The sequence below is a fragment of the Bifidobacterium mellis genome (assembly GCF_000967265.1).
Classification (GTDB): domain Bacteria; phylum Actinomycetota; class Actinomycetes; order Actinomycetales; family Bifidobacteriaceae; genus Bombiscardovia; species Bombiscardovia mellis.
This window is the reverse complement of the sequence record NZ_KQ033885.1, coordinates 524,894-582,564: the sequence shown is the minus strand read 5'-3', so window position 1 is coordinate 582,564 and position 57,671 is coordinate 524,894. Positions and strand designations below refer to the sequence as shown.

Annotated in this window: 49 protein-coding genes (2 of these 49 running past the window's edge); 10 read left to right on the top strand and 39 right to left on the bottom strand. The window is 64.3% G+C overall.

Translation table 11 applies throughout. The features are described 5' to 3' along the window. Positions 1 to 3, bottom strand: partial view of a hypothetical protein gene (locus JF70_RS08940; RefSeq protein ID WP_156149571.1) — the 5' end (the start) only. Its footprint begins 135 nt before the window's first position; 3 of the gene's 138 nt are visible here — the first part of the coding sequence; it begins with the start codon at positions 1 to 3; its stop codon lies off the left edge, out of view. A gap of 101 nt (positions 4 to 104) precedes the next feature. Here JF70_RS08940 and dtd point away from each other — a divergent pair, with 101 nt between their 5' ends. Further along, complete coding sequence (gene dtd / locus JF70_RS02660; protein ID WP_045935190.1) at positions 105 to 605, top strand: D-aminoacyl-tRNA deacylase; 501 nt, start codon at positions 105 to 107, stop codon at positions 603 to 605. Here dtd and JF70_RS02655 read toward each other — a convergent pair. From JF70_RS02655 to mraZ, 12 genes are all read right to left on the bottom strand, one after another. Next, the gene (locus tag JF70_RS02655) at positions 598 to 1,878 is read right to left on the bottom strand and encodes a cell division protein FtsQ/DivIB (RefSeq protein ID WP_231578817.1); all 1,281 of its coding nucleotides are present in this window, start codon (positions 1,876 to 1,878) and stop codon (positions 598 to 600) included. The two genes, dtd and JF70_RS02655, sit on opposite strands and share 8 nt — an antisense overlap. Next, on the bottom strand, positions 1,875 to 3,443 hold the full coding sequence (gene murC, locus JF70_RS02650; protein ID WP_045936053.1) for a UDP-N-acetylmuramate--L-alanine ligase: 1,569 nt from the start codon (positions 3,441 to 3,443) through the stop codon (positions 1,875 to 1,877). The genes JF70_RS02655 and murC overlap by 4 nt, the downstream gene beginning before the upstream one ends. A 139-nt stretch (positions 3,444 to 3,582) precedes the next feature. Next, positions 3,583 to 4,815, bottom strand: a complete 1,233-nt coding sequence (locus JF70_RS02645; RefSeq protein ID WP_045935189.1) for a UDP-N-acetylglucosamine--N-acetylmuramyl-(pentapeptide) pyrophosphoryl-undecaprenol N-acetylglucosamine transferase — start codon at positions 4,813 to 4,815, stop codon at positions 3,583 to 3,585. Positions 4,816 to 4,885: 70 nt separating this feature from the next. Next, positions 4,886 to 6,109 (bottom strand): peptidoglycan glycosyltransferase FtsW, encoded by a 1,224-nt coding sequence (locus JF70_RS02640; protein WP_045935188.1) that lies wholly within the window; start codon positions 6,107 to 6,109, stop codon positions 4,886 to 4,888. Next, the gene (gene murD, locus JF70_RS02635; protein ID WP_156149569.1) at positions 6,093 to 7,532 is read right to left on the bottom strand and encodes a UDP-N-acetylmuramoyl-L-alanine--D-glutamate ligase; all 1,440 of its coding nucleotides are present in this window, start codon (positions 7,530 to 7,532) and stop codon (positions 6,093 to 6,095) included. Before murD ends, JF70_RS02640 begins: the two co-directional genes overlap by 17 nt. 79 nt (positions 7,533 to 7,611) lie before the next feature. Beyond that, positions 7,612 to 8,715, bottom strand: coding sequence for a phospho-N-acetylmuramoyl-pentapeptide-transferase (gene mraY / locus JF70_RS02630; RefSeq protein WP_045935187.1), 1,104 nt, complete (start codon positions 8,713 to 8,715; stop codon positions 7,612 to 7,614). A 74-nt stretch (positions 8,716 to 8,789) separates the two neighbouring features. Then, positions 8,790 to 10,316, bottom strand: coding sequence for a UDP-N-acetylmuramoyl-tripeptide--D-alanyl-D-alanine ligase (locus JF70_RS02625; protein WP_082069481.1), 1,527 nt, complete (start codon positions 10,314 to 10,316; stop codon positions 8,790 to 8,792). 9 nt (positions 10,317 to 10,325) lie between these two features. Continuing rightward, positions 10,326 to 11,207, bottom strand: coding sequence for a hypothetical protein (locus JF70_RS02620; protein ID WP_045935185.1), 882 nt, complete (start codon positions 11,205 to 11,207; stop codon positions 10,326 to 10,328). Between the two features lie 46 nt (positions 11,208 to 11,253). Continuing rightward, entirely contained in the window at positions 11,254 to 13,035 is a 1,782-nt protein-coding gene (locus JF70_RS02615) for a peptidoglycan D,D-transpeptidase FtsI family protein (protein ID WP_045935184.1), read from the bottom strand. Continuing rightward, positions 13,032 to 13,523, bottom strand: coding sequence for a cell division protein FtsL (ftsL, locus tag JF70_RS02610; protein WP_045935183.1), 492 nt, complete (start codon positions 13,521 to 13,523; stop codon positions 13,032 to 13,034). The genes JF70_RS02615 and ftsL overlap by 4 nt, the downstream gene beginning before the upstream one ends. Next, positions 13,520 to 14,611: a 16S rRNA (cytosine(1402)-N(4))-methyltransferase RsmH gene (gene rsmH / locus JF70_RS02605; RefSeq protein WP_420804930.1), complete on the bottom strand. Its 1,092-nt coding sequence runs from the start codon at positions 14,609 to 14,611 to the stop codon at positions 13,520 to 13,522. Before rsmH ends, ftsL begins: the two co-directional genes overlap by 4 nt. 11 nt (positions 14,612 to 14,622) lie before the next feature. After that, positions 14,623 to 15,105 carry a division/cell wall cluster transcriptional repressor MraZ gene (gene mraZ, locus JF70_RS02600; protein WP_045935182.1) on the bottom strand — a complete coding sequence of 161 codons (483 nt, stop codon included), beginning with the start codon at positions 15,103 to 15,105 and terminating at the stop codon, positions 14,623 to 14,625. Between the two features lie 277 nt (positions 15,106 to 15,382). Here mraZ and JF70_RS02595 point away from each other — a divergent pair, with 277 nt between their 5' ends. Then, positions 15,383 to 17,617 carry a HelD family protein gene (locus JF70_RS02595; RefSeq protein ID WP_045935181.1) on the top strand — a complete coding sequence of 745 codons (2,235 nt, stop codon included), beginning with the start codon at positions 15,383 to 15,385 and terminating at the stop codon, positions 17,615 to 17,617. Between the two features lie 27 nt (positions 17,618 to 17,644). Here JF70_RS02595 and nrdR read toward each other — a convergent pair whose 3' ends face one another. Continuing rightward, positions 17,645 to 18,127, bottom strand: coding sequence for a transcriptional regulator NrdR (nrdR, locus tag JF70_RS02590; RefSeq protein WP_045935180.1), 483 nt, complete (start codon positions 18,125 to 18,127; stop codon positions 17,645 to 17,647). Between the two features lie 157 nt (positions 18,128 to 18,284). Further along, positions 18,285 to 18,683 carry a LysM peptidoglycan-binding domain-containing protein gene (locus JF70_RS02585; protein ID WP_082069353.1) on the bottom strand — a complete coding sequence of 133 codons (399 nt, stop codon included), beginning with the start codon at positions 18,681 to 18,683 and terminating at the stop codon, positions 18,285 to 18,287. Between the two features lie 295 nt (positions 18,684 to 18,978). On the opposite strand from JF70_RS02585, the gene lexA reads away from it, so the two are divergent. Continuing rightward, on the top strand, positions 18,979 to 19,653 hold the full coding sequence (lexA, locus tag JF70_RS02580) for a transcriptional repressor LexA (RefSeq protein WP_045936049.1): 675 nt from the start codon (positions 18,979 to 18,981) through the stop codon (positions 19,651 to 19,653). Positions 19,654 to 19,656: 3 nt separating this feature from the next. Here the strand turns inward: lexA and JF70_RS02575 are convergent, their stop codons facing one another. The 3 genes from JF70_RS02575 to hflX all read right to left on the bottom strand — a co-directional run bounded on the left by JF70_RS02575 (position 19,657) and on the right by hflX (position 23,186). After that, on the bottom strand, positions 19,657 to 20,586 hold the full coding sequence (locus JF70_RS02575) for a cation diffusion facilitator family transporter (protein WP_045935179.1): 930 nt from the start codon (positions 20,584 to 20,586) through the stop codon (positions 19,657 to 19,659). A 71-nt stretch (positions 20,587 to 20,657) separates the two neighbouring features. Then, entirely contained in the window at positions 20,658 to 21,620 is a 963-nt protein-coding gene (locus JF70_RS02570) for an L-lactate dehydrogenase (protein WP_024627229.1), read from the bottom strand. Positions 21,621 to 21,719: 99 nt separating this feature from the next. Beyond that, complete coding sequence (hflX, locus tag JF70_RS02565) at positions 21,720 to 23,186, bottom strand: GTPase HflX (protein ID WP_231578913.1); 1,467 nt, start codon at positions 23,184 to 23,186, stop codon at positions 21,720 to 21,722. A gap of 222 nt (positions 23,187 to 23,408) precedes the next feature. Between hflX and JF70_RS02560 the strand changes: the two genes are divergently transcribed. The 3 genes from JF70_RS02560 to JF70_RS02550 are packed head-to-tail and all read left to right on the top strand — an operon-like array spanning position 23,409 to position 29,043. Then, a complete protein-coding gene (locus JF70_RS02560; protein ID WP_045936048.1) occupies positions 23,409 to 24,071 on the top strand; it encodes a class I SAM-dependent methyltransferase in 663 nt (220 codons plus the stop codon). Beyond that, positions 24,068 to 28,159 (top strand): ATP-dependent RNA helicase HrpA, encoded by a 4,092-nt coding sequence (hrpA, locus tag JF70_RS02555; RefSeq protein WP_045935177.1) that lies wholly within the window; start codon positions 24,068 to 24,070, stop codon positions 28,157 to 28,159. The genes JF70_RS02560 and hrpA overlap by 4 nt, the downstream gene beginning before the upstream one ends. Next, positions 28,156 to 29,043, top strand: a complete 888-nt coding sequence (locus JF70_RS02550; RefSeq protein WP_156149568.1) for a hemagglutinin — start codon at positions 28,156 to 28,158, stop codon at positions 29,041 to 29,043. Before hrpA ends, JF70_RS02550 begins: the two co-directional genes overlap by 4 nt. A 9-nt stretch (positions 29,044 to 29,052) precedes the next feature. On the opposite strand, the gene glnA is transcribed toward JF70_RS02550, so the two are convergent. The 16 genes from glnA to JF70_RS02470 all read right to left on the bottom strand — a co-directional run bounded on the left by glnA (position 29,053) and on the right by JF70_RS02470 (position 47,422). Further along, a complete protein-coding gene (glnA, locus tag JF70_RS02545) occupies positions 29,053 to 30,390 on the bottom strand; it encodes a type I glutamate--ammonia ligase (protein WP_045935176.1) in 1,338 nt (445 codons plus the stop codon). Between the two features lie 46 nt (positions 30,391 to 30,436). After that, positions 30,437 to 31,168 (bottom strand): bifunctional 1-(5-phosphoribosyl)-5-((5-phosphoribosylamino)methylideneamino)imidazole-4-carboxamide isomerase/phosphoribosylanthranilate isomerase PriA, encoded by a 732-nt coding sequence (gene priA, locus JF70_RS02540; protein WP_045935175.1) that lies wholly within the window; start codon positions 31,166 to 31,168, stop codon positions 30,437 to 30,439. Position 31,169: 1 nt separating this feature from the next. After that, positions 31,170 to 31,943 (bottom strand): imidazole glycerol phosphate synthase subunit HisH, encoded by a 774-nt coding sequence (hisH, locus tag JF70_RS02535; protein WP_045935174.1) that lies wholly within the window; start codon positions 31,941 to 31,943, stop codon positions 31,170 to 31,172. Positions 31,944 to 31,988: 45 nt separating this feature from the next. Continuing rightward, entirely contained in the window at positions 31,989 to 32,732 is a 744-nt protein-coding gene (locus tag JF70_RS02530; protein ID WP_045935173.1) for a hypothetical protein, read from the bottom strand. Beyond that, positions 32,729 to 33,331 (bottom strand): imidazoleglycerol-phosphate dehydratase HisB, encoded by a 603-nt coding sequence (gene hisB, locus JF70_RS02525; RefSeq protein WP_024627238.1) that lies wholly within the window; start codon positions 33,329 to 33,331, stop codon positions 32,729 to 32,731. Before hisB ends, JF70_RS02530 begins: the two co-directional genes overlap by 4 nt. A gap of 100 nt (positions 33,332 to 33,431) precedes the next feature. Then, positions 33,432 to 34,580: a histidinol-phosphate transaminase gene (locus JF70_RS02520; protein ID WP_045935172.1), complete on the bottom strand. Its 1,149-nt coding sequence runs from the start codon at positions 34,578 to 34,580 to the stop codon at positions 33,432 to 33,434. Then, a complete protein-coding gene (hisD, locus tag JF70_RS02515) occupies positions 34,577 to 35,974 on the bottom strand; it encodes a histidinol dehydrogenase (protein ID WP_045935171.1) in 1,398 nt (465 codons plus the stop codon). Before hisD ends, JF70_RS02520 begins: the two co-directional genes overlap by 4 nt. A gap of 82 nt (positions 35,975 to 36,056) precedes the next feature. Further along, positions 36,057 to 39,614, bottom strand: coding sequence for a DNA polymerase III subunit alpha (gene dnaE / locus JF70_RS02510; protein ID WP_045935170.1), 3,558 nt, complete (start codon positions 39,612 to 39,614; stop codon positions 36,057 to 36,059). A gap of 43 nt (positions 39,615 to 39,657) precedes the next feature. After that, entirely contained in the window at positions 39,658 to 40,587 is a 930-nt protein-coding gene (locus JF70_RS02505) for an RluA family pseudouridine synthase (protein ID WP_045935169.1), read from the bottom strand. Continuing rightward, entirely contained in the window at positions 40,584 to 41,114 is a 531-nt protein-coding gene (locus JF70_RS02500) for a signal peptidase II (RefSeq protein WP_045935168.1), read from the bottom strand. The genes JF70_RS02505 and JF70_RS02500 overlap by 4 nt, the downstream gene beginning before the upstream one ends. A 12-nt stretch (positions 41,115 to 41,126) precedes the next feature. Beyond that, entirely contained in the window at positions 41,127 to 42,431 is a 1,305-nt protein-coding gene (locus JF70_RS02495; protein WP_045935167.1) for a DivIVA domain-containing protein, read from the bottom strand. Positions 42,432 to 42,523: 92 nt separating this feature from the next. Then, on the bottom strand, positions 42,524 to 42,808 hold the full coding sequence (locus JF70_RS02490) for a YggT family protein (RefSeq protein ID WP_045935166.1): 285 nt from the start codon (positions 42,806 to 42,808) through the stop codon (positions 42,524 to 42,526). 41 nt (positions 42,809 to 42,849) lie between these two features. After that, positions 42,850 to 43,317 (bottom strand): cell division protein SepF, encoded by a 468-nt coding sequence (locus JF70_RS02485; RefSeq protein WP_045935165.1) that lies wholly within the window; start codon positions 43,315 to 43,317, stop codon positions 42,850 to 42,852. Positions 43,318 to 43,335: 18 nt separating this feature from the next. Continuing rightward, a complete protein-coding gene (gene ftsZ, locus JF70_RS02480; protein WP_045935164.1) occupies positions 43,336 to 44,508 on the bottom strand; it encodes a cell division protein FtsZ in 1,173 nt (390 codons plus the stop codon). Between the two features lie 231 nt (positions 44,509 to 44,739). After that, on the bottom strand, positions 44,740 to 45,894 hold the full coding sequence (dusB, locus tag JF70_RS02475) for a tRNA dihydrouridine synthase DusB (protein ID WP_045936046.1): 1,155 nt from the start codon (positions 45,892 to 45,894) through the stop codon (positions 44,740 to 44,742). Positions 45,895 to 45,904: 10 nt separating this feature from the next. Next, positions 45,905 to 47,422, bottom strand: a complete 1,518-nt coding sequence (locus tag JF70_RS02470) for a glycine--tRNA ligase (protein WP_045935163.1) — start codon at positions 47,420 to 47,422, stop codon at positions 45,905 to 45,907. Between the two features lie 197 nt (positions 47,423 to 47,619). Between JF70_RS02470 and JF70_RS02465 the strand changes: the two genes are divergently transcribed. The 4 genes from JF70_RS02465 (at position 47,620) to JF70_RS02450 (ending at position 52,227) form a co-directional block, all read left to right on the top strand. Then, positions 47,620 to 47,955 (top strand): MTH1187 family thiamine-binding protein, encoded by a 336-nt coding sequence (locus JF70_RS02465; RefSeq protein WP_045935162.1) that lies wholly within the window; start codon positions 47,620 to 47,622, stop codon positions 47,953 to 47,955. A gap of 61 nt (positions 47,956 to 48,016) precedes the next feature. After that, positions 48,017 to 49,090, top strand: a complete 1,074-nt coding sequence (locus tag JF70_RS02460; RefSeq protein WP_045935161.1) for a LacI family DNA-binding transcriptional regulator — start codon at positions 48,017 to 48,019, stop codon at positions 49,088 to 49,090. Between the two features lie 270 nt (positions 49,091 to 49,360). Further along, positions 49,361 to 50,653 (top strand): MFS transporter, encoded by a 1,293-nt coding sequence (locus JF70_RS02455; RefSeq protein WP_045935160.1) that lies wholly within the window; start codon positions 49,361 to 49,363, stop codon positions 50,651 to 50,653. Positions 50,654 to 50,703: 50 nt separating this feature from the next. Then, positions 50,704 to 52,227, top strand: coding sequence for a glycoside hydrolase family 32 protein (locus JF70_RS02450; protein ID WP_045935159.1), 1,524 nt, complete (start codon positions 50,704 to 50,706; stop codon positions 52,225 to 52,227). A 240-nt stretch (positions 52,228 to 52,467) separates the two neighbouring features. On the opposite strand, the gene JF70_RS02445 is transcribed toward JF70_RS02450, so the two are convergent. From JF70_RS02445 to JF70_RS02425, 5 genes are all read right to left on the bottom strand, one after another. Continuing rightward, positions 52,468 to 53,664 (bottom strand): MFS transporter, encoded by a 1,197-nt coding sequence (locus tag JF70_RS02445; protein ID WP_045935158.1) that lies wholly within the window; start codon positions 53,662 to 53,664, stop codon positions 52,468 to 52,470. Between the two features lie 90 nt (positions 53,665 to 53,754). After that, the gene (locus JF70_RS02440; protein WP_045935157.1) at positions 53,755 to 55,185 is read right to left on the bottom strand and encodes an amidohydrolase; all 1,431 of its coding nucleotides are present in this window, start codon (positions 55,183 to 55,185) and stop codon (positions 53,755 to 53,757) included. Positions 55,186 to 55,352: 167 nt separating this feature from the next. Further along, on the bottom strand, positions 55,353 to 56,147 hold the full coding sequence (locus tag JF70_RS02435) for an isoprenyl transferase (protein WP_045935156.1): 795 nt from the start codon (positions 56,145 to 56,147) through the stop codon (positions 55,353 to 55,355). 3 nt (positions 56,148 to 56,150) lie between these two features. Continuing rightward, a complete protein-coding gene (gene recO, locus JF70_RS02430; protein ID WP_045935155.1) occupies positions 56,151 to 56,873 on the bottom strand; it encodes a DNA repair protein RecO in 723 nt (240 codons plus the stop codon). A gap of 15 nt (positions 56,874 to 56,888) precedes the next feature. After that, a protein-coding gene (locus JF70_RS02425; RefSeq protein ID WP_045935154.1) for an alpha/beta hydrolase family protein crosses the window boundary here: on the bottom strand, positions 56,889 to 57,671 show its end. 870 nt of this gene lie beyond the right edge of the window; only the last 783 of its 1,653 coding nucleotides appear in the window; its start codon lies beyond the right edge, outside the window — the gene reads right to left on this strand; its stop codon occupies positions 56,889 to 56,891.

The window sequence follows — 57,671 nt, the reverse complement described above, 5'->3', positions numbered from 1 at the left end:
CATGCCAGTCTTCAAACGGTTCTCTAGTCTGACTCTCACCAGGTACCGGTCCAGCTTTTCCCCTGCGACACTACAACAACGCCTGAAGTCTTTAGACTGAAGGCATGAGAATCGTCATACAACGGGTCAGCCGTGCCCGGGTCGATGTGGTCGACGAGCAAGGGCAGCCGGATCCCGATTTCAAACCCCAGAGCATCGGCACGGGTCTCCTGCTCCTGGTGGCCGTCCAGGATGGCGACGGGGCTGACCAGGTGGACTATGCCGTGCGCAAGCTGACACGGATGCGCATCTTCGCCGACGAGGAGGGCCGGATGAACCGGTCAATCCTGGACTGCGGCGGCTCCATCCTCTCCATCTCCCAGTTCACCCTCTATGCGGATCTGCGTCGCGGCAATCGTCCCAGCTTCATGGCGGCCGGAGAGCCCCAACACGCCCAGAGCGTCTGGCAGGACCTGAACCGGGCCCTGGCCGCGACCGGTGTCCTTGTTGCCGAAGGACGCTTCGGTGCCCACATGCGAGTGGATCTGGCCAACGACGGCCCAGTGACCATCCTGCTGGACACCGACAAACTGATGAAGCCGGCAGCCTCTTCAACGGCTATTTGACTATGGGCCGCAGGGGTGCCGACACATCCAGCTGATGCTTGTCGCCGATCTTGGACGGATCGTTGATGATCTTGTCGACCACGGCCTGCTTGAGCTTCAGGTCGGAACCGTCGCCCCAGATGATGACATGCTTGCCCTGGTCCAGCTCGGTGGTGATGGAGTCCTGGGTTTCCGCAGTAACCTTGGTCACCGAATGACGCATGGCCTCGGGCATGGTCGACAGAATCCGCAGGGTCTGCCTGACCGCCTGATCCTGCTGGGCCCGCTTGACGGTGGCCACCTGGATGACCGGCACCCCGTCCACCGGCTTGGTCACGGTGTTGAGCGACCTCCCCTGCCGGTCGACGGCCGTCAGCTTGCCCTGTGCATCCTTGAAGACCGCAGTGGGCTCCTGGGCATCGAAGGTCACCTCCAGACCGTGCGGAAAACTCTTGCGGACCTTGGCATCGGTCACCCCGGCCATGCCGCTGATCTCCTGCTCGACGCCATTGGCCGAAATCAGCAACAGCGAGCGATCCCCCTGATGGGCCACGATTGAGGCCACACGATCGTCGGACACCCAGGCATTGCCGCCGCTGACATTGATCTGGTCGGTCTGCAGGCGGAAGACCGGCGAGAGGAAGAGCAGCCATGCCAGTCCTGTAATCAGAGCCATGACCAGGATGACGACACCTGTCCGGATCAGGACCAGCCTGCGGTTGACCTTCTTCTTCTCGCGCACACGGGCCTGAAAGTCCAGCACCTTAGGCCTGACGAAGATCCCCAGCCCCTGCTCCTCCTGGTCGGTGCCGATCCTGCCTGAGACGGGCCGGTCCGGCGGTATGGTCCGGGCATCGACGAATCCGCCGGCCGAACCTGTCGAGCGTGCGGCCGCGGACTTGGACGCCACGGACTTGGAAGCCGGAGACTTGGAGGCTGATGTGCTGCTGTTCTTTACCAGAGAGCGGGAGGACGAAGAGGCCGACCTTGGGCTACGTGTCCGGGATCCGCCTTCATTCCTGGCTCGATTGGGACGACCCTTGAGACGCTTGGACCGCTTGAGACGCCTGCCCCCGCCGCCTGTCTTTTCAGCCTTGGACCGGCGACCTGCCAGTCCCGCAGCATCGGAAGCGGCCGACCTGCCCGATCTGGCGGTTCTGCCGGTCTGCGGTTCCTCTCCCAAAGGCTTGGTGGTGCGCCCGGACCGGGCCGTCCGTGCGGCCTTGGCAGCCCGTACGGCCCTGGTCCTGGACGGAGCCCCGCTGGAGGCACGGCGACCCTTGCCGGGCTTCACTGCTCATCCCGTTCAGCCAGCCTGTCAAGAATGACCGGCCCCATGTCGGTGACATCGCCTGCGCCGACGGTCAGGATCACATCCCCCGACTCCGCCCGATCGGCCAGGTCCAGAGCCGCCTGATGCATGTTTGGGCAGGCCCGGAAGATGGCTCCAGCCGACCTATTCCCGGAACCCTGAGACTCCTGGTCCGTTGCCTTGAGGGCCGCGGCGGGGATGGTTCCGGCATCCACACCCGGAAAATCGCTGGCCAGCTCACGCGCGGGGAAGATGTCGGTGACGGTCACATCGTCCGCCAGGGACAAAGCCTGCGCAAAACGGTCGGCAAAGATGGCGGTGCGCGAATACAGGTGAGGTTGGAAGAGCACCCTGATGGTCCGGCCCGGGTAGCGTCGTCTGGCGGCGGTCAGCAGGGCGGCGATCTCCGTGGGATGATGGGCGTAATCGTCCACTACGGTGACCCCATGCCAGCATCCGCGGACCTCGAAGCGTCGGGAGGCCCCACGGAAGTCGGCGGCGGAGGCGGTGGCCGCATCAGGATCCATCCCCAGCAGGATGGCGGCGATGATGGCTGCGGCGGCATTGCGGGCGTTGTGGATGCCGGGAATCGCCAGGTCCACCTGCAGATCGAGCGGCTTGCCGGCCTCCAACCCTGCCGCCCGGAGCATCTGCGCGGGGAGGGCCAGACGGCAATGTTCACGCCCGCTGCCGCTGCTCTCGGACTCGGACCCGATGCGCACCAGGCCAAGGATCCCGGGCAGGGATTCAGCACTCAGCTGGGGATCTGATGCATAGACGATGATCCTGGCCTGGCAGTCCCCGTGCAGCCTTCGCAACACCTCCAGGGCGCCCTGGTCGTCCCCGCAGACCACCAGGAAACGTCGGGCATGCCGGGCATGTTCCACGAAGGCCTGGTGGAAGGCGTCAGCCGTGCCGTAGTGGTCCAGATGGTCGGGCTCCACATTGGTGATGATGGCGATGTCGGGAGTGTACTTGCCAAAGCTGCCGTCGGACTCGTCCGCCTCGGCCACCAGGACCCGTCCGGCTCCCACATGCCCGCCGTCCATGGGCCCCTGGCCGCTCTGGAGGCTGCCCCCGATGGCGTAGCTGGGGTCGGCCAGATCCCCTTGGCCGCCCTTGGCCAACAGGTGGGCCAAGAGAGCGCTGGTCGTGGTCTTGCCATGGGCTCCGGCCACGGTGACCGAAATCCTGGATGCCATGAGCAGGGCCAGAACGTCACTGCGATGGACCAGCCGGGCACCGGCATCACGAGCTGCCAGAATCTCGGGATTGTCAGGCTTGATGGCACTGGACCAGACCACCGTTCGCGCCCCGGCCACGTTGCGGGCATCCTGGCCGATGACGACCCGGATTCCCAGCTGACGCAGGCGTCGGGTCTTGTCCCCCTCGGCACGGTCGGATCCGGAGACCTGAACCCCCTCCTGGTGAAGCATCTCGGCCAGCACGCTCATCCCGGCCCCGCCGATGCCGATGAAGTGTGTGGGCCCCAGATCCTTGGTGTCGCGCACTCCGGCCCGGGCCAGGGCAGGCAGGCAGGGGTCCAGGACCGGTAGGGACCGGTCACCGCCGTCCTGCCGACCGGACACTGTATTCAATTCATGCTTGGGCACAGTAGTTGCATCTCCTCCAACAGTTCAGGACCATTCAGGACGGTCGTCCGTCGCCTGCCTCCATTATGCCCGATTAGGCCCTCCCTGAGTCCTTGCGGGCGAGGTGTTGGTCGGCCATGGTCAGAATCTGCTCGGCCATCACCTGGGCGGCATCGCGAATCCCGTACCCCCAGGCCCGTCGGCGCATATCAGCCAGCCTATCCCCGTCGGCCATAAGAGCAGGGACATGGTCAGCCACCCATTTGGCATCCAGGGCCGCATCATCCACCATGAGCCCTCCCCCGGCATGGACGACCGGCTGCGCATTGAACCGCTGCTCCCCGTTGCCGATGGGCAGGGGCACGTAGACGGCGGGCACACCCAGGGCGGCCAGCTCGCTGACAGAGCCGGCACCAGCCCTGCAGACCACCAGATCAGCGCAGGCAAAGGCCAGATCGATCCGTTCCAGATATTCGTCCATGTGGTAGTCCCCCTGGCCCTGATGAGCCGGGTCCAGATCGTTGATGGCCCCATCACCCAGGTCAGCCGCAACCTGCTCCCTGACCTGGTCGGCCTTGCCGCGGCCCGTCAGGTGGATGACCTGTGTTCGATCCAACAACTGCCTGGCCGCGCCAGCCACCGCCTTGTTCAGGCTGAGAGCACCCAAGGATCCCCCGGTAACCAGCAGGATGGGCCTATCGGGATCCAACCCCAGAGACTGCGCAGACTCCCGGCGGGCTCCTGCAGGGTCAGCCTCCATCCGCTTGGCCAGTCGGGCGATGGCCGGCCGCAGGGGCAGACCCACGCGACGCACCGGTACTCCGGCCCGGGCCCGGATGCCGGTATCCTCATAGGCCGTACCCACGAAATCAGCCCAGCGGGCACCCAGCTTGTTGGCCATGCCCGCCCGGGCGTTCTGCTCATGGACGACGATGGGCAGACCCAGGTTCCGTGCGGCCCGGTAGACCGGCGCCGAGGCATAGCCGCCAAAGCCGACCACCAGGTCGGCCGACCGATCCCGCAAATACCCTCGTACCCGCTGCACCTCACGCCGCCAACGCCGGGGGAAGTCCAAAGCGGCCTTGCCGGGACGACGAGGGAAGGGAACCTTCTCGATCAGATCCAGGGGAAGTCCGGCAGCCGGCACCAGGTCGTGCTCCAGCCCGACGGCAGTGCCGATCACGCTGACAGAAGCCTGGGGGCAACGCTCCCGAATGGCCGCAGCCACACTGAGCAGGGGGTTGACATGCCCTGCCGTCCCCCCGCCGGCCAGCACCAGATGGGGACCAGCGCCTTTCCCGGCATGCTCCTGGGCATCCCCAGGCATCCCTTTCTCGGTCCTCGTCGCTGTCGTCATCCGCGAATCCGCTTCCTTTCCGCCTTGTCCATTCCGCATCTCAGGACCCGTCCGTGGCTGCCATCACGTCCGGTTGGGTCCGAATCATCTTCAGAGCCACCCCGGCCGAAGCCAGGCAGGAGATCAGGGCGGTCCCTCCAGCCGATACGAAGGGCAGGGGCAGCCCGATGACCGGCAGCAGCCCCAGAACAACGCAGATGTTGACCAAGGCCTGGCCCACCAGCCACACATCCAGGCAGATCAGCACCATGCCCGCATACTGGTCCTTGGTGGTCAGGGCTATCCTCAGCATGCACCAGCCCATGACCACGAAGACCAGAATAAGCATGGCCGCCCCTACAAAGCCCAGCTCCTCGCCGATGACAGCGAAGATGAAGTCATTGTGTGCCTCGGGCAGGTAGTTCCACTTCTCCCTGGAGTTGCCCAGCCCGACCCCGGTCAGACCCCCCGAGGCCATGGCGTAGAGCCCGTGTATGGACTGGTAGCAGACCCCCTGAATGTCATCCTCCGAGCACTTGCCGTATGCGGCCATGATCCGCTGGGTCCGGTTGCTGTTGCCGTAGACCGAAAAACCGATGACCGCGGCCATCCCCAGGACTGCCAGGCTGAGCAGCCAGCGCAGGGGGAAGCCCGAGACCAGGAAGGCCACGAAGCCGATGATGACGATGATCATGGCCGTCCCCAGGTCCTTGCCCAGCATGATCAGCAGGAAACTGACGATAAAACCTGCGGCCGGCTTGGCATAGGCCTTGGCCAGACTCTTCAGGTCGGAATCCTTGCCGACCTGCCGCTGGGCTTCGATCAGGGCCTGGGGCAGCCACAGACACAGGGCCAGCTTGAGCAGCTCGGCCGGCTGCATGGAGACGCCCCCGATCGAGATCCATCCCTCGTTGCCGTTGGCAGAGCGTCCAAGCGGTGTCCGGGTCAACAGCTGGACGCCCTGGCTGACGATCAGAAACCAGGTGCTCCAGTTCCGATAGTGGTCGACGCTGATCCTCACGGCCAGAAGGGCCAACAAGAGCCCAAACACTGCATATATGCTCTGACGAATGACCTGGCTCCAGGGTGAGCTGCCCTGGGCCACCAGATCCACAGCCGAGGAGGAGAAAACCATCATCAGGCCGAAGACCGTGGTGGCGACGACCGTGGCCAGAAAGCCGTAGTAGCACCAGAGCGGGTTGAGAATGGCCCGCCAGCCCCGGTAGCCCCCCTTGCCTCCAGACCCCTGGGAGGGGGCCTTGTTGGAATCAGTGCCGCGCTTCATGCTCGTGGACCCATTGTGTTGCCTGCTTGGCAAACTGGTCGCCCCGGTCGGCATAGGAGGCGAACTGATCCATGGAGGCGCAAGCGGGGGCCAGCAGAACCACCTGACCGGGCTGTGCATAGGAGCCGGCCGCACGAACGGCCCGGGCCATGACCTGATCACCGGCACCTGGATCAATCAGGGTCACCGGCAGATCGGGCGCCTGATCCTTGATGGCCTGGACCATCGGCTGCTGGTCCTGGCCGATGACCACTGCTGCTGCCAGCTTGGATCTGCGGGACCGAACCAGATCGTCGAATCGGGCACCCTTGGCCAGTCCGCCGGCCAGCCAGACCACCTGGCCGTCATGGTAGCTGGCCAGGGAGGCCTCGGCGGCATGGGCGTTGGTGGCCTTGGAATCGTCTACAAAACGGATGGCCTGCGAACCCTGGCCCAGGGTGGCCACGGTGCTGATCCTGTGGTCACCGGGCGTGAAAGCGCGCATGGCCTCGATGGCCGCATCGACCCGGGCCCCAGCGCCCAGGGCCAGAGCCAGAGCGCAGAGGGCATCAGCAAGCAGATGGGGGTAGACCGTACCATCGGGCTCGCACAGGTCCGTCAGATCGGCCACCCGGACCAGCCTGACGCCCTCCTCAAGGTCCTGACCGGTCAATCCGCTGCGGTCCACGACCCAGCCTTCCTCCACGCCCAGCTGCCCGGACTCGGGTCGCTCCAGGGTGAAGCCCACCCGTCGGCAACCGGAGGCCGGCTGAGCCTGTCCGGCCAGGTTGGAGACCCGGGAGTCGTCGGCGTTGTAGACCAGGGCCTTGCGCACACCCCTGTAGATGCGTGCCTTGTCGGCCGCATAGGCCTCGAAGCCCCCATGCCAGTCCAGGTGGTCGTCGGCCAGATTGGTGATGGCCGCGCACTCCAGGGCCGGCGAGAAGGTGAAGTGCAGCTGGAAGGAGCTCAGCTCCACGCAGAGCATGTCATTGTCGGGATCCAGGACGGCTGTGGAGACGGCCTTGCCGATGTTGCCCACCGCAGGGGCCGTAAACCCACTGGCCTGCATCATGGAGGCGACCATCCTGGTGGTCGAGGTCTTGCCGTTGGTGCCGGTGATCCCGATCCAGGGGGCTGGACGGCCGGTCCGGGCTGAGGGCACCCGCAGCATCCAAGCCATCTCCACCTCGCTGACCACGGGGATGCCCCGACGCTGCGCCTCAAGGATAAATGGGGTGCGCGGATTGAAGACAGGAGAAGCCATGACCAGATCCACCCGGCTCCAATCCACCTGGTCGAAGTCATGCAGATCGGCCTGTGGAGCGCGCTGGTCCACAGTGGTCACCCCGGCTGCACGGCCTTGCAGGGCTGAGGCCACGCTCCGTCCGGAAATGCCCAGCCCGGCGACCAGTACACGCTTCTGGCTCAAGTCCATATTCATGAATACCTCATTCCGCTAGCTCCGGCACCTGCTTGGCATGATACCGGCTGCCGAAGTCCGGTACCGTGAATGGACGCACTCAGATGGGCAGCCCGGAGCGGACCACCCAGTCCGCATAGAAGCAGACCAGGGCCAGCAGGACGAAGATCAGGTCCACCATCCAGAACCGGACAACCACCTTGGACTCCTGCCAGCCCATCAGCTCGAAATGGTGGTGGATGGGCGCCATCTTGAAGACCCGCTTGTGGGTGAGCTTGAAGTAGCCCACCTGGATGACGTCGGAGGCGGCCTCTCCCACGAATAGCCCGCCCAGGATGACCGCCAGCAGCTCGGTATGGGTGGCGATGGACAAGGCTGCGAAGAGCCCGCCCAGAGCCAGGGATCCGGTGTCTCCCATGAAGATGGAGGCCGGATTGGTGTTGTACCAGAGGAAGCCGAAGCAGGCCACGGCCGCGCAGCAGGCGATGATGGCCAGGTCCAGGGGGTCGGAGACCGCATAGGCATGTCCGGGATGGCTGCCGCCCTTCAGGTGGTAGCTCTCCCAGAAGGCGATGACCGTGTAACCCACGAAGGCGATCATGGAGGAGCCCGAAGCCAGCCCGTCCAGGCCGTCAGTCAGGTTGACGGCATTGCTCCAGGCCGTCATCAGCAGATTGACCCAGATGATGAAGAGCACCACGGACAGGACGCTGCCCGCCATTCGGAAGTCGATGATGGGCTGCTCCACGAAGGATATGCCCGCCTGGGCGCTGGGGTAGCCGTTCTTGGTGGGCAGCTTCAGGGCCAGCACCGCGTATATGGTGGCCAGAATGAACTGACCGATGAACTTGGCCCTGACCGACAGGCCCAGGTTCTGCTTTTTGCGCACCTTGGCGAAGTCGTCGATGAAGCCCAGGAAGCCCATGGAGAGCATGGCGAACAGGACCAGCATGGCCGACAGGGACACGGACTCCCCCCGCGACAGGTAGCGGTAGAGCGCCGAGGCCGCCCAGCCCAGCAGGATGGCCAGGTTGATGACCAGCCCGCCCATGGTCGGGGTGCCGCGCTTGACCAGGTGGGACTTGGGCCCGTCCTGGCGGATGTACTGGCCGTAGTGCAGGCGGTGGACCAGCCGTATCAGCAGGGGGGTCCCCGCCAGCGTCACCACCAGGGCGACCAGGATTCCGATGATGAGGGCAATCACAGTGTGTACTCCAACTCTTGGATTCTGTCCTTGAATATTAGACCCCGCTGCGGGGATGCCGATGGACCCATGGCTCAGCCCTGCCACCGGTCGGCCAGATCGGACAGGCCGGACATATGCGAGCCCTTGAGCAGAACCAGACTCTGCCGGTCCGAATGCCTGGCGCACAGGCGGCGGACCATCCGGTCGGCCTGGTCAGCGTCCTGGGCAAAGAGGACACGCATGGACCCAGGCTGATCCTCGCCCGGATCGGATGGTCCGCCGGCACCACGGACCAGGGCCTGGACCAGACTGTCCATCTGCTGATCCCGGCAACCCACCGCGACCAATGCATCAATGCCCCGACGACGGCAGTAGGCGCCGATCTCCTGGTGCAGCTGCTCCCCTCGATCGCCCAGCTCGAGCATGACCCCCAGGACGGCTATCCGATAGACCGGGCCATCGGATCCCTTCCAGGCGGACAAGGCGTCCAGACCGGCCCGCACGGAGTCGGGATTGGCATTGAAGGAATCATCGATCAGGGTGAAGGAGGCATCAGGCAACCGGACCGACGATAGGGCCATCCGATGCGGACTGATTTGCCGCTGTCGGCCCAGCTCATCGGCGATGCGCTCTGCGTTCAGACCGAGGGTGTGGGCCACCGTGGCGGCGGCCAGGGCGTTCATGACGTTGTGCCGTCCGGGGATGCCCAGACGCAACCGAACCGGCTGCTGGCCGCGCAGGCACAGCTCGAAGGCCGGCCTGTCCAAGCTGTCACTGTCCAGATAACGAGCCGAGCCGTCCAGGTCGCGGTCCTGCCCACCATCCTCAGTGGTCATCCCAAACCGCAGAACAGGCCCAGAGGCCAGATTGGCCATGGCGGCCACCCGGGGATCGTCGGCATTGAGCACGGCGGTCCCACCCGGCACCAGGCCCTGCACGATCTCGCTCTTGGCCTGGGCGATGCGCTCCACGGAGCCGAATTCACCCAGGTGGGCCACTCCCACTTTGAGGACCAGGGCCATGTCCGGGGGAACCATCCGGGTCAGACCTGCAATCTCGCCCACGTGGCTGGCTCCCATCTCCGCCACCAGATAGCGGGTGTCCGGCCCGACCTCCAAGGCGGTCAGAGGAAGACCGATCTCATTGTTGAAGGACCCGACCGGGGCCACCACAGGGCCCAGCAGGGCCAGCAGGGAGGCCAACAGATCCTTGGTCGTGGTCTTGCCGACGGAGCCGGTGATGCCGATGACCGTGAAGGGGCCCGGGGCCTCACGCCGAAGGTCCATGTTGGCCCTGGCCAGCAGACCCAGGGCGGCAACCGTATCGTCCACAAGAATCTGCGGCAGGTCAGCGCCCGGAACCAGGTGGTCGACCAGGGCCGCGCGGCAGCCCCTGGCCCCCAGGCCGGGAACATAGTCATGACCGTCCACGTGCTCGCCCTTGATGGCTACGAAGAGTCCATCGGCCCCCGCCTGCCGGGAGTCGGTCACCACCCGCATGCGCACGGACCGCCGGTCGGGTTCGCGACCAGGACCGGCCTCGACCAGCCGACCGTGCACGTATTCGACGACCTCTTCCAGGGTCATGGGCATGGACCCGGCCCCTACAGACTGACTCATCCTCACCTCTCAGGACATTTCGCGGGAGACGCGCAGGGCGCTCCTGATGTTGTTGCGTTTGACGCCGGCGGCCATGGTCATGGCGATGCACAGTGACAGGTCGTCGCTCTGTGCATCGGCGGGCAGGGACTGGCGGGCCAGCCCGTCCGATTCCTCGTTGCGCCGGGCCACAATGGTGTGCCCGCCCAGGTTGAATCCGTATCGGCGGGCCCTGGAAATCAGCCGCACATGCCGCATATCGCGGGTGGAGCCCTCCTGGGCGCCCAGGGCCACCACATCCAGGTCCACCGCCTGCAGGGCATCCCTGGCCAGGGTCTGTTCATCCACGGAGATGACCACGGCGGCCGCCCCGTCCTCCAGGGTGATGGACAGACTGCGCTGCACATCGAACATGCTCAGGGGGTATTCCAGGTCCAGTCGCCGGTCCAGCGAGTATGAACCCTTGGCGCTGAGAATGCCGACGGGATTGCCCAGCACGTGCAGGAAGTCGGCCAGGAGATCCACCTGGTCCTGCACCTGGGAGCCGACCAGGGCGAAGACAGCCAGGGCTCCCGAAGGATCCCCTGCGGCATTGGCCAGCAGCTGGCCCATCTGCCAGGGGTGCATGGTGCCGAAGAGCATGGGTATGCGGGCTCGTCCCACCTCTTGACGGGCCGAGGTCGGCAGCAGGGCTGCGTAGGCCCCTCGACGTTCGGCCTCCTCGATCATGCCCTGGTCCACCTGCTGGTCTGCAGGCACGTAAAGACTGCCGGGCCGCACGGAGGGCAGGTCGTCCACCAGTGAGGTCACCGTAACCGGTTCAGCGAAGTCGGGGACCAGGGTCAGCCCGTAGCGTCCCTTGAGCTGACCCAGGGTCAACCGTCGGGAGATTGATTCACTCAGCGCACTCATGCTGCAATCTCTCCTTTGTCCGGGAACGCCATGATGCCTGCCGGTATCACCATGTTACCGGGATAGCATCGGTTCTGGGCTGGGACGTGGGGACCTGATATTTCTGCATAAGGAATTCACCGATCTGGGCGAAGATGGGACCGGCGGTGACTCCGCCGAAAATCCCGGCACTGCTGTGGGGGTTCTTCAGCACCACGGTGATCACAAAGCGGGGATCGTCAGCGGGCAGTATACCCACCCAGTCGCTGACGATGCCGCTCAGTCTGCCGGAGCTGTCGGCCACCTCGGCGGTGCCGGTCTTGGCGGCAATCCTGTAGCCTTCCACCTTGACCGTCTTATCGTATTTCTCTGATACCGATTCCATCGCGTTCATGACCTCAGCGGCCACCTTCTCGTCCACGACCCTGACCTGATGGGCTTTGACGGCGCCCTGGCCGCGGATGATGGTCTGGTCGGAACGGACCCCCTTGTTGGCCAGGGTGGCGACGGCATTGGTCAGCTGGACGGCGTTGGTGGCATAGCCCTGGCCGAACAGGACCGTGTTGCGGGTGCGCCGGTCCCAGGTCTGGGGCGAGGTCAGCAGTCCTTTGGACTCCCCCGGCAGACCCAGGGCCGAGACCTGGCCGATGCCGAAGCGGGTCAGATAGTCGTAGCGCTTCTGGTCGGGGTAGTTCTGACCGGCCATGACCATGCCCACGTTGGAGGAATTCTGCAGAATGCCGGCCAGCGTCCAATGCTCGTCCCCATGGTTGAAGGAATCCTTGTACTGCTGGTTGTCCAGGGTGATGTGGTCGGGCACAGTAAAGCGGTCGGTCATGGAGTGCGCCTGCTCCTGGAGCATGCCCGCGGCCGAGATGGTCTTGCCGACCGAGCCGGGCTCGAAGGTCTCCGCCACAGCCCTGGAGGAGTTGACCTTGGCCTGGTCGCTGCCCGCCTGGTAGTCGTCGGTGTCGGCCAGGGCCAGGATCTCGTTGGTGCGGGTGTCCTGGACCACTGCCAGAGCCCAGTCAGCATGATAGTTCTGGCAGCCTGACTTGAGGGCCTGGCGGACGTACCAGAGCACGTCCTGATCGATGGTCAGTCTCACGTCCTTGCCATTGACCGGATTGCGCTGACGGGTCATGGTTCCGGGAATCTCCTGGCCCAGCATCCCCTGCTGATAGACCGTATAGCCGTCGGTGCCGGTCAGCCGCCGATTCTCCATCTGCTCGATCCCGGCCACACCCTTGCCGCTGTCGTCGATGCCCCCGATCAGGGCCCCCATCAGATCCGGGTGCGGATAGGTGCGTTCGCTGCTCAGCTCGGCCGTGATGATCCCCTGCAGCCCCAGCTTGTCGATGGAGCGCTTGACCTCGGGGGTCACCCGCTTGGCCAGGACCACGTACCGTCCAGGGACGCTGAGCTTGCCGCCCAGCTCCATGGCGTTCATCCCCAGGGACGGTGCCAGGAGACGGGCCACGCCGGCAGCACCGTCGGCGCCCACCGGGTGGCCCTTGATGCTGTGACAGTCACTGCCTGTGCGCTTGGTGCAGTTGATGGGTATGAAGGAGGCGGCCGCCTCGGGGTCGCCGATGATGTTGTATCGCTCCAGGCTCTGGGCCAGCACCCGGCCATTGACGTCCAGAATGCGGCCACGCTGGGCCTTGATGGTGTGCGGCACGGTGCGCCCCGCCGCAGCGGCCTGGGCCATGGACTTTCCGTCGAAGAGCTGGATGTAGGCCAATTTGCCCAGGGCCAGCGCGGCCACCAGGATCAGGATCAGGCCCACAGACAAGGAACGTTTGCAGAAAGACAGGTGCCAGGAGCGCTTGGTTCCCTTGCCGCTCATGGATGCCCCGCCTTGCCATGGGCATCCTGAGGGGGCTTGTAGCCCTGCAGATCGATGGAGTTCAGACCCTGCTGGGGCTGCATGCCCAACTGCTGGGCCTTGTCCGGCAGGGAGGCCTGGAGCTGGTCGAGCTTGTTCTGGTCATCCTGGACGTCCTGGTTGAGATTGCTGATCTCACGCTGGATCCGGGTGGCTTCGAAGGAATCCTGGACCATCTGGGTGCGCAGCATCAGGGAGCCGAACATACAGGCCGCCAGGAAAACCACCGAGGTCATGATCCGCAGCAGGGGATTGCCCCGGGTCCGAGTCCAGCCGATCAGACGCCGGGCCCCCTCAGCCACTGGACCTCGTTCCGGCTGGCGCGCCTTGCCGGTCTTGCCTGTGCCCTTGATCAGACTGAGCTCGGGCCTGGTGGGCATCTCCTGGATACGGGGATGGCCCTTGTCCGGGGAGGCCTTGGAACGGACCGAACGTGCTGGCATGGTCATGACCGGCGCCTCGATTCCGAACCGTGACCCACGCGGCGATGGCGATCAGCTGAGACCTCACCACGGGCCTCGGCCTGAAGCCGACAACGACGCTCTTCAGGGATGGTTCCGATCATCTCCACGGCCCGCAGGCGCACGGAGGCGGATCGGGGGTTGCGTTCCCGCTCCGCCGCATCTGCCTTGATGGCCCCATGAGTCAGATCCGACAGATAGGGACGGGCCTGATCGGGCACCACCGGCATGCCAGCCGGCAGGTCCACATGCAGACCAGGCGCCATGAAGCGCTTGACCATGCGGTCCTCCAAGGAGTGATAGGACTCCACGACCAGACGACCTCCCTGGGCCAGCCGCAGAATGGCCTGGGGCAGGGTGCGCCTCAGACGGTCCAGCTCCCCGTTGACCTCGATGCGAAGGGCTTGGAAAACCCTCTTGGCCGGATTGCCCGGAGGACGGTGGCCGCGCGGTACTGTCCTGTCGACCAGACGGTCCAGCTGGGCCGAGGTGGTCAGCGGCTGCTCCTGCCTGGCCTCCACGATGGCCCGGGCGATGCGTCCTGCATAGCGTTCCTCCCCATACCGGGAGAAGATGTCGGCCAAGTGCTCCTGGTCATACTCGGCCAGGACCTGTGCGGCCGTCAGCTCCTGGCTGGTGTCCATGCGCATGTCCAACGGAGCATCCTGCCGGTAGGTGAATCCCCTGTCGCGCTGGTCGATCTGCAGGGAGGAGAGCCCCAAATCCATGAAGACCAGGTCCACCTGGCCTACTCCCAGTGCGTCCAATTGCCGGTCCAGCTGGTCAAAGGGTGCATGCACCGGGGTGAAGCGGTCGGCCAGGCCCTCGTCGCGCATCCGGCCTGTAGCCAGATCCAGGGCCTCAAGATCCCTGTCGATGCCAATAAGACGGGCCTCAGGGCAGGACTTGAGGAAGGCGGTGGCGTGACCGGCCAGGCCCAGCGTGCAATCCACAGCCACGGCGCCCGGGCGCTCCAAGGCGGGCCGGGCCAGCGCAAGGCAGCGCTCCAGCAGGACCGGACGGTGGACCATGCCCCTGTCCACGGCCTCCTGATCGGGAGGATTGCGATTTTCCATGAGGGCCTCCATCAGCAATCCACCGCCGGAAGAACATCGTCGGCAATATCGGCGTAACCCTGCTCCTTGCTCTCCAAGTAAGCGGTCCAGGAATCCTGATCCCAGATCTCAGCGCGGGTGCCCACGCCGATGACCACGACGGGGCCGGTCAGCCGTGCATAGGAGCGCAGCATGGGCGGAACCAGGATGCGGCCCTGCTTGTCGGGGACCTGGTCGACGGCACCGGACAGGAATACGCGCAGGTAGTCCCTGGCCGACTTGTCGCCCATGGAGGTGTGTTGGATGCGCACAGCCATCCGCCGGAATTCGTCTGTGGGCAGCAGGCTGACGCAACGCTCCTGGCCGCGGGCCATGACCAGGCCCTGACCCAGCTGGGCGCGGAACTTGGCGGGCAGCGCCAGGCGGCCCTTGGAATCCATTTTGGGGGTGTAGGTGCCCAGAAGCATGGGCGGCAGGGAAGGCGAGGCGGCATCTGCGTCGTATGTATCGGCCATGCCCCACCTCCAATGCCAGTTCGGTAACCATGGGACGACCCCATCGGGTAGCGTCCCCTACGCAGTGCTCCCCACTTTACCCCACTTATCCCCATTGCTCACCACCTTGACACCACTTCAGGCCCAAACCCAACCATCCGACTCGCCAAAGGGTCCGCCCCGGCGTTTCGCCACCCGGCAAAGAGGGCGCGGCCAAGGGTCTGCCGGGCCGAAAAAGTAGAGGTCGAGCGGTATATTGGATCATCCGATTTTTGAACATTGGACAGAACGGACGCACATGTCGAGCTATTCCTCACAGCTGCATGAAGAGCAGACGGCGGTGGACAGGGCCTACGGCCGTCTGGACGAGCTGCGGACGCAGGCCAGGACCAGACTGGACGCGGTCCGGGCCGCCGGCTCCCACGGATCGCCCACCCAGCGCACCGAGCGGGATTCATTCGCCAACATGTATGAGGACCGGCTCACCCAGCTGCGGGCCGTGGAGGACCGTCTGGTCTTCGGCCGACTGGATACGGCCCAGGGCGGCCGACGATATATCGGGCGACTGGGCCTGCTGGACAGCAACCACGAGCCCATCCTGACCGACTGGCGTGCCGAGGCCGCACGCCCCTTCTACGAGGCCACCCCGGCGGACCACGGCGACATCGTCATGCGTCGGCACATCACCCTCAACTTCCGCCAGGTCACCGGCATCGAGGATGAGGTTCTGGACCTGTCGGCCCCCGAGGTGGACAAGGCGGCCCAAGGCGGCACGCTTGCCGGCGAGGGCGCTCTCATGGCCTCCCTGTCCAGCCGCCGCACCGGGCGGATGACCGACATCGTGGCCACCATCCAGGCCGAACAGGACCGGATCATCCGCTCCCCCATGACCCGCCCGCTGGTGGTCCAAGGCGGTCCTGGCACCGGCAAGACCGCTGTGGCCCTGCACCGGGCGGCCTATCTGCTCTACACCCACCGGCGCAGACTGGAGAGTTCAGGCGTGCTGATCGTCGGGCCCAGCAACGCCTTCCTGCACTACATCGACCAGGTCCTGCCCTCACTGGGCGAGACCGGGGTGCTCAGCCGAACCATGGGCGACCTCATCCCCGGCATCAGCACCGAACGCCAGGAGGACCCGCACGTGGCCCGTCTCAAGGGGGACATCCGCATGGCCGAAGCCGTAGCCAATGCCATCGCCTCCCGGGAACGGGTCCCTGCCTCCCTGCCCACGGTCAAGGTGGATGGGGTTGCCGTACCCATGCTGGCGGTCGATCTGGAACAGGCCCTGGTCGATGCCCGACGCAGCCACCAGCCCCATAACAAGGCCAGAAACACCTTCGTACGCTCGGCCCTGAACGCCATGACCGCCCGTTATGCCGAGGGAGTGGACTACGAGCCCGGAGCCGAGGAACTTGCCCGGGTCACCTCCCTGCTGCGGCTGAACGACCAGGTGCGGCGGACCCTCAACCTGGCCTGGCTTCCCATGAACCCCCGCTGGCTGGTCAACGACCTCTGGTCCAGGCCGGACCGTCTGCACCGGTTCGCCCCCTGGCTGACCCCGGAACAGATTGACCTGCTGACCCGCCAGGACGGCGCCGAACTGACCGTATCCGACATCCCCATCCTGGACGAGGCCATGGAGCTGCTGGGCCCCGACCCACGCCAGGCTGATCGTGATCAGGCCGAAAAGGCCCGCCGCGATGAGGAACGCCGGTTTGCCAGCGACACCTTGGCCCAGAACGGCATCGGCACAGGCATCGTGACCTCGCAGATGCTGCTGGATTCCATCAATGGCGAGGACGAGAACCAGGCAGCCACCCAGGCGGCCGCCGACCGGGAATGGGTCTACGGGCACATCGTGGTCGACGAGGCCCAGGAGCTGACGGCCATGGACTGGAGGATGCTGGTCCGGCGCTGCCCTTCCCGTTCCTTCACCATCGTCGGGGACGTGGCCCAGACGGCGGCCCTCGGTGGCACCCGGTCCTGGGCCTCCACCATGGACAGGCTTTTCGGCCCGGACGGATGGGATCTGAGGCAGCTGACCATCGACTACCGCAACCCTCGCCAGGTATCCAACCTGGCCTCCTCCTTCGCAGCCTCCGAGGGTCTTGAGGTTTCCACGCTCAAGGCCGTGCGCGAGGTTGAAGGATCGGTCAGCCACCTGCGGGCCGACGATCAGTCCAGCCTGCTGGACCGGCTGCCTGACCTGGTTGACGAACTGGCGGAGCGACATCTGGGCAATGACGGTACCGGACGCCTGGCGATCATCGTTCCCAGCGCCCTGGAAGCCGGGGTCAGCTCACGGCTGCATATTGATAAGGCTCAGGAGCACCAGATCACAATCACGACCACCGATCACACCAAGGGTCTGGAATTCGACGCCGTGGTTCTGGTCGAGCCTGGAGCCATCCAGGACGAAGCCCCCTCCAGGCTGAGCGCGGCGGCCGACCTTTATGTGGCCATGACGCGACCGACCCAGGAGCTGGTCATCGCCCAGACATCCGTGGATCAGAGACTGCTGGACCTGGGATGACGTGTCTAGTCGCCCAAGCGTCTAATTTCAGGACTGCGCAGTCGCAGACTGCTCCTCAACTGACTGGTCTTCGGCACGCAGGGTGTCGATGGCCTGCTGGAAGTCCTCCAGGTTGCTGAAGTTGCGGTAGACCGATGCAAAGCGCAGATAGGCCACCTCGTCCAGCTCCCTGAGGGGCTTCAGGATGGCCCTGCCGACCTCTTCCGAATCCACCTGAGCCAGGCCGCGCGAACGCAGATCCTCTTCGACCTGCTGGCCCAGGAGCTTCAGGTCATTCTCATCGATGGGCCTGCCCTGGCAGGCCTTCCTCACGCCAGAGATGACCTTGTCGCGGTTGAAGGGCTCGGCATTGCCTGAGCGCTTCATGACCAGGAGAATCGAGGTCTCCACCGTGGTGAACCGACGCGAACAGTTCGGACACTCACGGCGGCGTCTTATGGCATGGCCGTCGTCGCTGATTCGCGTATCCACAACCTTGGTATCGGGATTCTGGCAGAAAGGACAGTGCATATGCATTATCATAGCGCCAAAGAACCTCAAGACCCACGTATACCGGGCCTATCAGCGTATAACCCTGGACAAACTCCTTGAATTCAGCTAGTACCTTCATCCAGACGACAAGTCATTGAAGCCCCGTCGTTGAACCCCCGGATCGAAAGTCCCTGCCTCAATCGTCGCTGGGAATCAGGATTCGGTCACCAACGCGCAGGTTGGGCGAGGACATGTTGTTGATCTGCATGATCCGGTCCACGTTTTTTGTGACATCCTCGCCTTGTGGGGTGATCGAGGCCGCATAGGACCAGACATTATCGCCCGGACGAACCGTCCTGGTGATGACCTCCTGCGGTCCTGGAGCGGAGCTGGCAGGTCGAGCCATCCATCCGAACCCAGCCAGTGTCAGCGCGCCGACAGCCAGAAAAACCGCGAATCCACGCAGGATGACACCCGCAAAACCCTGCTCGGACACACAGGCTTTGGCAACTCTGCGAAGACGCTGCATGACGGACGAGAACAAGGAACTGACGTGCGCCAGGCAGGCCGAGGGCAGGTTCGACGACGTAGACATGCGGGAACTGGCACAGGCACGAACAGCCACGGTACACCTCTTTCGAACATTTGTTCTATCGAACAGATGTTCTTATTCTGGCATCTCAATCGTCGTTTGGCAAGGCAGATTCGAACATTTGTTTGATTTTTCACTTGGGGCAGGTTAGACTGAGTTCAGTTTCCAAGGAAAGGAGCCCATCGTGAGTACCATCCCCTTTACAGGGTCCACGGCCACGAGCTCCCTCAACCAGTCCACTGCTGCCAACAGCGCAACCTCCCGGGAAACCGCTGGAACCTCAGCCAGCACCAAGAGCCTGAATCAGGGATCCCGGCCCAAGCTGACCGATCGCCAGGCCAGGGTGTTGGAAGCCATTAAGCGGCACCTGTCGGAACGCGGATTCCTGCCCTCCTACAGGGAGATCGGCAAGGACGCGGGACTACGCAGCACTTCTTCCGTCAAGCACCAGCTTCAGGTCCTGCAGGATCTGGGCTACATCCGTCTGACTGCCAACAAAGGACGCGCCATAGAGCTGGTCCAGGACCAGCCTGAGCCGACTGCGGGAACCGCCAGGATCATGCCCTTCCCCGACACACAGGCCGACGAGGCCATCATGCAGTCGCGTGACGTGCCCCTGGTCGGCAGGATCGCCGCAGGTCAGCCCATTCTGGCCGAGCAGCATGTAGATGATGTCATGCGCCTGCCCGAGCGCCTGACCGGATCCGGCGAGCTCTTCATGCTTGAGGTCCATGGGGATTCCATGGTCGACGCCGCCATATGCGACGGGGATTTTGTGGTCGTCCGCCGCCAGCAGGAGGCTGAGAACGGGGACATCGTCGCGGCACTGCTGGACGATGGGGCCACGGTAAAGACCTTCCGTCGCGAGGAGGACCACGTTTGGTTGATCCCCCACAACCCCGCATACTCCCCCATTGACGGCACCCACGCCGTCATCATGGGCAAGGTGGTCACAGTCCTGCGCAAGGTCTGAAGGCTACATGTCCAAATGTTCGCCGCTGCTGTCCCGGTGACCCTGCGGTTCTATCTGGAAGGTCGTATGTTCGACCGAGACCGGAAAATGATCGCGCAAGCAGCGCTGCATGCTGGTCAGAATTCGTTCGTTTTCAACGGCCGTCGTTCCCTGACGCACCACCACATGTGCCGTCAGCTGCGGCAGACCAGTGGAGACGCTGTTGGCATGCAGGTCATGAACCTCCAGCACGCCAGGCACGCCCTCCAGGTGCTTCCTGACCTTGGCCATGTCGAGGTCCGCCGGGGTCTCCTCAAGAAGCACGGAGACACTGCTGGCCAGCAGTTTGATCGCGCGGGGAATCATCAGCAGAGCAATCAGGGCTCCCGCCACGGCATCGAATCCGGCCCAGCCGGTGAGCATCATGACCACGGCAGATACCAGGACGGCCACCGAGCCCAGTGCATCGTTGACCACTTCGAGAAAAGCGGCACGCATATTCAGGTTGTCCTTATGCCCGGAGGCCAGGACCAGGATGGACCCCACATTGGCAGCCAGACCCAAAATGCCGAAGAAGAGCAGCAACCCCTGCTGATGAACCTGGTCCCGCCCGGGCGACCAGAGCCTCAAGACGGCCTCCACAATGGCATAGATGCCCACAGCCAGCAGAACGAGAGCACCGCCAGCCGCCGTGATGACCTCCAGACGGGACCATCCCCAGGTCCGCCGGTCTGTGGGACGGCGCTCCATCAACACAGCAGTGACTGTGGAGGCGATCAGCACGGCCATGTCGGTCATCATGTGCCCGGCGTCGACCAGCAAGGCCAGGCTGCGGGTGACCAAGGCGCCCACGACTTCGGCCACGAAGACCGAGCCCGTCAGCGCCAGGGTCATCAGCAACTGTCTACGATGGGCGGATCCGCCGCCCTGGACACCACCTTCATGAGCGCTCATGCATACCCCGATTCATCAGTCACCAAAGTATGCCACCAGGGGTCACAAGGCAAGGGTTTTCCGGGAAATACTCAGAAGCCGAACTTGCTTGCCGTCTCCTTCAGGGTCTCGGCGGAACGCTTCAGGGCGGCCAGCTCGCCATCGCTCAGCGGGGTATTGATGTGGGTGTTCACCCCGTCACGGTTGAGCACGCTGGGAACCGACATGCACACGTCAGAGATCCCGTGGAAGTCCTCCAAGAGGGAACTGACCGGCAGAATCCGGTCGGTGCCGTTCAGGATGGACTCGATGATGTCCACGCCGGACATGGCGATGGCGAAGTTGGTCGCACCCTTGCCCTCGATAATCTGGTAGGCGGCGTTCTTCACCTCCTGGTGGATCTCCTCACGCTTGGCCGCATCCAGAGGCTCATGGCCGGGCAGCTCCATCCAGTCGCACATGGGCACCCCTCCGATGGTGGCCGAGCTCCAGAGCGGGACCTCGGAGTCGCCGTGCTCGCCGGCGATGTAGGCATGGACATTCTTGACGTTGACCCCGGTCTGCTGGCCGATCAGGTAGCGCAGGCGGGCGGAGTCCAGGTTGGTGCCCGAACCGAACATCTGGTTGACAGGCAGCCCGGACAGCTCCAAGGAGACCCTGGTGACGATGTCGACGGGGTTGGTAATCAGCAGGAAGATGGCATTGGGGGCCACCTCGACCATCTGAGGAATGATGGACTTCATCATGTTGATGGTGGCGCCGGCCAGGTCAAGCCGAGTCTGTCCCGGCTTCTGCCTGGCTCCGGCCGTGATGACCACCATGTCGGCGTCGGCGCAGATCTGCGGATCGTCCGAGCCGTCGATGGTGACCGTGGGGTAGAAGCTGGATCCGTGCTGCATGTCGCGGACCTCGGCCTCAACACGCTGGGCGTTGATATCCTCAAGAACGATCTCTCGAGCCACACCGCGCTGGGCCGCCGAAAAGGCCAGGGTCGACCCCACGGCTCCGGCTCCCACGATCGCTAGCTTGGTTGGCTTGATTGATGATTCCGCCATATTCTATGGACCTCTCTTATCGGAACCCGGGAAACGGGTTTGCCGCTGACACAACATACGTAGTCTACCCAGCATAGGTGACCTGGTGCGCATCTGCCCTTAAGAGTTCCGCCCCGCCGATGGCGTGTCACCCCCTGAAGCCTGCAAGGGCTTCTGGTCAATGGCCTGGTCAAGCACGGCGGCCGCCAGCCGGTCGTCCACATCAGCGCTCAGCGCAACACCGTCGGCCCGGTATTCCAATGAATCAACCCTTCCCAGCTGCCGCACCTGTTCCAGCAGGGAGCCGCTGGTGTAGGGCAGGATGGCCTGGACATGCACGGCGGGGGCGGGCAGCAGCTCCTCCACCCGCCTGCGCAGGGGTTCCAGACCCTGACCCTGCCTGGCCGAGACCAGAAAGGCCTCGGGTTCGAGGTTGGCAAGCCGCTGCCTGGCGTCCTGATCGATCAGATCCACCTTGTTGAAGACCAGCAGGCGGGGAATGGACTCGGCGCCGGGGATGTCCGCCAGCACAGCGTCCACAGCCCTGATCTGGCCGAATGGATCGGGATGGGAACCGTCCACGACGTGCAGGATCAGGTCGGACTGCCCCACTTCCTCCAGGGTGGATTTGAAGGCCTCGACCAGCTGGGTGGGCAGGCGGCGGACGAATCCGACCGTGTCCACATAGACGTAGAGTCGGCCATCTGCCGCCTTGGTGCGCCTGACGGCCGTATCCAGGGTGGCGAAGAGGGCGTTCTCCACCAGTTCCTGGGACCCGGTCAGCCGGTTGGTCAGCGAGGATTTGCCGGCGTTGGTGTACCCCACCACGGCCACGGCCGGCAACTGGTAGCGCCGCCGGGACCCACGCTTGACCTGACGCGAGGGGGCCATCTGGGCAATCTGGCGCTTCAGCCGGGAAATCCGCCGCCTGATGACCCGCCGGTCGGTCTCGATCTTGGTCTCGCCCGGACCGCGGGAGCCTATGCCGCCGGCCTGCCCGGCAGCCTGACCACCAGCCTGGCGGGAGAGTGATCCGCCCCAGCCGCGCAGCCTGGGCAGCATGTACTCCAGCTGGGCCAGCTCCACCTGGGCCTTGCCCTCGCGGCTGGTGGCATGCTGGGCGAAGATGTCCAGGATCAGGGCCGTCCTGTCGACCACCTTGATCTTGGTGACATCCTCCAGAGCCCGTCGCTGGGAGGGATGAAGGTCGTCGTCGGTGATGATGGTGTCGGCACCCAGCCGGGCCACGATATCCGCCAGCTCCCGAGCCTTGCCCGAACCCAGGTAGGTGGCAGGATCGGGCTTGACCCGCTGCTGGAGCAGTCCGTCGAGCACCTCGGCCCCGGCGGTCCGTGCCAGGGCTGCCAGCTCACGCAGGGACTCCTCGGCCTGGCCGACCGTGGTCCGCGAACCCGACCAGACCCCGACCAGGACCACACGCTCCAGACGGACCTTGCGGTACTCCACCTCGGTCACGTCCTGGAGCTCCCCCAGCCCCTCGACATGGCGGAAGGCATTGCGTCGGCTGCGCTCCTCCCACTCCTGATCCTGGTCCTGCCCGACCTGCTCCCTACTGCCTGTCAGCACCTCGGACTTGTGGGCGAGCGGGTCCTGATGGGCATCGACAACCGCTGAACCATGCTCTTGGGTCGGTTTTTCTTGGGTCAAAGGCACCTCTGCATTGATCTATGGACTGGGGAACGAATCCGGTATAGGCGGAATCATGACACAGTCTTTATTATCATCTTCTTAGCAGACATCAGCGAGCGCCCGAGGGACGGGCAGACTTCAAAGACGGACGGGATGGACATGACGCACAGGGACCATGGCAGCAGCCGGGGGCAATCCTCCAGGACCGGGACGGACGGAGGCGAACAGTACTTCGTGGCCCGTCCGGCCTCCCCCGACCAGCGGCGGACCATCCGGGTGGAGCTGGCCGGCCGCACCTGCCAGGTGGAGGTCTCCCACGGGGTCTTCTCGTCGGGCAGGCTTGACCTGGGCACCTCGGTTTTGCTCAAACGCGTCCCCCAGCCCCCGGTCGAGGGCGATTTTCTGGACCTGGGCTGCGGCTGGGGGCCCATCGCCCTGAGCATGGCCATCCAGTCGCCAAAGGCCAGCGTCTATGCTGTGGACACCAACCTGCGGGCCCTGGATCTGACCGCCCGCAACGCCCGGTCCCAGGGCCTTGACAGGGTGCACACGCTGACCCCGGAGCAGGTGCCGGACCATCTGTGCTTCGACCTGATATGGTCCAATCCGCCCATCCGGGTGGGCAAGACGGCCCTGCACGACCTGCTGATGACCTACCTGCCCAGACTGAAACCCCAAGGCCGGGCCTACCTGGTGGTCCAGCGCAACCTGGGCGCCGACTCCCTGATTCCCTGGCTGGCTCAGGCCCTGGGCTCCGGCTGGACGGCGGAGAAATATGCCTCGTCCAAGGGCTACCGGATCATCGAGGTGGGCCGGGCATGAGGTTCGAGTATCCCGCCGAGCTGCCCATCAGTGCGGTCAAGGAGGACATCGTCCACGCCGTGCAGTCCTCCCAGGTGGTCATCGTCTCCGGTCAGACCGGCTCGGGCAAGACCACCCAGATTCCCAAGATCCTCCTTCAGATGGGTCGTGGCGACCACGGCCACCAGATCGTGCACACCCAGCCCAGGAGGATCGCCGCCAGAACCGTGGCTGAGCGCATCGCCTCGGAGACAGGCACCAGGCTGGGTGACCAGATCGGCTACCAGGTGCGCTTCACCGACAAGTCCAGCAGGAGCACCCGCCTGCGAGTGGTCACCGACGGCATCCTCCTGGCGCAGATCCAGGGCGATCCCCAGCTACGGGCCTACGACACCATCATCATCGACGAGGCCCACGAGCGCAGCCTGAACATCGACTTTCTGCTGGGCTACCTGACCGCCCTGCTGCCCAAACGGCCCGATCTGAAGCTGATCATCACCTCGGCCACCATCGATTCGGTCAAGTTCCGGGACCACTTCGCCAAGGCCCTGCACACCCAGGTGCCCGTGCTGGAGGTCTCCGGCCGGACCTATCCGGTCCAAACCCTCTACGAGCCCGCCGGATCGGCACCTGCCCTGATGCGGCATGTACCCGGGTTCGACTCCGATGGGGAAGGCCAGGACAGGGAGGAACCGGACATCCCCAAGGCGGTGGCCCGGGCCTGCGCCGAGCTGGTCATCCACTCCACCCATGAGGACGGCCCCAGGGACATCCTGGTCTTCGCAGCCGGCGAGCGCGACATCCGTGAGTACGAAACCGCCCTGCGACGCCACTTCGGCCCGCGAACCTCCGACATGCGCCGCCCGGACGCCCTGGAGATCATCCCCCTCTTCGCCCGCCTGTCGGCCAAGGAGCAGCACCGGGTATTCGAACACCACGGCCATCAGCGTATCGTGATCGCCACCAACGTGGCGGAAACCTCCCTGACGGTACCGGGCATCCGATACGTGGTGGACCCGGGATTGGCCAGGATCAGCCGCTATTCCAAGTCGGCCAAGGTCCAGCGCCTGCCCATCGAGCCCATCTCCCAGGCCTCGGCCGATCAGCGGGCGGGCCGCTGCGGACGTGTGGCCGACGGCATCGCCATCCGCCTGTATGCCAAGGACGACTATGACACCCGTCCCAAGTTCACCGACCCGGAGATCCTGCGCACCTCCCTGGGTTCGGTCATCCTGCATATGCTCTCGGTGGGCGTGGCCCATACGGCCGAGGACGTCACCGACTTCGGCTTCATCGACCCGCCCGACACCCGAGCAGTCAGCGACGGTCTGCGGGAACTGACCGAGCTTCAGGCCATCTCCCGCCAGCAGGGCCTCATCCGGCTGACCAATCTGGGACGACGGCTGGCCAGGATCCCCATCGACATCCGTCTGGGCAGAATGATCCTGCAGGCCGGCCAGGATGCCACCCCGGACACCCTGGCCGCCGTTCTGGTGGTCGTGGCCTTCCTCTCCCTGCAGGACCCCCGCGAGCGACCTGAGGAGAAGCGCGAGGAGGCCGATCGGATCCATGCCCGCTACGAGGACCCATCCAGCGACTTCCTGACGGCCCTGAACATCTGGAACCGCTTCTTCCCGCAGGACAAGGAACCCTCCAACGGGGCCCTGCGCAAGGCCTGCAAGCAGGAGTACATGGCCTTCCTGCGCATGCGGCAGTGGCATGACCTCTACCGGCAGCTTGCCCAGATGTGCCGGGGACTGCACATGAAGGTAGGCTCCCCCGTCCCCGTCAAGGGACCGGATCAGGCCCTGCTGGCCCTGCCGATTGGGCAGCAGGCGGCACACGCCCTGGTCTGCTCCTGGGACGACCAAGGCATCCACCGGTCCATGCTGGCCGGGCTGCTCTCCAGCATGGGCATGCAGGTGGTCCACGAACCCAAGGCCTCCGATTTCGCCGGCCTGCATGGTGCCGCCCGGGCCAAGGCCATGAAGCGGGCTCGCCGGCAGGCCAAGAACGACTATCAGGGGGCGCGCGGCACGCATTTCGCCATCTTCCCCGGCTCTGCACTGGCCAAGGCCAATCCGCCCTGGATCATGGCCGCCGAGCTGGTGGAGACCTCCCGGCTCTGGGCGCGCTGCTGTGCAGCCATCGACCCCGCCTGGGCCGAGCCCCTGGCCAAGTCGCTGACCAGGACCACCTACGCCGAGCCCCATTGGTCGGCCTCCCGTGGTGCCGCGGTGGCGACCTCAAAGGTTCTGCTCTACGGCCTGCCCATCGTGCGCGACAGGACGGTCCAGTGGGCCCGCATCAACCCCGGCCAGGCCCGGGACATGCTGATACGCCAGGGCCTGGTCGAGGGTGACGTACGCGAGCGCTTCCCCCATGACGGCTTCATTCAGGCCAACAGGCAGGTGCTCAGAGAGGCCGGAGAGCGGACCAGCCGGACCCGTCAGGTGACCGGCACCGTCACCGAGGAGGACCTCTACGATTTCTACCAGGAGCGCATTCCCCAGGAGGCCACCTCCCTGGCTGCACTGGGCGCCTGGTGGCGGAAGCACCACGATGCGGACCCCCACCTGCTGGACTTCGACCCCGACAAGGTGGAGCGCCTGAACGACCAGTCCGCCTCCTACCGACCCGGGGACTACCCCGACCACTGGCACACCCTGGGCATCGACGGCCGGCCCATGGATCTGCCCCTGACCTACCGCTACCAGCCGGGAGAGCCGGACGACGGCATCACTGTCCACATCCCCCTGCACTGCCTGAACCAGCTGATGCCCGGACAGTTCAGCTGGACCGTGCCCGGTCTTCTGGACGATCTGATCACAGCCACCATCAAGTCCCTGCCCAAGGCCCTGCGGGTCCAGTTCGTCCCCGCTCCTGACGCCGCCCGGACCATCCGCGCCTGGATAGACGGCCACTATCCCCTGTTGCCCGGCGCCGATCCGGCGCCGGCAGAGCAGGCCACCTACGGGTCGGCGGACCAGCAGCATGCAGACGAAGACGAAAACAGTGCAGGAGCCATCCCCGCCGGAGGCTGGCCGGACTTCGAGCAGGCCTTCACCGCCGCAGCCATCGATACGGTCGGCGCCCAGCTGCACCCGGAGGTCTTCACCCAGGCCAGGTTGGAACGGCTACCCGACTACCTGCGCCCCACCTTCCAGGTGGAGGAGGATCGGCGCCAGGGCCACGGCCGCAAGGGCCAGGGCCACCCCAAGGTCCTGGGCCGGTCCAAGTCCCTGACCGACCTGCAGCGCGACCTGGCCGGACAGGCCCGGCAGTCGGCCCGGTCCCGGGTGGACTCCCAGGCCAGCAAGGCCGCCCGACAGGGTCAGGTGGTCAAGAGCGCCGACCTGCTCCACCAGTCCGGCGCCACCACCAAACCGCGCGAGGAACTGATCTGGCAGGCCGCCCTGGACAAGCTCCACCTGCCTGCCCAGCGGATCTCCTCACGCTGGCTGAGCCGGGAGGCCCTGATGCTGGCCTCGGCCCCCTATGCGGACACCTCCGCGCTTGCCGAGGACCTGCAGATGGCCGCTGTCAAGCGCCTGATCCCCCACACCGAAGCCGTCACCGACGACCGGACCCTGCAGGAGGCTGTGGCCGGCGTCAGCCAGGTCTACGAGGACACCGTCTATCAGGTGGCCAGGGATGTGACCGCCATTCTGGAGACCTCGGCCCAGGTGGACAAGGCCGTGTCCGGCCCGGCCGATCTTCCCCTGCTCTCGGTCCTGCAGTGGATACGCCAGCATTCTGCCAATCTGGTGGCCAAGGGCTTCATCGGCGCCGATCCGCCCTATGCCCTCCCCCGCCTGCGGACATACCTGAAGGCGGACCTGATGCGCCTGGACAAGGCCCGCAGGGACAAGGATCGTGACGTACGATGGGCATGGCAGGCGCAGACCGCCCAGGATCTGGTGGACCAGGCGGCCAAGGCGGCCCAGGCTCTGCCCGCCGGTCCCGGACGAGACCAGGCCATGGACCGTGCGCAAAGGGGACGTTGGATGATGGAGGAGTACTTTGTCTCCATCTGGGCCCAGGAGCTGGGGACGGCCATCCCCGTCAGCCTGCAAAGGATCAGGAAGGCGCTGGAAGGAAAACCATGAGCACAAGGCCATCGGGACGAGCACGCAGGGGCGGCAACGAACGCGGACGGATGACCCTCCGCCGCGCGCAGACCCTGGGGGCAGCCCTGATGGCCATAGTCCTGGTGGTCGCCCTGTGCATCCTTGCCGTCCGCTTCGTCTCCTACCGGCTGATGGTCGGCCGCGTCATCCGCCACCAGGAGCAGCTCTCCCAGGAGTACGTCTTCAATCCAGGCAGGATCATCACCGATCACCGCTTCCATGACACGGTGGACATGAACGCCGACGATGTCCAGGCCTTCCTGGACCAGAAGGGGGGATCCTGCAACGGCTCCACCTGCCTGCGCAGTCTACAGATGGATGTCCCCGACCGCCCTGGCGACGGCCTATGTGATGCCTACAAGGGCGGCAAGGGGCAGAGCGCGGCTCAGATCATCGACGGGTCAGCCCGCTCCTGCGGAATCAGTCAGAAGGTCCTCCTGACCATGCTGCAAAAGGAGCAGCACCTGGTGGCCACCGACCAGCCCCCCACCCAGGTCCAGCTCCAGTCGGCCATGGGCCTCTCCTGTCCTGACGATGCAGACTGCGACGCTCGCTACGCCGGATTCTTCAACCAGGTCTACGGTGCCGCCCACCGGTTCCGCTACTACCAGGCCCACCGGGACCAATACGGCTACCAGACCAAGGCCCTGAACGATGTGCGCTTCAGCCCCGATGCCTCCTGTGGCAGCGGCAAGGTCTACATCGAGAACGATGCCACTGCCCTGCTCTACATCTATACGCCCTACCAGCCCAACGAGGCAGCGCTGCGGGCAGGCGACGGCGAGGGCAACCGCTGCTCAAGCTATGGCAATCGCAACTTCGTCATCATCTACAACAGCTGGTTCGGCCGATCGGACCAGTGAGCCCCGGATTCAAAGCCTGGGCAGGTAGTAGGCCAGCTCGTAGGGGGTGACCTGCCGGCTGTATCCGGCCCACTCCCGGTGCTTGTTGCGCAGGAAGTACTCGAAGGTCTGCTCGCCCAGCACCTGGGCCACGAAGTCCGACTTCTCCATGACCTTGAGGGCCGCGTCCAGGCTGTCAGGCAGGGGCTCGATGCCCATGGCCTGCCGCTCGGCGTCGGTCAGCTCCCAGACGTCGTCGCTGGTGGGCTCGCCCAGGGTCATCTTCTGCTCGATCCCGTCAAGGCCCGCAGCCAGCAGCACCGAGTAGGCCAGGTAGGGGTTGGCCCCCGGATCCAGGCCGCGGAACTCCATCCTGGCCGAGTTGCCCTTGCCGGGTTTGTACTGGGGTATGCGCAGGAGGGCGGACCGGTTGTTGTGCCCCCAGCAGACGTAGCTGGGTGCCTCGGCTCCCCCCCAGAGCCGCTTGTAGGAGTTGACGTACTGGTCGGTCACCGCGCAGATCTCGGCCGCATGGGCCAGAATGCCGGCGGCGAACTGCCGGGCCGTCTGGGACATGTTGAACTCCTGGCCCACCTCGTAGAAGGCATTGGTGTCCCCCTCGAACAGGCTCAGATGGGTGTGCATGCCCGACCCCGGCTTGTCGGTGAAGGGCTTGGGCATGAAGCTGGCGTAGATCCCCCGCTCCAGGGAAATCTCCTTGACCACGGTCCGGAAGGTCATGATGTTGTCGGAGGTGGTCAGGGCGTCGGCATAGCGCAGGTCGATCTCGTTCTGCCCCGGTCCGGCCTCATGGTGGGAGTACTCCACCGAGATGCCCATCTGCTCCAGCATGTTGACGCAGGCCCGGCGGAAGTCCATCCCCGGGCTGCGGGGCACATGGTCGAAGTAGCCGCCCTCGTCGATGGGGGTCGGAACCTGGGACCAGTCATCCTGATTCTCGAACAGGTAGAATTCGATCTCCGGATGGGTGTAGAAGATGAAGCCCTTCTCCTTGGCCTTGGCCAGGGCACGCTTGAGCACATGCCTGGGGTCACCGCTGCTGGGCTCGCCGTCCGGTGTGAGCACGTCGCAGAAGATCCGCGCCGTACCCTGGGGTCCGCCCCTCCAGGGAAGTATCTGGAAGGTGGACGGGTCGGGCTTGACGATCATGTCATCCTCGGAGACCCTGGTCATACCCTCGATGGCCGAGCCGTCAAAGCCCAGTCCCTCCTCGAAGGCGACCTCCAACTCGGTGGGCGCTATGGCCACCGACTTCAGGGTGCCCAAGACGTCGGTGAACCAGAGACGAATGAACCGGACATCGCGCTCCTCGACAGTGCGCAGCGCGAACTCCTCTTGCTTATCCATAGAGCCTATGCTCCCATTCCTATATTTCACAGATTTGCTTATAGCGTTAACAATGCCCCGAGACCAGGTCCAGCGCCTGCTCCAGGGTGAAGGCCCCCTCATAGAGGGACTTGCCCAGGATGGCGCTGTCCACGCCCCGATCGGCCAGATCCAGGATCCGGCTCAGGTCATCGAGGCTGGATATACCTCCCGAGGCGGTCACCTTGGCCGGAGTCCGGTCAGCCACCTGTCCCAGCAGATCCAGGTTGGGACCGGTCATCATCCCGTCGCGTGTCACATCGGTGACCACGTACCGGCTGCACCCGTCACGGTCCAGTCGCTCCATGGCCTCGAAAAGGTCCCCGCCCTGTCTGGTCCAGCCCCGGGCGGCCAGGGTGTGTCCGCGCACGTCCAGACCCACGCAGACCCGCTCGCCGTATCGATCCAGGACCTGGCTGGTCCACTCCGGGTTCTCCAGGGCCGCCGTGCCGATGTTGACCCGGGTGGCGCCGGCATCCAGGGCTGCCTCCAGACTGGCGTCGTCGCGGATGCCGCCACTGAGCTCCACCTTGACGCGATCGCCCAGCTGGTTGACCAGGGCGGCCAGCTTGTCTCGGTTGTCGCCCGTGCCGAAGGCCGCATCCAGGTCGACCAGGTGGAGCCACCCGGCACCCTGGTCCACCCAGGCCTTGGCTGCATCGGCAGGCTCCCCGTAGACCTTTTCGGAACCGGAGATCCCCTGCTTCAGACGGACCGCCTTTCCGTCACGGACGTCGACAGCGGGTAGGAGCGTCAGCATCTCATTCACCTTTCTCGCAAGGGAGTCCGGAAGCCCCGGGAAGGGCCCTCACCCAATTGGTCAGCAACCGTGCCCCGGCCTGTCCGGACTTTTCAGGATGGAACTGGGTGGCGCTCAAGGGACCGCATTCATAGGCGGCCACGAACCTGCTGCGTCCATAGGTGGCCCAGGTAACCAGCGGTTCACCGAAAGAGGCGCCCTGTGAGGTTTTGTCCGACCCTGGCCGGAATGACCCTGGCCGGCTGTCACCATGTTCTTTGAATGCTGATACCCGCAGGCACAGATTGGGCTGCGTCCCGCTGACCCGGTCATCCCCCTGCGCAGCCATGGCGGCATAGGAGTGGACGAAGTAGAAACGCTGGTCCTGGACCCCTGCCAGGAGTCGTGTTCCCTGAGGCGCCTGGACATGGTCCCAGCCCATATGGGGCACCACATCGGCATCCAGCTTGGTCACACGACCGGGGATCAGGTCCAGACCAGGCTCGCTGCGGCCGTCCTCGTCCCCGAACTGGAACATGACCTGGAGGCCTATGCAGACCCCCAGAACCGGCAGTCCCTGGGCCAGACGATCCAGGATGATGCGGTCGCCGCCCACGGCGCGCAACCCCGCCATGCAGGCCCCATAGGCTCCCACACCTGGAATGACCAGGCCGTCGGCCTTCATGGCCAGGTCCGGGTCGGCGCTGATCTGCGCATCGACCCCCAGCTGGGAGAGGGCATGCACCATGGATCTGACATTGCCGAACCCATAGTCAAGCACCTGTATCCGGGTCATGTTCCTCCTAGCCAAGCCTCTTGCCTGAACTTCTACTCGACTCGATTACTCGACGCGGCCTTGGCGAGTCGATCCGCCGGCACCGAACCTGGTGTGCGAGGCGATGATGCCCATGGCCTTCTCGCGGTTGTACTCCCCCGAGTCGAAGACGGCGGCCCCGTCCTGGCGCAGCCTGTCCACAGTGGTGGTCCCGATCATCAGGTCCTCCACGAAGTCGGCGGTGGCGGCAAAGAGGATGGGCGGCGCAAGCGTCTGCCCCGACCTCCCGCTGATCCAGAGGGTCACCTCGAGCTTGTCGGCCCGGTTGACCGCCAGGATGGCGCTGAGCCCGGATACGACCGTGGTCAGATCGCGGATGGCTGCCTCGGGTCCGTCCCCGTCCAGGTTTCTCAGGACGGCCACGGCACCCTCACGGGCCTGGATGCACCAGGCGGAAATGTCGGAGATCTGGCAGAAGGCCGCCAGAAGCTCCGCCGAAGCCAGACGGGTCACCATGACGGCGGCCTTGGCCCGGTTGCCGATCAGGCCTTCCAGCTCCTGATCGAAGTCAGCCTCAACGCCATCAGCCCCGTCCGGTTCCGCTGACGATTGGTCAGCAGACTCGGAATTCAGCCCAGCCTCGTCGTCCACGCTCGATTCGGAGTGCTCAACCGGCCGATCCGCTTGGTCCTGGTCCTGATTGAACTCAGCCTCAAAGCTGGCCAGGGCCCGCTCGACCTCCTCCTCGCTCAGATGATGGCCGGAATCCGGCAGGTTCTGATCCTTGTTGTCGTGTTCATCAGTGCTCATAGCGACCCCTTGGTGCTGGGGATGCCCTTCACCCTGGGATCAGGCTCCACGGCGAAACGCAGAGCCCTGGCCAGGGCCTTGAATTCAGCCTCGGCGATGTGATGCGGATCCCTGCCCGACAAGAGGGTCAGGTGCAGGCAGATGCCGGCGTGCAGGGCGATGGACTCCATGACGTGCCTGACCAGGGAACCGGTGAAGTGCCCGCCGATCATGGCGTACTCGAACCCCTCCGGCTCACCGGTGCAGACCGCATAGGGCCTGCCGGAAATATCGACCACGGCTCGGGCAAGTGCCTCGTCCAGGGGAACGGTTGCATCGGCGAAGCGCTTGATGCCCCGCTTGTCCCCCAGGGCCTGGGCCAGGGCCTCGCCAAAGACGATGGCCACGTCCTCGACGGTGTGGTGGACGTCGATCTGGGTGTCCCCGCTGGCCTTGATGGTCAGGTCGATCAGGGAATGCCTGCCCAGGGCCGTCATCATATGGTCATAGAAGGGAACCGAGGTGTCGATATCGGTCACTCCGGTGCCATCCAGGTCCAGACTCAGGCTCACCTTGGATTCACTGGTCTGGCGGGTGATGGTGGCTGTTCTGCCTGCCATTGCTGCTCCTCCGCTTTCTTGCCGCGCACTCCAGTCCGCACTGTGGCTCCTGCACGGCGTCTAGACCACCAGCATAGCCGTGCCGCTGGTCTGCATCCTCCTAGAACCGCTTGAGGACATGGACCAGGGTTTGCCGGAATCGCTCCATCTCCTCGTCCGTGCCCATGCAGACCCTCAGATACCCTTGGGGACCCACGGCCCGGATCAGCACGCCTTCATCCTTCATGGCCTCGAAAACGGCATCCCGGTCGGGGAAGATGCCGAAGAGGATGAAGTTGGAGGCCGAGGGGACCACGGTCAAGGGTCGGCCGTGGAACTGCTGCCCGGCCAGCCACTCGGCGGTCTCCCGACGGGTCTGGCGGAGCTGATCCACACGAGCCAGCTGGAGGTCGGTGTGTTCCAGGGCAGCCAGGGCCGCAGCCTGGGTCAGCGCGCTCAGGTGGTAGGGCATCCGGACGATACGGACCGCGTCGATTATTCCCTGGGATGCAGCCAGGTAGCCCACCCTGGCGCCGGCGAAAGCGAAGGCCTTGGACATGGTCCGGCTGACGGCCAGGTGGTCGTACTGCCCGATCAGGCTGACCGCCGAGGGCGTACCCGGGTCTCGGAACTCGATGTAGGCCTCGTCCACGACCACGATGGGCCGGGCGGACGGATCCGCGCCCGCTACAGGGACCTGGGAGCAGGCCTCCAGGAGCCTGGTCAGCTGATCCATGGGCAGGGGCGTCCCAGTGGGATTGTTGGGGCTGGTCACCAGGACCATAGCTGGCCTCAAAGCCTTGATGCGCTCGATGGTCGTTTCAACATCCAGGCTGAAATCGGGCAGCCGATGGGCCAGCTCCCAGTCGGTGAAGGTATCCCGGGCGTACTCGGGATACATGGAGTAGGTCGGGTCGCAGCCCAGGGCCGTCCTGCCCGACCCACCGAAGGCCTGGAAGAGCTGGAGCATGATCTCATTGGACCCGTTGGCCGCCCAGAGCTGCCCGGGTTGGAGCGAGGTCCCCGACTCCTTCTTCAGGTAGGCAGCCAGGGCCCGCCGCAGTTCCTCATGTTCCCTGTCCGGATAGCGGTTGAGGCCGGGGGCCACCAGGCGCACGCGCTGGCAGATGGCATCGACCACCTCCTGGTCCAGGGGATAGGGGTTCTCGTTGACGTTCAGGCAGACCGGGACATCCAGCTGGGGGGCGCCGTAGGGCTCCTCCCCCACCAGGTCCGCACGGAGGGGAAGATCGGCTGGTATGGCACTCACCGCAGACCGGCCTTCTCTTCGTTGGCTTCCAGGTCGGCCTTGTCGTAGGGGTCGTCCAGGAATCTGCTCAGGACGCACTCGCCATGGGCGGGCAGGTCCTCGGATACCGCGAAATCATTGATCTTGGCAGCGATGGGCTTGAGCCCCTCCTGGTCGTACTCAATGACTTCGACAGGCTTCATGAAGGTGTGGACTCCCAGGGCCACGTCGAAGCGGGCGGTTCCGCCGGTGGGAAGGACGTGGTTGGACCCGGCCATGTAGTCGCCCAGGGGCACAGGAGAGTAAGGGCCGCGGAAGATGGCTCCGGCGTTTCGAATCCGGTCGATGACGGCGTCAGGATCGGCCGTCTGAACCTCCAGGTGCTCGGCGGCATAGGCATTGGCCACGTCGATGGACTGGTCGATCCCGTCGGTCAGGATGATTCCCGACTGGTTGCCACCCAGAGATGTGCACACCCGGTCGGCGTGTTCGGTCCGAGGCACCCTGCGCTCCAGAGCCTCCTGAACGCCCTGGGCCAAGTCCTGGCTGTCGGTGATCAGCACCGAGCCGGCAAGCTCGTCATGCTCGGCCTGGCCGATCAGGTCTGCGGCAACCCAGTCGGAGTTGGCCTGACCGTCGGCAAGAATGGCGATTTCCGTGGGTCCGGCCACAGCGTCGATGCCCACCATGCCGGAGACCATCTGCTTGGCTGTCGCCACAAAGATGTTGCCAGGGCCGGTGATCTTGTCGACCGGGTCGCAGAGAATCTCCCCGTCCTGAGGCTCGGATCCCTTGGCCCCGTAAGCGAACATGGCCACAGCCTGGGCGCCGCCCACGGCATAGACCTCGTCCACCCCCAGGATGGCGCAGGTAGCCAGGATGATGGCCGCTGGCAGACCGCGGGGGTCGTCGGATGCGGGCGGCGTGGCCACGGCCAGGGAATCAACGCCGGCAATCTGGGCGGGGACCGCGTTCATGATGACCGAGGAAGGGTACAGGGCCTTGCCTCCCGGCACGTAGAGGCCTACGCGTTCGATCGGGATCCACCGCTCGCTGACCCGGGCGCCGGGTGCCAGGTCGGTGGCCATGGGCTTGGGCACCTGGGTGGTGCAGACCTTACGGATGCGGGTGACGGACTCCTCTATCGCCGCCCTGACCTTGGAATCCAGCCCATCCAAGGCCTCCTGCATGGCCGATGCCGGAACCCTAAGATCATGGGGACGCACATGATCGAACTTCTCCTCCAGGTCGCGCAGGGCCGCAGCCCCGTGCTTGCGCACCTGGTCCAGTATGGGCTGCACCTGGGCGCTGGCCTCCCGGGTACCCATATCGGCCCGGGGCATGGCAGCCAGGAGTTGGGCGCGGGACATGGTCTTCCCGCGCAGATCCATGGTTCTCATCATGAGCTTTGACATACTTTGATGGTAGTGAACTTTTGTGTCGCCAAAGCCAGCGACTCACCGCCGTCCCAAATGGTGAGACGGTTCCGGACGCGTCCTAGGCCGACGGCAGGCAGGAGGGCCCGAAGACCGATTTGATCTCGGCCATCATGGAGGTGTCGTGCCTGGTGCGGAAGCCGTCGCCAAAGGTCAGCAGGCGCACATTGCCCCGGTCGTCGGTGACGGCCAGACGGACCTGGCAGTAGCCGGGGTGGGACTTGAGTATCCGGGCCAGCCGCTCCATGTGCCCCCGATCCAGGGCCTGCCTGGGCAGGGTGATGGTCAGAGGCCGCTCGTCCGCCGACTCCAGGACGGGCACCTCCATATCGTTGACGCGGATATTGGTGGCCTCGTCCCGCAGCTCGACCACACCCCTGACCCGGATGACCGAGTCCAGGACCAGGTCGTCGGAGTGGGCATCGTAGACCTTGCCGAAGAACATGCACTGGATGGAGCTCTCCAGGTCCTCGATGGTGACGATGGCCCAGGGATTGCCCTTCTTGGAGACCCGCCGGTCCACTGCAGTGACCAGCCCGGCCAGGGTCACCGCCTTGCCGTCCATGCCCTTGGACCGGTTGAGCAGCTGGGCGATGGACATGTCGCGCATGCCGGCCAGAACCGAGGTCATGCCGCTCAGCGGGTGGTCGGACACATACAGGCCCAGCATCTGCCGCTCGAAGTTGAGCTTGGTGGACTTGTCCCACTCGTCGATGTCGGGCACGGTCACCTGGGCATCGCCCAGTGCGTCCTGTTGGGGCTGGTCGTCATCGGCATCGGCGAAGAGGTCGAACTGGCCCTCGGCCTGCTTGCGCTTGATGGGCATGACCTGATCGACGGCCTCGTCGTGGATCTGGAAGAGGGCCCTCCGGTTGGGGTCGATGCTGTCGAAGGCGCCGCCCTTGATCAGGGATTCCACGGTTCGCTTGTTGAGCACCTCCATGGGCACCCGCTTGACGAAGTCCATGAAGTTGACGTACTTGCCCCGGGGCCCCTGGCGCTCCTTGATGATGTCCGCCACCACCTTGTCGCCCACATTGCGGATGGCGCCCAGGCCGAAGCGGACCACGTCGCCGACAGCGGAGTACTCGGACACGGACTCGTTGATGTCGGGCGCCAGGATGCGGATGCCCATCCTCCTGGCCTCGCCCAGGTAGAGGGCGGTCTTGTCCTTGTTGGTCCGCTCGTTCTGCAACAGGGCGGCCATGAACTCCACCGGATAGTGGGTCTTCAGGTAGGCGGTCCAGTATGCAATCAGGGCGTAGGCCGCCGAGTGCGCCTTGTTGAAGGCGTAGCCGGAGAAGGGCACTAGGACGTCCCAGACCGCCTGGGCGGCCTCCTGGGAGTAGCCATGCGCCTTCATGCCCTCGAAGAAGGGCACCTGCTCCTTGGCCAGGACGTCGGGCTTCTTCTTGCCCATGGCCCTTCGCAGCACATCGGCTCGGCCCAGTGAGTAACCGGCCAGAATCCGGGCTGCGGACTGGACCTGCTCCTGGTAGACGATCAGGCCGTAGGTCTCATCAAGCACACCCGCCAGGGGCTTGGCCACCTCGGGGTGGATGGGCTCGATCTTCTGCAGCCCGTTCTTGCGCTTGGCATAGTTGATGTGCGAGTTCATATCCATGGGCCCCGGCCGGTAAAGGGCGATCAGGGCGGAGATGTCGTTGAAGTTGTCGGGCTTGAGCATGCGCAGCAGGGATCGCATACCGTCGCCATCGAGCTGGAAGACACCCAGGGTGTCGCCCCTGGACAGCAGCTGGTAGGTCTCCTTGTCGTCCAGGGGGACCTTCTCGATACTGATGGGCTCCTTGCCGTTGCGCTTGATGTTGTTGACCGTGTCCCTGATGACCGTGAGGTTGGACAGCCCCAGGAAGTCCATCTTGACCAGCCCCAGGGTCTCGCAGGTGTGGTACTCGAAGGTGGTGGTCACCGTGCCGTCGGTGCGCTCCATCAAGGGCGAGGTATTGGTGATTGGGTTGGAGGCCATGATGGTGGCGCAGGCGTGCACGCCGGTCTGGCGGATGATGCCCTCGATGCCCTTGGCCTCCTCGGTGATCCGCTTGACGTCCGGGTTGGACTCGTACAGGTCGCGGAACTCCTTGGCCTCCGGGTAACGCTTGGACCGGGGATCGAAGATCTCCTTGAGACTCATGTCCTTGCCGTTGACCGTGGGCGGCAGGGCCTTGGTGACCTGGTCGCCCACGGAGTACTCGTAGTCCATGATCCTGGCCGAGTCCTTCAGGGCCTGCTTGGTCTTGATGGTGCCGTAGGTCACGCACTGGGCCACCTTGTCGGAGCCGTACTTGCGGCCCACATAGTCCAGGACCTTCATGCGCCCCTCGGGGTCGAAGTCCACGTCGATATCGGGTAGGGAGACGCGCTCGGGGTTGAGGAAGCGCTCGAAGATCAGGCCGTGCTTGAGCGGGTCCAGCTCGGTGATGCCCATGGCGTAGGCCACCATGGATCCTGCAGCCGATCCACGGCCCGGACCCACCATGATTCCGTGGTTCTTGGCCCAGTTGATGTAATCGGCCACCACCAGGAAGTATCCGGTGAACTGCATCTGGCAGATGACCCCGCACTCGTAGTCGGCCTGGTGGGAGACCTCCTCGGGCACCCCGTCCGGGTAGCGGTTCTTCAGCCCCTCGTCCACCTTCTTCAGGAAGAGGGAGGTCTCGTCCCAGCCCTCCGGGCAGTCGAAACGGGGCATGAAGGCCCCGTCCTCGTGGTCGTCGAACATGACGTTGCAGCGTTCCGCGATCTCCAGTGTGTTGTCGCAGGCTTCGGGGAACTCCTTGAAGATCTCACGCATCTCCTGGGCCGAGCGGATGTAGTAGCCGGTGCCGTCGAACTTGAAGCGTCCAGGGTCGGTCAGCCGGGACCCCGAGTTGATGCAGAGCAGGGCGTCCTGGGCCGAGGCATCCTCCTTGCGCACATAGTGCGAGTCGTTGGTGGCCACCAGGGGGGCATCCAGACGACGGGCGATCTCCAGCAGATCCTTGGTCACCCGATGCTCGATCTCCAGCCCGTGGTCCATCAGCTCCACGTAATAGTTCTCCTTGCCGAAGATGTCCTGGAACTCCCCGGCGGCCCGCAGCGCCTCGTCGAACTGGCCCAGCCTCAGCCTGGTCTGGACAATGCCCGAGGGGCAGCCGGTGGTGGCGATGACCCCCTTGTGGTAGGTGGACAGCAGGTCCTTGTCCATGCGGGGCCACTTGCCGACCAGGCCCTCCAGGTTGGCCACCGAGGAGGCCTTGATCAGGTTGACCAGGCCCGTATCGTCGCTGGCCCAGAGGGTCATGTGGGTGATGAAGCCGCCGCCGGAGACATCGTCCGAACGCTGCTCGTCGGTTCCCCAGTGGACCCGGCTCTTGTCCTGGCGGGCCGTCTCAGGGGTCACATAGGCCTCGATGCCGATGATGGGCTTGATGTCGGAGTCCACGGCCGTCCGCCAAAGCTCGTAGGCCCCGTGCATGTTGCCGTGGTCGGTGATGGCCACGGCCGGCTGTCCCAGACGTCCCACCTCGGCGACCAGGTCGGGGATCCTGCTGGCCCCGTCCAGGGTGGAATAGTGGGTGTGGGTGTGAAGGTGAACGAAGTCTGACCGGGTTGAGGACATATCTCCAACTTACCCAGGACCCTGGCCGAATCGCCGGAGTCCGCTAGCTGCGTATACCGGAGGCGCTCTGACGCTCGATCTGCAGGGAGCGGCGCAGATCAGCCGGATAGGAGGAGACCACCTTGGTCCAGATCTTGGTACGGGGATGGCGGAATTCCAGGCGCATGGCGTGCAGCCACTGCCGCTTCAGGCCCAGCCGCTCCGCCAGGTCGGGGTTGGCCCCATACATGTGGTCGCCCACCAGGGGATGGCCTATGGAGGAGAAGTGCACGCGTATCTGATGGGTGCGTCCGGTCTCCAGATTGACGCTGACCAGGGTGGCCGAGCCGAAGCGCTCCAGCACATCCCAGTGGGTGATGGCCTCCTTGCCGGCAGGGGTGACCGTGAAGCGGAAGTCCGAGACACGTGCCCGGCCAATGGGGGCCTCGATGGTGGCCTTGTCCTCGGTAAGATTGCCCTGGACCAGGGCGTGGTAGATCTTGACCACCTCATGCCGCGCGAACTGCCGGCGCATCTCCTTGTAGGCCAGGTCGGACTTGCAGACCAGCATGAGGCCGCTGGTGCCCGCGTCCAGGCGGGAGACGATGCCCTGACGGCCCTGGGCCCCCATGGAGGTGATGTGGGTGCCCCGCTGCAGGAGGCTGCCCAGAACGGTTGGGCCGGTCCAGCCTATGGAGGGATGCGCCGCCACCCCCACCGGCTTGTCCACGACGACCACGTCCTCGTCCTCGTAAACCACGGGCATGTCCTCGGCCACCGGCTCCACCTGTTTGGCTGGCTCGGGCTCGTCCAACTCTATCAGATCGCCGCTCATCAGTGTGGTGGCCTTGTTCACCCGACGGCCCATGATCCGCACATGGCCCTGGGCCACCAGGTCGCTGGCCTTGGCCCTGGACAGGCCCAGCATCTTGGACAGGGCCATGTCCAGGCGCCGACCCACCAGGGCATCCGGCGCAGGAAGAAGCCGGGTCACTTGGCCGCTCCCCCATGTTCTGGCCTCTCGGGCCGGTCACTGAACCGCACATTGCAGAAAATGAGCACCACCACGGCCACGCCTGCCAGGGTCAGATAGATATCGGCCACATTGCCCACCGACCAGCCGTAGTCCAGAAAGTCGACCACGGCACCGTCAAGGAAGCCCGATGCATAGGCCACCCTGTCGATCAGATTGCCTGCCGCCCCGGAGAAAGCCAGGGAGAGTACCAGGGTCCAGACCATGGAGGTGGTGCGCAGAGCCAGAACGATAATGAGCAGACAGGCTGCCAGGGCAATCAGGGATATGATCCAGGTACTACCCGATCCCAATCCAAGCGAAGCCCCGGGGTTGCGTACCAGACGCAGTCCGCGCAGCGGTCCAGGAAGAGCCACCCTGACACCGTTGCCCAGCCGGGCCAGGGCCAGGGCCTTGGTCACCTGGTCCAAGGCTATGGCCACTGCCGCCAGAGCGACGAAGACGGCCACGCGCCCGCGCAGCCGTCCCTTGTGTATGTTCTTCGTCATTACCGGATGGAATCAGTGAGCCTGTTCGGACTTCTTTTCCATGGACTGGTAATTGCTGGTGTCCGAGATCTGGTTGATCAGCTGGTTGAGGAACTCGGTCAGCTTGCTGCGGTAGCCCGCCTCGAACTGCTTGAGCCCCTGGATGTTCTCCTCCAGAACCTTGGACTGATCCATGAGCTTGTTCTTGACATCGGCGGCATAGCGATCGGCACTGTCGCGGGTGTTCTTGTCGTACTCCTGCGCCCGGGTCTGCACCTGGGTCTCGTACTCGTCGGCCTGGGTGTGCTGGCGCTTGGAATAGGCATCCGCATCGGAACGGGTCTTGACCGAGTACTCGTCGGCCTGGGAGCGTACGCGCTGCGAGTAGCCATCGGCCTCGGAGTGGACTCGCTTGGAGTACTCGTCCACCTCGGCGCGGGTCCTCTTGGAGTAGTCCTCCGCCTTCTTGACGATGTCATCGTGCTGGGCGTGGCCCTCGGCGACCAGCTGGGAGGCGTTGGCCTTGCCCTTGTCCACGTACTGATCGTGCAACTGCATGGCCAGGGTGAGCATGGCGGTGGCTCTCTCGGGTTCGCTGCTGGCCTCGGCGCCAGCGCCCGCGATCCGCTGCAGGCTGCCAGTTTCCGTGGAGGGCTCGGCCTTGGAAACCTGCTGGCGCAGCTGCTCCTCACGCTTGCGGGACTCCTCCAGCTGCTTGTTGAGCTGCTCGGTGCGCTGCTGTTGCTGCTGAGAGGCCTTCTGTGCCTGGGTGACCTGCTGGCGGGCCGTGGCCATGCTCTGCTGGGAGGCATTGAGCTGGTTGGTCAGCGCCTGAACCTGCTGGCGGGCCTGGTCGCGCTCCTTCTGCATGGCGGTCAGCTGGTTGGTCAGCGCCTGGGTGTTGTTGCCCGCGGCGGCCTGGGCGGTCAGCTGGTCGATCTGGGAGTTGAGCTGCTCGACCTGACGCTTGAGCTGGTCGTTCTGGGAGGCCAGGGTCTTGACCTGGCTCTGGGATTCGGCCAGGAGCCGCTTGGTCTGGGCATCCACGGCAGGCTGCTGGGCGGCATTACCCTGGGCCTGCTTCAGATCCCGGTTCTCCGTCTGCAGGGATTCCACCTGAGCCGTCAAGTCGGAAATCTTTGAGTTCAGCGAGGCCACATCGGTACCCAGGGACTGGGTGGAAGCGGCGTTGCCTTGCATGGCCTGCTTGCCCAGGGCTTCAACCGTATCGGTGACCTGATCCAGGAAGTCGTCGACCTCGTCGACGTCGTAGCCTTCCTTAAACCGCACTGTCTGGAAGGTATGCTCCCTTATGTCATTAGGCGTCAATAGAGCCATATGTTTCTCCACCTCGCTTCAGGCCAACCAGCCCGATTGTGTTCTCTTACTGCATGCTAGCACGGAGTCTGCCGTATCCGCGGTCTTGCTTTCTACCCCAGCAGCACCTGGATGATGATCAGGGCGGCGTAGAGCACCATGAAGGACACGTCGAGCTGGATCCTGCCCATGGGCAGGGGCCGGATGTACCGGCGCAACCAGCGCAGGGGCGGCTCGGTCAGGGCATAGATGACCCGAATGAGCGAGGCCACAAAGCCACGGGGGTACCAGCGGGGCGACAGAACCAGGACCCAGTCCAGAATCATCCGCACGAAGAGGATGAGCAGGTAGGTCTCAATGCAGATGTCTATCAGATATCGAATAAAAGGAACAAGCATGCGTCTTCAGGCTCCTGCGGACACGGCTGCCAGGGCGTCGGTCACTGGGCGAAAAGCCCCTTGGCCGAGGAACCCGACTCGGGCTCCTCCACCTTGATGTTGACCTGTGCGGGGCTGAGCAGGAAGACCCTGGGGGTGACCCGCTCGATGGACCCGCGCACCCCGAAGACCACGCCGGCGGAGAAATCGACGATCCTGTAGGCCACCGACTCGGACACGCCTGTCAGGTTGAGGACCACCGGAACCCCGTCCCGCAGGGCCCTGCCGACCATCTGAGCATCCTCGTAGGACTTGGGATGGATGGTGGTGATGCGGTTGATCCGGCTCTGGAAGGGCGTGGACTCGGCTTCCTGGCTATTGGAGGTGGATTGCGGAGCCATGGGAGTCACAGAGTGATCGGTGTCGAAGCCATCGCGGGCCTCGTCATCGTCGGCCAGGTCGTCGTCATCGTCATCCACGACATCCGACATGCCGAAAAAGGACATTGCGTTCTTCATCAATCCTGCCATACCTGCTCCTTCGCCTGATTACCGCAGAAAGTCAGGGATATCCAGATATCCCGGGTCGGAGGTGCCGTCATCGCCGGAGGCGGGGGGCACCACATCGTGTTCGGAGGTCTCATCGGACTCCGCCTGGACGGACGGGGTCGTCAGCGGCTGCTGGGGCTCCTGGATCGGGGTGGCCGCTGCCGGTGCGGTGGTCGTGTCCACTGCAGGAGCCGGGGTCTCGTCCTTCTTCGGGGTGGGATCGAATCCGGCGGCGATGACCGTGACCCGCACCTCGTCCCCGTAGGCATCGTCCAGGGCCAGGCCCCAGATGATCTGCGCCTCGGGATGGATGGCATCCTGAACCAGCTGGGCGGCGGCAGAGGCCTCCTGCATGCTCAGGTCGGTGGGGCCGGCCACATTGATCAGGGCCCCATGGGCACCCTCGATGCTCTCCTCCAAAAGCGGGGAGGAGATGGCGATCTCGGCGGCCTGGGTGGCTCGATCCTCGCCCCGGGCTGCGCCGATGCCGAAGAGGGCGGTGCCGGCATCCTTCAAGATGGCGGTGACATCGGAGAAGTCCACGTGAATGTAGGAGTTCATGGTGATCAGGTCGGTGATGCCCTGAACGCCGGCCAGCAGGGCCGTGTCTGCGGTCTTGAAGGCATCCATGACCGAGACCGTGCGATCCGAGAGGTCCAGAAGCCGGTCATTGGGGATAACGATAAGGGCATCGACCTCCTTGCGCAGGTTCTCGATGCCCGATTCGGCGGAAGCGGAGCGCCTGGGCCCCTCAAAGGTGAAGGGACGGGTGACGACGGCGATGGTGAGCGCGCCTTGCTGACGGGCTGCACGCGCTACCAGGGGGCTGGCACCGGTGCCTGTACCGCCGCCCTCCCCTGCTGTGACGAAGACCATATCGGCGCCCTTGAGTACCTCTTCGATATCGGACTGATGGTCCTGGGCGGCCTTGGCGCCCTTCTCCGGATCGGCTCCGGCTCCCAGGCCGCGGCTGTTGGCATCGGAAAGGGAGATCTTCACATCGGCTTCTGAGCGCAGGAGATCCTTGGCATCGGTATTGATGGCCACAAATTCGACATTCTGCAGACCTTCGGCGATCATGCGATTGACAGCATTGCCACCGGCTCCACCAACACCAACGACCTTGATGTTGGTCTTGTCATTGAAATTGTCATTCTGGGCAATCTCGCTCACAGTATGCTCCCGTCACTCACGTTACGCTCAACTCTAGCGCAGGTCATATACGCCAACACGCATTTGCCCACAGGCGTTCCGACCCTCCCTGACGGCCGTGGGCCCAGGGTCCGGGAGGTCAGAGCCAACCGCCCTGGCCTTCCGAAAGAACCTCCACGCCGTTCCGTCCGTATTCTAAACCCTGATTCTAGACCCGGATGCGCATGGTTGGTGACGGGAATATTTCCGGCTTCAGTAGGAGGCATCCATGGGGTCGTTGCCGAAGAGCGTCTCGCGCTCCTGATGGGTGGTGGTCCGCGAATCCAGCCAGCCATAGGGCAGGCGGACCTTCTTGGCATAGCGGACCCGGCCCCGGGGCTTGCCGGCCACGGCCCGCGGATAGGGCATGTCCTGGTCCAGGTCGGCGATGCAGCGGTCCATGTCCTCCAGGCTCTCGCAGGCCATGAAGTCGCGGCGCACCTGGCCGCCCACGGCGAAGCCCTTAAGATACCAGGCCACATGCTTGCGCATATCATGGACAGCCATGCGTTCGTCGCCGTCGTAGAACTCGACCAGGAGCCTGGCGTGGCGGGCCATGATGGCCCCCACCTGGCCCAGGGTGGGCTCCTGCCGTTCCGGGGAGCCGGCCAGGGCCGCAGCGATGTCGGCAAAGAGCCATGGACGGCCCTGGCAGCCCCGGCCGATGGCCACACCTGCGCAGCCGGTCTGGGCGAACATGTCCAGGGCATCCTCGGCGGTCCAGATGTCGCCGTTTCCGAAGACGGGGATATCTACGGCCTGGACCAGCTGGGCGATCCGGTCCCAGTCGGCATGGCCGCCATAGTACTCAGCCGTGGTTCTGGCGTGCAGGGTCACGGCGGCGCACCCCTCCTCCTGGGCTATGTGGGCGGCCTCCAAGAAGGTTTCGTGCTGGTGGTCGATGCCCACCCGGATCTTTGCGGTGACGGGGATCCCGGCAGGCGAGCAGACAGCGACCACACGATGGACCAGTTCGGCGAAGAGGTCGGTCTTCCAAGGCAGGGCGGACCCGCCGCCGTGCCTGGTGACCTTGGGGACCGGGCAGCCGAAGTTCATGTCGATATGATCGGCCCAGCCTGCATCGACCACCATTCTGGTGGCTTGCTCCATGATCTGAGGATCCACCCCGTACAACTGCAGGGAGCGCACCTTCTCCTGGGGGGCGAAACGACAGAGCCTGAAGGCCTTGGGGTTGCGCGCCACCAGGGCCCGGGCCGTCACCATCTCCCCTACATACAGTCCGTCGGGTCCGTACTCGCGGCAGAGCAGGCGGAAGGGCCAGTTGGTCACGCCCGCCATGGGCGAAAGCATGACCGGCACAGGCACGGTTATCGGGCCCAGCTGCACCGGGGGAACCTTTGGGGTCAGGCGATCAGTCTCAGTACCGGCCACCGGCCTCGGCCACCTTGATCGGTTCGCTCTCGTCCGTACCCGGTTCGCTGGCCAGGTCCGTGTAGCCGTCAGCGGCGCGCGTACCGGTCAGGTCGGATGGACCCATGGGGTAACGCACCCGCTGCTCACCGACGACCCGGCGCACATAGTCCTCCACCTGGTCCAGAGCCACCCGGTCCTGCTGCATGGAGTCGCGGTTGCGGATGGTGACCGCCTTGTCGTCCAGGGTGTCGAAGTCCACGGTGATGCACAGGGGCGTGCCGATTTCGTCCTGACGACGGTAGCGGCGGCCGATGGCGCCGGACTCGTCATAGTCCACCATCCACTCATTCTGGCGCAGGTCGGCGGCCAGGTCATGGGCGATCCGCTGCAGATCAGGTTTCTTGGACAGGGGAAGAACCGCGGCCTTGATTGGGGCCAGCCTCGGGTCCAGACGCAGCACGGTGCGCCGGTCGACCCCGCCCTTGGTGTTGGGGGCCTCGTCCACGTCATAGGCATCCACCAGGAAGGCCATCAGCGAGCGCGTCAGACCGGCTGCAGGCTCGATCACGTAGGGGATGTAGCGTTCCCCGCTGGCCTGGTCGAAGTAGCTCAAATCCTCGCCCGAGTGCTCGGCATGGGCCTTGAGGTCGTAGTCGGTGCGGTTGGCCACGCCCTCCAGCTCGCCCCACTCGGAGCCCTGGAAGCCGAACCGGTATTCGATGTCCACGGTTCGCTTGGAATAGTGGGCCAACTTCTCCTTGGGGTGCTCGTAGTGGCGCAGGTTCTCGGGCTTGACGCCCAGATCCACGTACCAACGGGTCCTGGCGTCGATCCAGTACTGATGCCACTGTTCGTCAGTGCCGGGGTGGACGAAGAACTCCATCTCCATCTGCTCGAACTCGCGGGTACGGAAGATGAAATTGCCGGGGGTTATCTCGTTGCGGAAGCTCTTGCCCATGTTGGCGATGCCGAAGGGGGGCTTGGAGCGTGAGGAGGCCATGACGGATTTGAAGTCCACGAAGATGCCCTGGGCAGTCTCGGGGCGCAGGTAGTGCAGGCTCTTCTCGTCCTGGATGGGTCCCAGATGGGTCTGCAGCATCATGTTGAAGTCCCGCGGCTCGGTCCACTGTCCCTTGGTGCCGCAGTCCGGGCAGGGGATGTCCTTGAGGCCGTTTTCCGGATCATGGCCGTGCTTTTCAACGTAGGCCTCCTCCAGGGTGTCGGCCCGGTGCCGCTTGTGGCAGTTCAGGCACTCGATCAGGGGGTCGTTGAAAACGGAGACATGGCCCGAGGCCTCCCAGACCGCCGTGGGCAGGATGACCGAGGTGTCCACGCCGACCACGTCGTCGCGGGTGACCACCATGGTCCGCCACCACTCACGCTTGATATTGTCCTTGAGAGCCACGCCCAAAGGACCATAGTCCCAGGCCGAGCGCGTCCCGCCGTAGATCTCCCCTGCGGGAAAGACGAACCCTCGGCGCTTGGCCAGGGAGATGACCTCATCCAGTTTCGATACTGCCACTGATCACACCTTCTGCTCGGGAACCCCCTCCTGGGGGCTACGACCTGATGACCGGCCTCCAGCATACCTTCGGCGGGTGACCTGCTGTCAGCGTAGAGGCCTACCATCGAGGCAGGTGCGGGAGGCCGCGCGGGTGACCGCAGGGGACACCGGGCATCCTGCCTACGAACGCCAATCGATGCGGAAAGGTTTCCGATATGCCCGATATGAACGACCCATCCTATCTGAACACCGTAGCCGAGGTCACGATCGCACCCTCCGGTCAGGGTGAGGAGCTGTCCACCTATGTGGCCCAGGTCATCAAGGTCATCAGGGACTCGGGGCTACCCAACCAGACCAATGCCATGAGCACCGTGATCGAAGGTGATCTGCACCGGGTCATGGAGGTCGTGGAAGAGGCCACACGGGTCCTGGCCGAGCAGGGGTACAGGACCGGCGTCAGCCTCAAGCTGGACATCCGCTCCGGCAAGCGGGACCAGATCCACGAAAAGGTGGAGCGGGTCGACCGGATCCTGGGCGGGGAAAACCGCTGAAGGCTCACTGTCACCGAAGATCAGCCGGGCTGAAATCGCCTGAGCAAGTTAAGGTGTGCCCATGATCACGATGAAGCAGATCGCCGAACGCACAGGCGTGTCCGTCTCCACGGTCTCCCTGGTGCTCAACGGCCGCGACAAGGGCAGGGTCAAGTCGGAGATCGCCCGAAAGGTGCGCAACACAGCCAAGACCCTGGGCTATCGGCCCAATCCCATGGCACGGTCCCTGCGCACCAGCAAGACCGGCATGCTGGGCTTCATCAGCGAAGAGGTGGCCACCACGCCATACGCCGGCGCCATCATTCAGGGCGCGCAGGATGCGGCAGCCGAGCGCGGCTATGTGCTTCTCACCGTCTCCACCGATGGGGGCATCCGTGAATCAGAACAGATTCAGGCCCTGAAGCGCTATGGGGTGGACGGTTTCCTCTTCGCCAAGATGTATGACCAGAATGTCGACCTACCCCAGGCGCTGCGCTCCTGCCCTGCCGTGGTGGTCAATGCAGTGGAGCGGGCCAACCGCTGCCCCAGCATCGCGCCTGACGAGTTTCTGATCGGCTACGATGCCACCCGCCATTTGATCGAATCAGGTAGTCGCCGAGTGGCCTACCTGGGCACCACACAGGATCTGCCGGCGCAGGAAGATAGAATGCGCGGATATCAGACCGCTCTTAAGGAAGCGGGATTACCTGCAAGTCAGGCCTTAATCCGACTGGTGGGCTTCAACCAGGAGGCCATGGATCAGACAAACGATCTGATGGACGACCAGCACCCCGATGGCGTCTTCTGCTTCAATGATTCGCGTTCCTTTTACCTCTACCAGGCCGCCGCCGCACGCCATCTGGTCATCGGCAGGGACCTGAATCTGGTGGGCGTGGACAACCACCAGGTCGTAGCCGAGACCTCGGCCCCTCCCCTGACCACGGTCGAACTGCCCCACTACGAGATGGGCTTCTGGGCGGTGCGACGACTGCTGGCGCAAATCAATCCCCGCCGCGGTGCTCTTCCGCTGCCCGATACCCGTGCTGTCCTTCCGCCGCTCGATCAAGCTGGCGGGGTACGCATCCATTGCGCCCTGATTCGCAAGGGCTCTACCCGCCTCGATGCCACCTCAGACCTGGTCCCGGCCAGCCGCTAAGCCACACTCACCCTTCCCCTTCACTGTCGCAAGATGCCGAACCCAGGTCCAATTCTGGCTAGCTTGATACAAGTCGCCGATAGCCAATCAGCCAACATCCCTTGCTAACCACTCACCGCGTGAGTAAGAACTGACAGCAATAGTCAATCGTTTGACGTAAATCGATTGACGACTTACTATACCTACCAGGATTCGCTCTGCACACAGTAAGTGCATCGAACCGGAAGACACTGCGGAGAAGCGGTGCACAACAAGTGAGGGAGGGGCAGCATGGCCGCCAAATCATCAGCATGGAGGAATCCATCATATTTGGAATCCTCTACCGGAATATTCTTCTTCTTCTGCGCCTGGGGCATCTGGTGGTCCTTCTACTCGCCATGGCTGATCAACGGCCTTGGCATGACCAACACCCAGGTCGGCAACATCTACTCCATCAACTCCGTGGGCACGCTGATAATAATGTTTGTCTACGGGGTAATACAGGACGAGCTGGGGGTCAAGCGTAGGCTCGCCATCTTCATCGCCGCCATTGCAGCGCTGGTCGGACCTTTCGTGCAGTTCATCTACGCCCCCCTCATGCATTCCAACCTGATCCTGGGCGCCGTACTCGGTTCAATCGTTCTATCCGCAGGTTTCATGTCAGGCTGCTCCCTGATCGAGGCCATCACCGAGCGGTACAGCCGCAAATTCGGATTCGAATACGGCCAGTCCCGCGCCTGGGGCTCCTTCGGCTACGCCATTGTGGCTCTGATCGCAGGGTTCACTTTCAACATCAACCCGATGATCAACTTCTGGCTGGGGTCCGCCTTCGGCGCGTGCATGCTCCTGGTCTACGCCTTCTGGATCCCCGATGAGCAACGCGAGGAGATCAAGCGAGAGTCCACCCCCGAGGGCGAAAAGTCCCAGCCCTCCCTGCGCGACATGATCCATGTCCTGGGCATGCCCGCCCTCTGGCTCCTGATCGTCTTTGTGATCTTCACCAACACCTTCTACACGGTCTTCGACCAGCAGATGTTCCCCAACTACTATGCCAACCTCTTCCCCACCCCGGAACAGGGTCACGAGGTCTACGGCATCCTCAACTCCATCCAAGTGTTCCTGGAATCAGCCATGATGGGCGTGGTTCCCATCATCATGCGCAAGATCGGCGTGCGTAACTCCCTTCTGCTGGGAGCTACGGTCATGTTCGCCAGGATCGGTCTGTGCGGGTTCTTCCACGACCCGGTCATGGTCTCCGTTGTCAAGCTCTTCCACTCCATTGAGGTCCCGCTCTTCAGCCTGCCTGCCTTCCGCTACTTCACCCTGCACTTCAACCCCAAGCTGTCCGCCACCCTCTACATGGTGGGCTTCCAGATCGCCTCCCAGGTCGGCCAGGTGGCCATGTCCACCCCGCTGGGCATGCTCCACGACCGGGCCGGCGACCAGGTCACCTTCTACACCATCTCCCTGGTGGTGCTCGCGGCCCTGATCTACGGCATCTTCGTGCTCAAGCGCGACGACCAGCAGGTGGACGGCGATCCCTTCATCAGGGATTCGCAGAAGTCCGCCGTAACCCAGGGCTGATCCCCATACCAACCATCATCAGCACCCATCCAACCCGAAAGGATTCAAGGATGAACCAGCCAACAACCAAGGAAAACGCCGACATGAGCGCTCAACTGGACAAGGCCCAGAAAAGCATCGACCGGCTCTTCGCCACCCGCAATGACCGCTGGTATCCCCAGTGCCACATCGCCTCCAAGGCCGGATGGATCAACGACCCCAATGGCCTGAGCTACTACAAGGGGCGCTATCATGCATACTTCCAGCTCAATCCCTATGGGAGCGAGTGGGGCAACATGCACTGGGGACATGTGTCCAGCGCCGACCTGGTCACCTGGCGGCGCGAGCCCCTGGCCATGGCGCCCACCCTGGAGGTCGAGAAGGACGGGGTCTTCTCAGGATCGGCCGTGGTGGGCGACGACGGCCGTCTGACCATCTACTACACAGGTCACCGCTGGCGCAACGGGGTCGACGATGACGACGGCAACCTCCAGGAGCAGTGCATGGCTGTCTCCTCAGACGGGATCCACTTCGAAAAGAAGGGGGTCGTGATCCCCTGCCCGGACGACAAGATCCTGCACTTCCGCGATCCCAAGGTGTGGAAGATGGGCGGGCTCTGGTACATGGTCTTCGGAGTCAGCACCCCCGCACAACGCGGCGAGATTTGGATGTACACCTCCAATGACATGGAGCACTGGACCTTCGACCGGGTCATCTACCGGCACCCCGACCCTGAGGTCTTCATGCTGGAATGCCCCGACATGTTCCCCCTGGAGGACAAGTGGGTGATCTGCTACTCGGCCATGGGCCTGAAGCCCCACGGGTTCGAAGCCCGCAACCACAACAACGCCGGCTATGTGATCGGCAGCTGGCAGCCCGGCGGCGACTTCCATCAGGAGACTGGATTCCACCTCTGGGACGACGGCCATAACTTCTATGCACCGCAGACCTTCCAGGCCCCTGACGGCCGTCGGCTGGTCTTCGGCTGGATGAGCCCCTTCACCGAGCCAATCCCTATGCAGGAGGATGGCTGGTGCGGACAGTTCACCGTACCCCGCGAGGTCACCCTGGCCGGTGATCACCTGCGCTGCCTGCCGGTACGCGAGTTCTCCGACCTGGACCAGGACAGGCAAGACTTCGGTCCCATCGAGCTGGAGGTCAACAGCAGCCGGGATCTGGTGGACGACGCGCAGACCGCCGACATCAATATGGAGATCGATCTGAACAAGTCCCAGGCCGAGCGCATCGGCCTGGAGATTCATCGGACCCAATCAGGTGACCACACGCTGGTCTGCTATGACGACCAGCTGGGCCGCGTGGTGCTCGACCGCCACTGCAACACCTATGGGGACCGTGGCTACCGCACTGCTCCCGTCGACAAGTCCTCGGGCAAGCTCAAGCTGCGCATCATCGTGGACCGGGGTTCGGTCGAGGTCGTCGTCAACGACGGGCTGGAGATCATGTCCTCCTACTCCTTCCCTGCCGAAGGACCGCGCGGTATCCGCCTAATCGCCGAGTCCGGCGAGGGCAAGGCCCTGATCAGCTCCCTCTCCATCGCCAAACTGGGCACCATCTGGGAAGAGCCGGATCGCTGATCCTACTCCTCTAGTCGGCATAGGAAGGGCCCGCCCCCTGAAATCCCTCAGGGGGCGGGCCCTTTATCTTGCAAGCATCGCCTTCAAGCAGCCATGGTCAGAACCAAAGAATCGGAGATCCTAGAAGAGATACCTGTCCTTTCACAGTGACTCCTTGCCATAGATAGTCAGCCATGACTCGGTCTCAGACCTTTGAGCTTCGGGACCGGAAGCCTGTACGAGGCTGCCTCGGCCCCGGTTTTACTTGCCGATCCTGACCAGCAAAGCCATAAGTCCGGAGGCGATGGCCGCCGCACCCATGAAGAGGAAGGCTCCGACGAAGGAGCCACCGGCGGCCTTGACCAGGTAGCCGATGATCATGGGAGCCAGGAATCCGCCCAGGGTGCCGCCGGTGTTGATGATGCCGATGGCGGAGCCGATGATGTGCGGGTCCATGATCTTGTGGGGCCAGGTGAAGATGCCGGTGAAGGCCACCACGGAGACGCAGGATACCAGGATCAGCAGCAGGAGGGAGAGCCAGATGTTGCGCGAGAAGACGAAGCAGACCACCAGGACGGCACTGATCACCCCGGCGCCCAGGATGGCCACCTTCTCCCTGCCCAGGAAGAGCTTCGAGAGCAGCTGACCGGCATAGATGGTGGCGACGGTCGTGAAGACCGCATTGACCGCCAGCAGGATGCCGGCCTGGCCAATCGTAAGGCCGAAGGTGTTCTTTATGAAGGTGGGCATCCAGGAGATATTGCCGTACAGGAGGATGTTGAGCAGAAGCATGGCCACGAAGAGGACCAGCACGTTCCGGTTCTTCAGGACCTCGAGGAACCCTGCACCCTTGGCTCCGGGCTTCTGGTCCACCTCGGGCTGACGGGGCTTGGAGGGCACGAAGATCAGAATGCAGACAAAGGCCAGCAGATAGAGGGTGCCCAGCACCGCATAGGCCAGGTGCCAGTTGATGGCGACCAGGTTGGCGCCCAGGACGAAGGCCAGAATGCCGCCGATGCCCGAGGTCGACAGGATCAGCGACTGTACGAAGGTACGCCTTTCCTGGGGGAAGTTCTCCGCAATCGACTTGGAGCAGGAGGGCGGGTAGCCGCCGTGGCCCATGCCAGCGAAGAACCGGACGATGATGAAGAAGGCCAGACCATTGGCCAGGCCGAACAGGTAGCTGAACAGACCGATGATGATCATGGAGGCCATCAACACACGCTTGGCCCCAAGCCGGTCGGCCAGCCAGCCGCTGGGTATCTGCATGAGCGAGTAGCCCAGGAAGAAGGCCGACATGATGATGCCTGTCTGCCCCGAGTCCAGGTGGAACTGCTCGGAGATGGGGATGATGGCGGTCGAGATCATGTTCTTGTCCATGTACACGATCGAGTAACCGGCCATCAGGGAGAAGATCAGCGTTCCGCTCGCCGTTTTTGAGGATTGCTTGATTGCCATTGGTCTGTCATCCTTCAGTCGAAGCCGTCCGCCGCCGGGCAAAGTGATCCGCAGAGATCACCGTGTCCGGCGGCAGCCGAACAGTAGAGGTCAGTGGGGCATCACATCGTCAGGGATGACGACCTTGTACTCCTGGCCGGCGAAGGTCTTGTCGAAGTCCTCCTTGGCGGCCTTGACCAGGTCCGGGTCGGTAAAGGCATCGTAGGCGGTCAGAGCCAGGGTCTTGCCCGCAGCCAGCAGACCCTTGTGGGCCACCGAGGACTTGCCGTTGGCCGCCCACTGCCAGGAGTGAGCAGAGGTGCCCTGAGGCTCGAAGCCGCCGCTGAACTGGGCGGTGGGCGTCTGCCAGCTGACATCGCCGACGTCGGTGGACCCCGATGCCGTATCCGTGAAGGCCAGCGGATACTTCTTCAGAGCCATGGTGGACTCGGCCATCTTCCTGACTTCCTCATCCGGAAGATCGGGGAAGGCGGCCTTGGTACGGCTGAGCACCCGCTGCTTGCCGGCCTCGGGGACCGTGTCGGTGTAGCGGCGTTCGTAGTCCAGCTCCTGCTGGTCCAGGGGCAGGGGGCCGACGAGGTCCAGATTCCTGTCTATGGCCTCGGTCAGCGGATGGTTGGGGATGAAGTTGTAGCAGGCCGCGTCGAACTCCTCCTTGACCTGGGTCTCAGTCATCAGGGCCGCACCCTGGGCGATCTTCTCCACACGCTTGAACAGATCCTGAGCCTGGTCCATCCTGGGAGCGCGCACGAAGTAGTAGAGCCGCGCATGGGACTGCACCACGTTGGCCGACTCGCCGCCTGCGTCGATGAAGGCGTAGTGCACACGGGCCGCATCGATCATGTGTTCACGCAGGAACTGCACGCCCACGTTCATCAGCTCCGCGGCATCCAGGGCGCTCCGGCCCAGCTCGGGAGCCGCAGCCGCGTGCGCCGGCACGCCGGTGAAGTCGAAGTAGGCCTGTAGGACAGCCAGGCTGGAGGAGCCCCAGGCCTGGGTCACATCCGAGGGATGCCAGGACAGGGCCAGGTCCAGCCCGTCGAAGACCCCGTCCCTGGCCATGAAGGCCTTGCCATAGCCCGACTCCTCAGCCGGGCAGCCGAAGACCTTGATGGTCCCCTTGAGCCCCCTCTCCTGCATGAAGGTCTTGATCCCGACTCCGGCCGCAACTGCCGCCATGCCCAGGATGTTGTGGCCGCAGCCTTGCCCGTTGCCGCCTTCGACCAAGGGCTTGTGCTCGCCCAGATCAGCCACCTGGCTGAGGCCTCCCAGGGCGTCGTATTCGCCGGTGATGCCGATCACCGGACGGCCCGAGCCCCAGGTCGCCACGTAGGCGTAGTCCATATGGCCCACGCCCTTTTCGACCTCGAAGCCCTCCTGCTCCAGCACCTTGTAGTGCTGCTGGACCGACTCCTTCACGGCAAATCGGGTCTCGGGGGTACCCCAAATATGGTCGGCGGCCTCGATGAACTCCTGTGACTTGTCCTCGATGATCTGCATGATGCGTTGCTTGTCGTCCACGCCTGTCGACTCCTTCGTTTCGTTTGCTGCGCTGATTTCCACGGCGGACATGGCCTGCTCCGCTGTGATACGTCACAGACTACCTTTCATGGGTGTTACGAGAGTGTTCAGACCTGTGAATTTGGACTATTATGGCTAACCTCACAAAATTGGAGGCCTCATCTGCTTTAGGCTTGGTCCACGCCGCCGAAGCGCCTGTCCCGGTGGATGTAATCGTCGATGGCCCGCCAAAGCACATCGCGCCCGCAGTCGGGGAAGAGCTCAGGTACGAAATCCAGCTCCGCATAGGCCGCCTGCCAGGGCAGGAAGTTGGAGGTGCGCTGTTCCCCCGAGGTGCGCAGGACCAGGTCGCAGTCCGGTATGTCTGGGTTGTAGAGGTGCTGGGCGATCATCTTTTCGGTGACCTTGGAGCCCTTGATATGCCCGGCCGCCACCTCCCGGGCGATATCGGTGGCTGCATCGGCCAGCTCAGCCCTGCCCCCGTAGTTGATGCAGAAGATCACATCGATCCTGGTGTTGTGCCGGGTGCGCTCCATGGCCGCCTCCAGCTCGTCGATGACCGACTTCCATAGCCTGGGCCGACGGCCCGCCCAGCGCACGCGCACTCCCCAGTCGTCCATCTGGGTCACTCGCCGGTGGATGATGTCCCGGGAGAAGCCCATCAGAAAGCGGACTTCTGAGGGCGAGCGCTTCCAATTCTCAGTGGAGAAGGTATACAGACTCAGGTATCGGACCCCTGCCTCGATGGCCCCGGCTATGGTGTCGAAGACGACCGGCTCGGCGGCCCGGTGACCCTGGGTGCGCTCCATCCCCCTCTGTTTGGCCCAACGGCCATTCCCGTCCATGATCACACCCAGGTGCCGAGGGACTGAGCCCTCTGGGAAATGCGGGATACGAGCGGGGTCGGAGAAAGGGGCTGCAGGCACATCCAGGGAGGTGTAGTCGACGGGGTCAAAGCTCATGCTTCAAGAATCTAATAGCCTAAGGGACCTGATGGGCCGCTCCAGGTAATATTCGCCCCATTTCTCGACAAGACCATCGCAGAGGGGTGTTGAGTCTTTGCCGTCCAACTTGGACCAGTCCCCGCTGCTCAGCGCCCGAAAGCGTGCCAGTGTGGCGGGATCCACCGCCACAGCGTCGGTGGGCCTATCCCGGCTGCAGACCACACCGCCGCCGGGCACCGAAAAGTGGGTCAGCTGGTCGGTCCGGCCGCAGACGATGCAGGAATCCAGCCGGGGCCGCCAGCCCGCCAGCGCCAGAGACCGCAGCAGGTAGGAGGCGCCGATGTCACGGGGTCCATGCCGGTGACCTGCCAGGCTGGCCAGGGCGGAGACCAGCAGACGGTATTGCTCCGGGGCCGGCTCATGCTCGCCCACCACCAGCTTGTCGGCTGTCTCAAGCATGACGCCCCCGTTGGCGTAGAGGTCATAGTCGGCGCATATGGCATCCGCATAGGCGGCTATGCAGACGGCCTGGGAGACGATGTCCAGGTTGCGGCCGCGGGAGATGAGCAGATCGTCACGCATGAATGGCTCCAGCCGTGCGCCGAAGCGGGACTTGGTCCGTCGTACCCCCTTGGCCACGGCCCTGACCTTGCCGTGCCCCCTGGTCAGAATGGTGACGATCCGGTCGGCCTCGCCCAGTTTGACCGTTCTGAGGACCAGGCCCTCGTCACGATAGATGGCCACGACGGTCCCGTCCTTTCATTGGTAGATGAACAGGCCCCAGAAGGCGAAGATCAGCAGGACCCCGAACATGGCCAGGGTGGTGACGACGAAGAGGGCAACGCCAAAACGGGTGGAGGCCAGCACAGGCCTGGGATCCATGCTCCGCATCTGCTGGCGCAGACTGGGGCCGCCGGCCTTGCTTGTGCGCACCTGGTCGGGCAGCCGGTCCAATCCCCTCAGGGAGGCGACTTCGACCATGCGGGCAAAGGTGCGCGACCAGGCCCAGATGACCAGGGCGCAGACCACCTGGATGACCGGCCAGCTCCAGTAGCTGACCCCAGCCTGGTCGGGCACGCCGCCCCAGCCCAGGCGTACCACAGCCATGATGACCTGACCCAGACCGGCTCCGAAAAGGACCAGGGTAGCCAGGGTGGTGCCGGTGATGGTGACCAGGGTGCCGCCGAAGCCATGGCTGAAGCCCAGGACCGGGTCCTTGCGTCGTCGCAGGCGGAACAATTTCATCAGACCGGCCACCAGGGCCATGACCAGGGCCGCCAGCAAAAGCACCAGGGTCAGCAGGTGCAGGACCAGCATATAGATGGTCAGCGAGCGCCGCCCCCGCAGATCAGTGGGCACGGCTATGGACTGGTGGATGGTGGCCCCGCCCACGCTGGGGCTGGTCTGATGCAGGCCGTGGACCTGACCCACCGCCCAGTCGATCATGTCCTGCTGGTAGTGGTCGGCCAGGGGCGTACCGCTCCGGGCCTCATCCCCCAGCCGCAGCACATGGTTGGAGACCGGGTAGGAACGCACCGTGAC

Coding starts and splice junctions, on each gene's coding strand:
- dtd (WP_045935190.1), top strand. CDS start 105: ATGAGAATCGTCATACAACGGGTCAGCCGTGCCCGGGTCGATGTGGTC.
- JF70_RS02645 (WP_045935189.1), bottom strand. CDS start 4,815: ATGCCTGGGGATGCCCAGGAGCATGCCGGGAAAGGCGCTGGTCCCCAT.
- JF70_RS02640 (WP_045935188.1), bottom strand. CDS start 6,109: ATGAAGCGCGGCACTGATTCCAACAAGGCCCCCTCCCAGGGGTCTGGA.
- murD (WP_156149569.1), bottom strand. CDS start 7,532: ATGAATATGGACTTGAGCCAGAAGCGTGTACTGGTCGCCGGGCTGGGC.
- JF70_RS02625 (WP_082069481.1), bottom strand. CDS start 10,316: ATGAGTCAGTCTGTAGGGGCCGGGTCCATGCCCATGACCCTGGAAGAG.
- JF70_RS02620 (WP_045935185.1), bottom strand. CDS start 11,207: ATGAGTGCGCTGAGTGAATCAATCTCCCGACGGTTGACCCTGGGTCAG.
- JF70_RS02615 (WP_045935184.1), bottom strand. CDS start 13,035: ATGAGCGGCAAGGGAACCAAGCGCTCCTGGCACCTGTCTTTCTGCAAA.
- ftsL (WP_045935183.1), bottom strand. CDS start 13,523: ATGACCATGCCAGCACGTTCGGTCCGTTCCAAGGCCTCCCCGGACAAG.
- rsmH (WP_420804930.1), bottom strand. CDS start 14,611: ATGGAAAATCGCAATCCTCCCGATCAGGAGGCCGTGGACAGGGGCATG.
- mraZ (WP_045935182.1), bottom strand. CDS start 15,105: ATGGCCGATACATACGACGCAGATGCCGCCTCGCCTTCCCTGCCGCCC.
- JF70_RS02595 (WP_045935181.1), top strand. CDS start 15,383: ATGTCGAGCTATTCCTCACAGCTGCATGAAGAGCAGACGGCGGTGGAC.
- nrdR (WP_045935180.1), bottom strand. CDS start 18,127: ATGCACTGTCCTTTCTGCCAGAATCCCGATACCAAGGTTGTGGATACG.
- JF70_RS02585 (WP_082069353.1), bottom strand. CDS start 18,683: ATGTCTACGTCGTCGAACCTGCCCTCGGCCTGCCTGGCGCACGTCAGT.
- JF70_RS02575 (WP_045935179.1), bottom strand. CDS start 20,586: ATGAGCGCTCATGAAGGTGGTGTCCAGGGCGGCGGATCCGCCCATCGT.
- JF70_RS02570 (WP_024627229.1), bottom strand. CDS start 21,620: ATGGCGGAATCATCAATCAAGCCAACCAAGCTAGCGATCGTGGGAGCC.
- JF70_RS02560 (WP_045936048.1), top strand. CDS start 23,409: ATGACGCACAGGGACCATGGCAGCAGCCGGGGGCAATCCTCCAGGACC.
- hrpA (WP_045935177.1), top strand. CDS start 24,068: ATGAGGTTCGAGTATCCCGCCGAGCTGCCCATCAGTGCGGTCAAGGAG.
- JF70_RS02550 (WP_156149568.1), top strand. CDS start 28,156: ATGAGCACAAGGCCATCGGGACGAGCACGCAGGGGCGGCAACGAACGC.
- glnA (WP_045935176.1), bottom strand. CDS start 30,390: ATGGATAAGCAAGAGGAGTTCGCGCTGCGCACTGTCGAGGAGCGCGAT.
- priA (WP_045935175.1), bottom strand. CDS start 31,168: ATGCTGACGCTCCTACCCGCTGTCGACGTCCGTGACGGAAAGGCGGTC.
- hisH (WP_045935174.1), bottom strand. CDS start 31,943: ATGACCCGGATACAGGTGCTTGACTATGGGTTCGGCAATGTCAGATCC.
- JF70_RS02530 (WP_045935173.1), bottom strand. CDS start 32,732: ATGAGCACTGATGAACACGACAACAAGGATCAGAACCTGCCGGATTCC.
- hisB (WP_024627238.1), bottom strand. CDS start 33,331: ATGGCAGGCAGAACAGCCACCATCACCCGCCAGACCAGTGAATCCAAG.
- hisD (WP_045935171.1), bottom strand. CDS start 35,974: ATGTCAAAGCTCATGATGAGAACCATGGATCTGCGCGGGAAGACCATG.
- dnaE (WP_045935170.1), bottom strand. CDS start 39,614: ATGTCCTCAACCCGGTCAGACTTCGTTCACCTTCACACCCACACCCAC.
- JF70_RS02500 (WP_045935168.1), bottom strand. CDS start 41,114: ATGACGAAGAACATACACAAGGGACGGCTGCGCGGGCGCGTGGCCGTC.
- JF70_RS02495 (WP_045935167.1), bottom strand. CDS start 42,431: ATGGCTCTATTGACGCCTAATGACATAAGGGAGCATACCTTCCAGACA.
- JF70_RS02490 (WP_045935166.1), bottom strand. CDS start 42,808: ATGCTTGTTCCTTTTATTCGATATCTGATAGACATCTGCATTGAGACC.
- JF70_RS02485 (WP_045935165.1), bottom strand. CDS start 43,317: ATGGCAGGATTGATGAAGAACGCAATGTCCTTTTTCGGCATGTCGGAT.
- JF70_RS02465 (WP_045935162.1), top strand. CDS start 47,620: ATGCCCGATATGAACGACCCATCCTATCTGAACACCGTAGCCGAGGTC.
- JF70_RS02460 (WP_045935161.1), top strand. CDS start 48,017: ATGATCACGATGAAGCAGATCGCCGAACGCACAGGCGTGTCCGTCTCC.
- JF70_RS02455 (WP_045935160.1), top strand. CDS start 49,361: ATGGCCGCCAAATCATCAGCATGGAGGAATCCATCATATTTGGAATCC.
- JF70_RS02450 (WP_045935159.1), top strand. CDS start 50,704: ATGAACCAGCCAACAACCAAGGAAAACGCCGACATGAGCGCTCAACTG.
- JF70_RS02445 (WP_045935158.1), bottom strand. CDS start 53,664: ATGGCAATCAAGCAATCCTCAAAAACGGCGAGCGGAACGCTGATCTTC.
- JF70_RS02435 (WP_045935156.1), bottom strand. CDS start 56,147: ATGAGCTTTGACCCCGTCGACTACACCTCCCTGGATGTGCCTGCAGCC.